Raw genomic sequence first — 56,588 nt, forward strand, 5'->3', positions numbered from 1 at the left:
CTTTTTCGATTTCCTGTTCGCGGCCTTCTTTGACCAGCACCGCCCATTCAGGGTTAATTAAAATGACACGTCCCAGAGCCACCAGCGGAATCCCGCTTTCTAATACGGCGAGCGCTTCGTCCGCGGTATAGATGGAACCGACCGCCATCAGCGGCACTTTGTGGCCGACGCGTTCGTTTAATAAATCCATCCGTGTCCGTGAAGTATCTGCGCCGCGGCGGGCTTTGGAATTGACATCCATCAGTGAAATATGCAGATAATCCAAGTTTTCTTCCGCAAGTGCATCAGCGAGCATGAATGTTTCTTTCATTGTAAGCCCCGGCGTTTCCGGCTCTTCAGGTGACAGACGGTAGCCGAGAACAAATGGATGTTCAGCGTGTGCATCAATTGCCTGTTTGACAGCGTCAACGACTGCAAGCGGGAACGCAAGGCGCTTTTCATCGCTCCCGCCCCAGCGGTCTGTGCGCTGATTTGTTTTCGGAGAATAAAATTGTTGAATCAAGTATCCGTTTGCCCCGTGAATTTCTACACCGTCAAAGCCGGCTTCAATCGCTCTGCGTGTCGCTTCGCCGAATGCTTTTACAATGTGCTCAATCTCTTGTTCAGTGAGAGCCCGGGAAGTTTGTCTGCCGTCTTCTTCTGAACCGCTTGGGCTGACGACGTCGTTATTCGGTACGAGTTCAGGAGGGCATTCCAATCCGCCATGGTGAATCTGCACAACGGCTTTCGCTCCTTGAGACTGGATCGCTTGAGCGAGTTTTTTCAAGCCGGGAATGTGAGAATCATCATAGATGCCGGGCTGGCCGGGAAACGCTTTGCCGTCAGGTGTTACGTTTGCACATGCCGTAATGACCATGCCCATTTCTTTTGAACGGGGAGTAATGTAGCTCAATTCACGTTCGGAAATCGTTCCGTCATCGTTTGAGGAATAGTGGGTCATCGGTGCAACGGAAATACGGTTTGGTATGGTAACGCCGCTTTCGAACGTAAAAGGTTCAAACAGCGGTTTATATGTTTGCTTCATTATTTCGCCTTCTTCCTTAAAAGTTTAACTCGTCCGTATTCTAGCTTATGTTTTAATTGTGTGCAATTATTTTGCTTGTTCTTCTTCCTGAGGTTATGACCGGCCGAACCATTTAAACGACTGGAACGGTTTTCTCCGTTCCTTTTCAGGGTCTTTATACCCGCCTGAAATTTGATGGCCGATCGAGCTGAATATGACAGCGGCGGCGAATAGGAGAATGATTTTTTTCATATGCATATCTTCTTTCTTATCTTTTACAAGGTTATTTATAAGCATACGCTTGTGTGAAAAAACCGTCAAATTTGTTTTTATTCTTTTTTCCACTTTCCTGCGGCGAATATCGTTCCGATCTGAATCACAACACTTAACAGAGCGCAGACTGCCACAACTGTGTTGCTGTCCATAGAAGACACCCTCCTTTTTGTTAGGTTAATGTATCATATGACAGCTGTCTCTGTTTTGACAAAACCGTAATGCGGTGTTTCATATTTTTCAACAAAAAAGGGCGCTTTTTAGGCGCCTTTACTTTTTTTTCAGCCGATGCAAAGCGATTTGAACGGCGATGGCGTCATCCAGATAGCCGATCGGAAACATGTAATCCGGAATCACGTCTGTCGCTAAAATATAATACAGGAGGGCACTCCCGAGAATCGGGCGGTCTTCAGCCGGTGTTGATTCGTCCATATATTGATGATGCATGTTTTTCAAGTGATCAATAAAAGGGCCGACACTTTCTTCATTATTCATTTTCTTTTGAAACTCATCACAAATCAGGCGATGGCCCTGCTGGGTTTTGGCATATTGTTCATATCTGGTCAGCTCGCGTTCAATTTGTTCACGGGAAAAAGGCTGATCAAACATCTCCGCCATGTTCAGCATATCCTGAATCGCGTGCATCGGATCTTGCTGCGCAGTCTCTTTTTCATGGCCGATGTCTATTCCTGACGCTTCAAGCAATTCCTCCAGCGGGGTGCGGAGGTGCTTTGAAAATTCCTGAAGATGCTTTAAATTGGCCTTCTGCTTGCCGTTTATAATCCGGGAGATGGTGGCCGTATCAATGTTGGCTAATGCGCCGAGTTTTCTCATGGAGAGAGAGTGCTTATCAAGCAGTGATTTTAAAAGGGGGCCCAATGTCTTATGTTCATTTTCTGCCAAGGGTGTCACCTCGTTTCCGCCGGAATGATGATAATCAGTCAATAATTTTTGCAGAAAAGGTACCTTTTCTGTGCTGATGAATAGGATAGTGTAGATTGGAACAGCACAACATGTTGAAAAGACATCAAAGAATGGGGAGAACATAACATGGCTTGGTTATTGATTTTAGGTTTGGCAGTGTCCTCGAGCATTGATAATTTAGGAGTGGGGATGTCATACGGCATCAGAAAGATCAAAATATCGCACGCATCAAATATAATGATCGCTTTTATCTGTTTTTTATTCAGTTATATCGGAATTTATTTCGGCAAATGGATTTCAGCCGTTTTACCGGGCTTTTTTCCCGTGTTGCTGGCGGCTTTTATTTTATCTGTGATCGGCATCCGCATCATTCTGCTGGCTATGCCGAGAAAAAAAGAAAATACAACGCCTGCTGACACGTCTGGAAAAAAAGGCCGTTTCGCCGGTCTGCTGCAAAATCCGGAGACAGCGGATGCTGACGGTTCGGGAGAAATCGGTATATTGGAATCCATGGTTCTCGGGGTGGCCGTATCCGCAAATGCGCTGACCAACGGATTAAGCGCGGGCCTGATCGGGCTTTCTCCCGCTGCCATTTCCATCACTGCGGCGATCGGAAGCTTTCTGACCATATGGATCGGCTGCCTGCTTGGGAAAAAAGCTGCGTCACTGCGCATCGGTACTTTCCATGTCGGACAGTTCAGCACGGTGCTGAGCGGAGTGATTATTCTCATCATTGCCGTCAATACGCTGCTCTTTTAAGTTGTCCCGTTCATTTTATGAAAAGCTCAAAATAAATATGAATCATTCTGTTCGGGAGAGCGCATGACGGGCTCTCTTTTTTTGCCGATCTGTCATTTTTTCAAAATGAATAGAAAGTCGTCCCTTTCCGTTAAATTTTGCATATTCGGCCTTCAGACAGAACCTTTTTCATAGACGGATCAGCTCGCTTTCTTTCTAAGTTCAGGTAATCAGCGGGTCAGAAAGCCTTATTCCAAATATGGAAAAACGCTGGAGGGACGAAGGCGCCCTTTACAAATCCGCCATTCTGTACAAAGATAAAGCCGAATGAGAAAACGTGAGGTGATCTGTGTGAAGTCTGTCATCCTTCTGATCTTCACTGCATGGCTGCTGTCAGGCTGCGAGTATACCGCTGAGGCGGATTCGGCGCCGTCATTTACACAGGAAGGAACATTTATAAAAGCGGCCGGAAACGATATGATCGCACTGGAAATTGACGGAGAGCGGCGCGAGGTGAAGGTGCCTTTTGCTAAGCGGCTTGAATGTCAGTTTCTGCCTGAACATACGGCGGTGCAAATCACCTATAAAAAGAGAGCAATGGACAATTACGGCTTGAAGAACTGAAAAAAGAAACAGATATGTGAAAAACGGGGAGGAAAAAACGTGGGCCTACTGACAAAAAGCGCTGCTGCATTCGGTGCCGCCCTGCTTCTGCTTGCGCCGTCCGCTTATGCAGCCGAACCTTTGCAAGGGAAGACCATCTATATTGATGCCGGACATGGCGGAGAAGACAGCGGGGCCGGGGGAAATGGACTGCTGGAGAAAAACATCAATTTAGCGGTGTCAAACAAGGTAGCCGCCAAATTGGAAGCAGAAGGTGCAACACCTGTTGCGTCAAGGACTGATGATACTTTTTTAAGTTTGGACGAGCGGGTGGCGAAAGCAAGCGCCAGCCAATCCGATTTATTCGTCAGCCTTCATACGAACTCAGCCGTATCGACGGCATCGGGTACAGAAACGTATTTTAATTCAACATATGAAGGAGCAGACAGCGAAAGGCTTGCTTCTGATATTCAACAGCAGCTTGTCTCGTCTCTAGAGATGAGGGACAGAGGTGTAAAAGAAGCCCCTTTTTATGTCATTACATATTCAAAAATGCCTAGTGTGCTGGCTGAATTAGGCTTTATCACAAATCCTCAAGATGCGGACAAGCTGAAAAATGCTGACGGGCAAGAACACGCCGCCGACGCCATTGTAAATGGAATCGAAACCTATTACAGCGGCCGATAATCGTAAAATATGTGTAAATAGCGCCCACCTTATGTGCATAACGATTATAATAGAGAAAACCGATGACAAACACCTGAGGTGAAACATATGACGACTATTTTTGCCCACCGGGGGGCGTCGGGCGACTATCCCGAAAATACGATGCCCGCGTTCACAAAAGCGATTGAGGACGGGGCGGACGGAATCGAACTTGACGTACAGATGACAAAAGACGGCCGTATCGTGGTCATTCACGATGAAACCCTTGACCGAACGACGTCTTTACAAGGATTTGTGAAAGATACGGCGTATGACAAAATCAGAACCGCCGATGCCGCCGGAAAATGGAAAGATTCTTTTAAAGGAGTCAGAATTCCGCTTTTGTCAGACGTGCTGCGTTTTGCGGAGCGCGCCGATTTTCTGATCAATATTGAGCTGAAAAACAGTGTATTCCGCTACGAGGGAATGGAAAAAGAAGTGATCAAAAAAGTCAGGTATTACGGATTGGAAAAGCGCGTTATTTTTTCTTCATTTAATCATGAGAGCCTCGCGCTTTGCCATGCCTTGGCGCCTGAGATTGAACGGGCGGTGCTGACGATGGATGTGCTGTACCGGCCTGAACAGTATCTCGCTTCAATCCCTGCTTCAGGTTATCATCCTAAGCTTGGTACGCCGGCGGTCAGCCCTGAAGCGGTCAGACATCTAATAAAACACCAAGTGAAGCTCCGTCCGTTCACCGTTAATCGTCCGGAAGATATGAAGCAGCTGATAAAAGCGGGAGCAGACGCATTTTTTACCGATTATCCAAAGCTGGCTGTTTCTATAAAAGAAGAATGCCGCCATTAAGAAGACTGTTCAGACAGTCTTTTTTTTATGGGCAGAAACCGGAGGGGCGATCATAACGTGATCAGGAGGTTCATATAGTGTAACAGGGCGTTTTATGTAAGCGTTATCTTTTATTTTACTGAAAGTGAGGCAAAAGTGTGGGGAAAACGGTTATCGTCAGTGCGGCAAGAACACCGTTCGGAAAATTCGGCGGTGCATTAAAAGAGGTAAAAGCAGCCGAGCTTGGCGGCATTGCCATAAAAGAAGCAATCAAGCGCGCCGGCATCGGTGAAAGCGAAGCAGAAGGAGCGGTGATGGGAATGGTTGTCCAAGCGGGTGCGGGGCAGATTCCGGCACGGCAGGCTGCAAGGTATGCCGGGCTTCCATGGTCCGTTCCGGCTGAAACCATTAATAAGGTTTGTGCATCGGGGCTTAGAGCCGTTACCTTCTGTGATCAAATCATCCGGGCAAATGATGCCGACGTGCTGATTGCAGGCGGAATGGAAAGCATGAGCAACATCCCGTACGCCATTCCGGCCGGCCGCTGGGGTATAAGAATGGGAGACGGGGTTTTTCAGGATTTAATGGTCCATGACGGGCTGACCTGTGCGTTCGATCAGGTGCATATGGCTGTCCACGGAAGCGCTGCGGCCGAAAAGTACGGCATTTCCCGAGATGAACAGGATAATTACGCTCTTAAAAGCCAAAAACGCGCGGCTGAGGCGGCTGAGACGGGCAAATTGCAAGAAGAAATCGTTCCGGTTACCTGGACCGATAAAAAGGGCAAACAGCATACTGTTACGCAGGATGAGGGGCTGCGCCCTGATACAAGCCTTGAGCAGCTCGCAAAGCTTAAGCCTATTTTTACAGCCGGCGGAACGGTTACAGCGGGAAACGCTCCCGGTGTAAATGACGGCGCCGGAGCATTTGTGCTGATGTCAGAGGAAAAGGCCGCGAAGCAGCATGTCAGACCGCTCGCTGCGATACTTGGCTTTGCGTCTGTCGGACTGGAAGCGTCTGAGCTTGCCAGCGCACCGGGAGAAGCGATCAGCCGGCTTCTGAAAAAAACCGGACTGTCCGTTGACGATATTGATTTGTTTGAAGTAAACGAAGCATTTGCGTCCGTCGTGCTCGTCAGCGAAAAGATTGCCGGATTCAGCCGGGAGAAAGTGAATGTAAACGGAGGGGCGATCGCGTTCGGCCATCCGATCGGCGCAAGCGGCGCCAGAATCATCATGAGTTTGATATACGAATTAAAGCGGCGCGGAGGAGGTTTAGGCATAGCGGCGATATGCAGCGGAGCGGCCCAAGGAGACGCCGTCCTGCTGGAGGTGTACTGATATAACGAGGGGAGCGTCAGATGAAGATGAAAACAATCATGGTCGCAGGTGCGGGTCAGATGGGAGCAGGCATCGCGCAGACGGCTGCAGAAGCTGGGTTTTCCGTCATGTTATACGATGTGGAGCCGGAATCGGTGACAAAAGGCCTTAACCGCATAAAGACAAATCTGGAGAAAGATCAGGCGAAAGGACGCAAGACACGGCATGAAACAGAATCCGTTTTCAGCCGCATCTCCCCGGCAGCGCTCACAGAAGCGGGAGATGCTGATTTTGTAATAGAAGCCATTGCCGAAAACAAAACAGCAAAGACTGAATTACTCGGCACACTTGACAAAATGTGTCCCCCTCATACCGTATTGGCAAGCAATACGTCTTCTCTTCCCATTACGGAACTTGCCGCTGTCACAAAAAGGCCTGACAAAGTAATCGGCATGCATTTTATGAATCCGGTTCCTGTCATGGAGCTTGTCGAGGTCATCAGAGGGCTTGCTACGTCGGAAGACACGGCTGAAACAGTAAAGAAGCTTGCCGTCCGGATGAAAAAAACGCCTGTCGAAGTCAATGATTTTCCCGGCTTTATATCTAACCGTATATTAATGCCGATGATTAACGAGGCCGTTTATTGCCTTTACGAAGGGGCGGCTTCAAAGGAAGCGATTGATGAAGTGATGAAGCTCGGCATGCGTCATCCGATGGGGCCTTTAACATTAGCCGACTTCATCGGATTGGATACTTGCCTTTCCATAATGGAGGTTCTCTATGCGGGGTTCGGAGATTCGAAATACCGCCCATGCCCGCTGCTCAGAAAATATGTCAGCGCCGGCTGGCTCGGCAAAAAAAGCGGGCGCGGTTTTTATGAGTACAACAGATGACATAAAAATCATGGGGAGGCCTGCAGCCGTGCATTTTACAGAAGAGCACATCATGATGAGAAAAATGGTGCGCGATTTTGCACGCAAGGAAATCGCACCGATGGTTGAAATCATGGAAACAACCGATGAATTTCCGGACCGGCTGATTAAAAAAATGGGAGAAGCGGGGTTAATGGGCATCCCCGTCCCGGAAGCATACGGCGGAGCGGGGGCTGATACAACATCTTACATTTTAGCGATTCATGAAATATCAAAAGTCAGCGCGGCTGTCGGCGTCATTTTATCCGTCCACACATCGGTAGGGACAAACCCGATTCTGCATTTCGGGACAGAAGCCCAAAAACAAAGGTATATTCCAAAGCTGGCAGCGGGCGAATACGTCGGGGCTTTTGCGCTTACTGAGCCTCAATCCGGATCTGATGCGGGAAGCCTGAAAACAACGGCTGTGCGAAAAGGCGGTTCATATATTCTGAACGGTTCTAAAATCTTTATTACAAACGGCGGAGCGGCAGATCTGTATCTGACATTTGCCTTAACGGACCCGGGAAAAGGGAGAAAGGGGATTTCCGCTTTTATCGTTGAAAAAAACACACCCGGCTTTTCTGTCGGAAAGAAAGAAAAAAAGCTCGGATTGTTAGGTTCCAATACCGTCGAATTGCAATTTGACCAAGCGGAAATTCCAATTGAAAACCGGCTCGGCGAAGAGGGCGAGGGTTTTTCAATCGCCATGAAAAACCTAGATGTCGGACGGATCGGCATAGCGGCTCAGGCGCTCGGAATTATCGAAGCGGCGCTCGGCTGCTCGGCGGAATACGCCAAAACCCGCAGCCAGTTCGGCAGGCCCATTGCCTCGAATCAGGCGGTTTCTTTTAAACTTTCTGACATGGCGACGAATGCGGAAGCTGCCAAATTATTGGTCTATCATGCCGCTGATCTGTATCAGCGCGGGCTTCCGTGCGGAAAAGAAGCATCGATGGCAAAGCAATTCGCGTCTGATGCGGCGATGAAAGCGGCAGTGGAGGCTGTGCAGATTCACGGCGGCTACGGCTATATGAAAGAGTATCCCGCGGAGCGTTTATTTCGGGATGCGAAGGTCACGCAAATCTATGAGGGCACCAATGAGATTCAAAGGCTGATTATTTCTAAGTATCTTCTTCAATAAAAAGCGCGGAAAAGGAGCGAAACCATGGAATCTTATTCTCCCGGTTTAGATGGCGTCATTGCGGTGGAAACGGGGATTTCTTTTCTTGATACACAGCAGGGCAGGATTTTAATCAAAGGCCATGATCTGATCGAGCTTTCTAAAACGGCCGGCTATATGGATATTGTCCATCTCTTATTGGAAGACAGACTTCCTGATGCGAAAGAGAAGGCGGCGCTTGAAGATGACATCCGGCGCGGCGGAGACCTTCCCGAGGAAATCTTGCATATATGCCGTCTGCTGCCTGAACATACTCATCCGATGGACGGTCTGAGGACAGGCTTGTCCGCACTTGGCGGCTTTGACAAGAATATTGATGACCGCACCTCTTCTGTAAATCGGCACCGTGTACGCGGGCTGATAGGCAAAATGCCCAATCTGACCGTCAACAGCTATCGTGTCATAAACGGTCAGGAACCTTTAGCGCCTGTCGGAACCTTATCGTACAGCGCAAACTTTTTATATATGATTACCGGAAAAACGCCGTCCTCCTTGGAAGAAGAAATATTCGACAGGTCGCTTCTTTTATACAGTGAGCATGAATTGCCGAACTCAACATTTACGGCCCGTGTCATCGCTTCGACGCAATCGGATATTTACGGCGCTCTCACCGGAGCCGTCGCCTCGCTTAAGGGAAACCTTCACGGCGGAGCGAACGAAGCGGTTATGTACATGCTTGAAGAAGCGAAGGATACAGACGGGTTTATTCAATTGTTAACTCAGAAACTCGCAAACAAAGAAAAAATCATGGGCTTCGGCCATCGTGTCTACATGAAAAAAATGGATCCGAGGGCGCTCATGATGAAAGAAGCATTGAAAAAGCTGTCTGATCTCTCGGGGGATTTCCGTCTCTATCACATGTGTGAAGCCGGCGAAACCGTCATGCGGGAGAAAAAAGGCCTTTATCCGAATTTAGATTACTACGCAGCGCCGGTCTATTACATGCTCGGCATTCCGATACCGCTGTACACGCCTATATTTTTCAGCGCACGAACCGTCGGCCTGTGTGCGCACATCATTGAACAGCACAGCAGAAACCGGCTTTTCCGCCCGCGTGTCCGCTATACCGGAGCGCGCCTGTAAACAGATAAGAAAGGAAGATGAAAATCATGACAGAAACCCGCCGAATGGACGCCGTGATCGAAGAGATTTCTGATTACGTGCTCCATCAGGAGATTGACAGTTCAGAAGCTTTCACTACGGCAGGACATGTGCTTCTTGATACGATAGGGTGCGGAATTTTGGCGCTCAGCTATCCCGAATGTACAAAGCTGCTCGGCCCGATTGTCCCGGGAACCGTTGTGCCGAACGGCAGCAGGGTCCCGGGCACGCCTTTTGTATTAGACCCCGTCACGGCCGCCTTTAATATCGGATGCATCAACAGGTGGCTCGATTATAATGATACGTGGCTTGCGGCTGAATGGGGTCATCCGTCTGACAATCTCGGAGGCATATTGGCTTGTGCGGACTATATTTCCAGAGTGAGAATGTCTGAAGGGAAAGAACCGCTTACCGTGCGCGATGTGCTTCGCGCAATGATCAAAGCGCACGAAATTCAAGGAATCCTCGCTTTAGAAAACAGTTTAAACAGAGTCGGGCTTGACCATGTGCTGTTTGTGAAAGTGGCGACTGCGGCTGTTTGCGCCCACATGCTGGGAGGCTCAAAAGCGGAAATCAATAACGCCGTATCTCACGCCTGGATTGATAATTCAAGCCTCAGAACGTACCGGCATGCGCCGAACACCGGGTCGCGCAAATCATGGGCGGCCGGTGACGCGACAAGCAGAGGCGTGTATTTGGCCCTGATGGCGCAAAAAGGTGAAATGGGGTACCCGACGGCGCTGACCGCACCGGTGTGGGGATTTCAAGACGTATTATTTAACCGGCAGGAAATAAAGCTTGCCCGCCCGCTTGGATCCTATGTGATGGAGAATGTATTGTTTAAAGTATCCTATCCGGCAGAATTCCACGCCCAGACAGCGGCGGAATGCGCGGTCCGGCTCCATCCGCAGGTGAAAGACCGCATCGGGGAAATCGACAGGATCACGATTATGACGCATGAATCAGCAATCCGGATTATCGATAAAAAAGGGCCGCTTCACAATCCGGCAGACCGGGATCATTGCCTGCAGTACATTACGGCAATCGGGCTTCTTTTCGGAGATATAAAGGCAGATCATTATGAAGAGGAAACGGCGTCTGACCCGCGAATTGATACATTGCGGGGTAAAATGGAGGTGACGGAACACAAAGCGTACTCAAAGGATTACTTAGACCCGCATAAGCGATCCATCTCAAATGCCGTACAGGTGCATTTTACAGACGGCACAGCTACGGAACGGATCGAATGTGAATACCCGCTCGGGCACCGGTTCCGCAGAAACGAAGCCGTACCGAATATTCTTGCCAAGTTTTCAGCAAACATCAGCACTCATTTTTCATTGAAGCAGCAGCGTAAAATAGAAGAAGCCTGCAGACATAGCGGACGGATGCAGCAGCTCAGCGTTATTGAATTTATGGACTTATTTCTCATATAAAATAGGAGGGTGACAAACATGACGTGGATCGTCAGCAGGCAGTCGTCTCAAGAGGAGCTTGCAGAGCGGTTCCGTACGCTGATGACAGCACCGGATGTATTGCAGATCCCAGGTGCTCATGATGCGATGGCTGCTCTTATCGCCAAGAAAACGGGGTTTTCGGCTCTTTATTTATCAGGCGCGGCTTACACGGCGAGCAGGGGGCTGCCCGATTTAGGCATTATCACGTCGGCGGAAATGGCTGAACGGGTTAAAGATTTGGTACGCTCGTCTGATCTGCCCGTCCTTGTGGACATTGATACGGGTTTCGGAGGTATCCTGAACGCTGCCCGGACGGCGAAAGAAATGTATGAAGCGCGCGCAGCCGCCGTGCAGATGGAGGATCAGCGCCTGCCGAAAAAATGCGGGCATCTGAATGGGAAGCAGCTCGTGCCGATTGAAGAAATGGCGCAGAAAATCAAAGCGGTCAAGCAGGCCGCGCCGACTCTTCTCGTTGTTGCAAGGACAGACGCCAGACAGCAGGAAGGGCTGGATGGCGCCGTAAAAAGAGCGGCGGCTTATATAAAAGCGGGTGCTGACGCTATTTTTCCGGAAGCGCTCCAATCCGAAAGCGAATTCAGAGCGTTTTCTAAACAAACCAGTGTGCCGGTTCTCGCAAATATGACCGAGTTCGGAAAAACGCCGTATTACAGTGCGGAAGAATTTTCCGATATGGGCTGTCACATGGTCATTTACCCGGTCACATCACTCAGAACGGCGGCCAAGGCCTTTGAGCGTATTTTCCGCCTTATAAAAGAAGAAGGCTCGCAAAAAGCGGGGCTTTCCGATATGCAGACGAGAAAAGAATTATATGAAACGATCGCTTACGATGACTATGAAGAACTGGATCAATCCATTGCTAAAACGATACTGCCGGACGACTGAAAAAGCCCTTTTTTGCAAGGGCTTTTTTTACAGCTTTTTTTTCCTGAACCGCGGGCTGACTTGGTTGCGTTTCCGATCTCTGTACAGAATAAACCCTGCCACAATATAAAGGCCGAATAAAAAAAACGCCAGTCCGGCAGCTCCCTGAAGGAAAAGGGACGGAAACGGGGCAAACACATGCCCGAATAATGCATCTCTCATCAGCTTAATGCCGAGCGCCGCGACAGCGCCGGGGAGGACGAGAATCAAAAGCGCAACAAGCCGGCTCATATTCAGAAAACCCCTTTACGATGTGATTTCCTTTATTGTCCAATCGAAAAAATATTTTGTCAAGAGATGAAAACATGGTAACATAGGGGTTGTGCAAATTATTGCAACGGAAAATACAGGTGTGCAAATTTTTTCATATAAAGGGGTATCGGGATGCAGAAGGTGCTGATTATAGGTGCTGGTAAAGGAGGCACGGCGCTCTTACAGATTTTGATGAAAACAAAGCTGATCCAAATTATTGCGGTGGTTGATCAAGATCCGGAGGCGCAAGGGCTGCAAGAAGCCCGGAAATATGGAATTGCAACCTCATCAGATTGGAAATCTTACATAACCGAAGATATAGATATCATCATTCATACAACGGGCGACAAGGCGGTCATGGATGAGCTTCTCCAACAGAAAAAAGAACAAACCATCGTCATGCCGGGAAAATTGGCGTACATGATGTTTCAGCTGATGGAGGAAAAACAGGAGCTTATTCAAATGCTGAAGTCCCAGACGTATAAGCATGACCGGATTTTTAATTCAACGCACGACGGCATGATTTTTATAGACGTCAATGAAACGATCATTTTATTTAATCAGATGGCTGAAAAAATGGTCGGTCAAAAACGGGAAGATGTCATCGGCCGCCAAATTAAAGACGTAGTGCCGAATACAAAACTGCCGCGGATTCTGGAAACGAGAGAGCCGGAGTATAACCAGAAGCAGCTCCTCGGAAAGCACCTTCAGATTGTCACGACAAGACTGCCGATCATTGATGAAGGCGGGAAGCTTCTCGGGGCGTTATGCGTGTTTAAAGACATCACGGACGCGGTTGAGCTGGCAGAAGAGGTCACGAACTTAAAACAAATCCGCACTATGCTTGAAGCGATTATTCAATCGTCAGACGAAGCCATTTCCGTCGTTGATGAAAACGGCATCGGAATGTTAATCAACAAAGCGTATACAAAAATGACCGGGCTGGCAGAAAGCGAAGTCATCGGAAAACCCGCCTCCACCGATATTTCGGAAGGGGAAAGCATGCATCTGAAAGTATTGGGGACAAGGCGGCCCGTACGGGGGGTAAGGATGAAAGTCGGCCCCAATAAAAAGGATGTCATCGTGAATGTTGCCCCTGTTATTGTCGACGGTATTTTAAAAGGCAGCGTCGGCGTCATTCACGATGTGTCAGAAATTAAAACGCTGACGGCTGAATTGAACCGGGCGCGCCAGATCATCCGCACGCTTGAAGCGAAATACACGTTTGATGACATTATCGGCACGAGTGAACAAATGCTGGTGGCCCTTGAACAGGCCAAGCTCGGGGCGAAAACGCCGGCGACGATTCTGCTGCGGGGAGAATCCGGCACCGGAAAAGAACTTTTCGCCCACGCCATCCATAACGAAAGCGACCGAAAATACAATAAATTCATCAGGGTCAATTGTGCGGCCCTATCTGAATCCCTGCTTGAATCCGAGCTTTTCGGCTATGAGGAAGGCGCGTTTACGGGCGCGAGGCGCGGGGGCAAAAAAGGGCTTTTTGAAGAAGCGAATAACGGCAGCATTTTCTTAGATGAAATCGGGGAGCTGACCCAAAGCACCCAGGCAAAGCTGCTCAGAGTTCTGCAGGAAAAAGAAATTATCAGAGTCGGAGGCGCTAAAGCAATTCCTGTCAATGTCAGAATTATCGCAGCGACAAATGTCAACATCGAAAAAGCCATGGCGGAAGGGACGTTCCGGGAAGACCTGTATTACCGGATTAACCGTTATCCGATCTCCATCCCGCCGCTTCGGCAGCGTAAAGAAGATATTGAAGCGCTGAGCATTCGGCTCATTGAAAAAATCAATCAGGATTACGGACGCAACGTAAAGGGACTCTCGCCCAACGCGCTGCGTGCTTTATCAGCCTACAGCTGGCCTGGAAACGTACGAGAGCTCGAAAATGTGCTCGGCCGGGCGATGATATTTTTAGAGCCGAACATGGAGCGGATCGAACAGCAGCATCTGCCTGTTTTTGAAACAGAGCTGAATGAAAAAAACGGCGCTCAAAGTGATTTTCCGGATGTGGAAGGAGAAAAACTCTCTCAAGCCGTTGAAAAATTTGAAGCGCATGTCATTCAAAAAACGCTTGAAAAGCACAAATTCAACCGAACCAAAACGGCAAAAGCGCTTGGCGTCAGCATTCGGAATCTGTACTACAAAATGGACAAGTACGGCCTTGCAAATGACGGCATGCAATAAATTGCAGAAACAGCGCAACCAGCTGCATGTTTTCTTGAAAAAAGGCCGGAATAACCCTCCCGCATATTTGGCACGGAACTTGCATTGATAAAAGCGGATTCGCACAAGGAAGGTGGTACAAAATGAAGCTGAGAGACCTAGTTGAAAAAGCCGCGGCAAAAAACGCAAAAACCATTGCAGTGGCCCACGCAGCAGATAAAGAAGTGATCCAAGCCCTCAAAATGGCGGCAGAACACTTATCGGCACGATTTTTACTGACGGGTGACAGTGAAAAGCTGAAAGAACTCCTGGAAAACGAGCCGAAGTTTAATGCTGAAATCGTCCACGCCGATTCACCCGAAGAATCTGCGGCAAAAGCAGTGCGGGCAGTGCGCGAACAAGAGGCGGATATTTTAATGAAAGGGAATCTGCCGAGCTCAACTCTTCTGAAATCGGTGTTAAACCGACAGGAAGGGCTGCGTTCAAAAAAGGTGTTATCACATGTAGCCGTTTTTGAGGTGCCGGACTATGACCGGCTGATGTATGTAACGGATTCGGCGCTGAACATTGCCCCGACTCTTGAAGAGCTTCGGCATATTCTGCAAAATGCGGTTCATGTCGCACATTCAGTAGGGAACCCTATGCCAAAAGCTGCAGTCCTTGCCGCAATTGAAACGGTCAATCCGAAAATGGAGGCGACGCTGAACGCCGCTGCAATCGTCCAAATGTGCAATAGAGGACAGATTACGGGCTGCATTGCGGACGGACCGCTTGCTTTGGATAATGCCGTATCCCAAGCGGCCGCGCTCCAAAAAGGAATTTCCGGAAGCGTTGCGGGCCAGGCGGATATTCTCTTGGTTCCTTCAATTGAGGCTGGAAATATGCTTTACAAGTCAATGATTTATTTTGCGAAAGCAAATGTTGCTGCCGTCATCGCCGGTGCGAAGGCGCCGATTGCATTAACGAGCAGAGCGGATACCGCAGAAAATAAACTGTATTCAATTGCGCTTGCGATTTGCGCATCACAAGAACAGTAGGAGGAACGAACCTATGGAAATTTTTAAATATATGGAGACTTATGATTACGAACAATTGGTATTCTGCCAAGATGAACAATCTGGATTAAAAGCGATCATCGCGATTCATGATACGACGCTCGGTCCTGCACTCGGCGGAACAAGAATGTGGACATATGACAGTGAAGAAGCTGCGATTGAAGATGCATTAAGACTCGCAAAAGGCATGACTTATAAAAATGCGGCTGCCGGACTAAACCTGGGCGGCGGGAAAACCGTTATTATCGGGGACCCGCGCAAGGATAAAAATGAAGAAATGTTCCGCGCGTTCGGCCGGTACATCCAAGGCTTAAACGGAAGATATATTACGGCGGAAGACGTCGGCACCACCGTTGAAGATATGGATATTATTCATGATGAAACAGACTATGTAACAGGGATTTCTCCTGCATTCGGTTCCTCAGGAAATCCGTCTCCGGTTACGGCGTACGGCGTATACAAAGGGATGAAAGCTGCTGCTAAAGCGGCGTTCGGCACTGATTCACTGGAAGGAAAAACAATTGCTGTGCAAGGCGTGGGAAATGTGGCTTATAATCTTTGCCGCCACCTTCACGAAGAAGGCGCTTCTTTAATCGTGACGGATATCAATAAAGAATCTGTTAAACGTGCCGTTGAGGACTTTGGCGCCCGTGCAGTCGATCCGGACGACATTTACTCACAGGCGTGCGATATTTATGCTCCGTGTGCTCTCGGCGCTGTCATTAACGATGACACGATTAAACAGCTGAAGGCGAAAGTCATTGCGGGAGCGGCCAATAACCAGCTGAAAGAGACACGTCACGGCGATACCATTCATGAGATGGGAATCGTATACGCACCGGACTATGTCATCAATGCCGGCGGCGTCATCAATGTAGCAGATGAGCTTTACGGCTACAATGCAGAGCGGGCTTTGAAAAAGGTTGAAGGCATCTATGCAAACATTGAACGGGTGCTCGATATTTCTGCGCGTGACGGCATTCCGACATACTTAGCGGCTGACCGTCTTGCTGAGGAACGAATTGAGCGCATGCGCCGTTCAAGAAGCCAGTTTCTGCAAAACGGCCAAAGCATATTAAGCAGACGGTAGGAAATTGATCTGGAGGTATGAAAATGTTCGAACAGGAAAAACGCATTCTCATTCTGAATCCAGGCTCAACATCAACGAAAATCGGCGTCTTTCACAATGAACGCTGTATATTTGAAAAGACGCTGCGGCACCCCGAAGAAGAGCTGAAAACATTTAACAGCATTATCGCCCAATACGAATTTCGAAAAATAAGCATACTTGAGTCTCTGCACGAACAGGGCATCAACATTTCAAAGTTTGATGCCGTTTGTGCCAGAGGCGGCCTGCTCAGACCGATTGAGGGCGGAACATATGAAGTGAATGACGCCATGATCACTGATTTGAAAAACGGCTACAACGGCCAGCATGCTTCCAATCTGGGCGGAATTATTGCCAGGGAAATTGCTGACGGGCTAAATATCCCGGCATACATCGTCGATCCGGTCGTAGTGGATGAGATGACTCCGCTCGCTAAAGTATCAGGGATGCCTGAAATCAAGCGGAAAAGCATTTTTCATGCTTTAAACCAAAAAGCCGTTGCCCGTCAGGCGGCGGCGTCCCTCGGCAAGCGGTATGAACAGATGAAGATGGTCGTCACCCACATGGGCGGAGGGATCACAGTCGGCGTTCATGACTGCGGAAGGGTGACGGATGTCAACAACGGGCTTCACGGTGAAGGACCTTTAAGTCCGGAACGTGCGGGAACCGTTCCGGCTGGAGATCTGGTGGAAATGTGTTTTTCCGGCAAATATTCAAAAGCCGATATGATGAAAAAACTTGTCGGCACCGGCGGACTGTCCGGCTACCTGGGAACAACGGACGCATTGAAAGTGGAAAAACGAATTCAGGACGGAGATGAGCATGCAAGGCTCATTTATGATGCCATGGCTTATCAAGTAGCAAAAGAAATCGGGGCGGCAAGTGCCGTTTTAAAAGGAAAAGTAGACATTATCGTCCTGACGGGCGGATTAGCGTACGGGAAACGTTTCGTATCCGCCATCAGATCGTACATAGATTGGATTTCGGATGTACTGGTGTATCCGGGAGAAAATGAACTGCAATCTCTCGCGCAAGGCGCGCTTCGGGTTTTAGCCGGTGAGGAGCAGGCAAAACAATATCAGATCGGCGAAGGAGTGAAAACAGATGGCGACTGAGTATGATGTGGTCATTCTGGGCGGCGGAACAGGCGGTTATGTCGCCGCCATCAGAGCGGCCCAGCTCGGCTTAAAAACGGCCGTTGTAGAAAAAGAAAAACTCGGCGGAACATGCCTGCATAAAGGATGTATTCCGAGTAAAGCGCTGTTAAGAAGCGCGGAAGTGTATCGGACAGCAAAGGAAGCGGCATCGTTCGGCATTGAAACGGAAGGTGTCTCCCTCCGTTTTGACAGTGTGCAAAAACGAAAGCAGGGAATCGTTGACCGGCTGGCCGGCGGTGTAGCCCACCTGATGAAAAAGGGGAAGATTGATGTATTCAACGGGTACGGACGTATGCTCGGCCCTTCCATCTTCTCACCTCTTCCAGGTACGGTTTCCGTTGAATACGCAAATGGCGAAGAAAACGACATGCTGATACCGAAACAATTGATTATCGCAACCGGTTCGAGACCGAAAATGCTGCCGGGTTTAGAAGCTGACGGTACATATATTCTGACGTCAGATGAAGCGCTTGAGCTTGAACGTCTGCCCCAATCTATGATGATCGTCGGCGGCGGTGTCATCGGTATTGAATGGGCATCCATGCTGAACGATTTCGGCGTCGATATCACTGTGATCGAATATGCGGACCGCATTTTGCCGACTGAGGACCGTGATATTTCAAGCGAAATGGAAAAACTGTTAACGAAAAAAGGAATTAAGATCGTGACGGGTGCGAAAGTGCTTCCGGATACATTGAAGAAAGCGGACGGTGTTTCAATTGATGCTGAAAAGAATGGAAAAAGCGAAACGTATCATGCAGAAAAAATGCTTGTTTCCATCGGCCGCCAGCCGAACATTGAAGGAATCGGCCTTGAAAACACGGACATTGTAACGGAAAACGGTTCTGTCGTCGTAAATGAAGCCGGACAGACGAAGGAATCGCACATTTATGCGATCGGTGATGTTGTCGGCGGACTGCAGCTTGCACATGTGGCATCCCGTGAAGGCATCATTGCCGTTGAGCATATGGCGGGTCTTAATCCGGCGCCTCTTGATGCCGCTCTTGTGCCAAAATGCATTTATTCAAATCCGGAAGCGGCGAGTGTCGGTTTGACAGAAGAAGAAGCCGAACGCAAAGGACACGAACTTAAGATCGGAAAGTTTCCGTTCATGGCGATCGGAAAAGCTCTTGTTTACGGGGAAAGCGACGGCTTTGTCAAAATCGTCGCCGACCGGAACACAGATGATATTCTCGGTGTTCATATGATCGGTCCGCACGTCACTGATATGATCTCTGAAGCGGGGCTTGCCAAGGTGCTCGATGCGACGCCGTGGGAAATCGGCCAGTCCATACACCCGCACCCGTCGCTTTCAGAGGCGATTGGAGAAGCTGCACTAGCCGCAGACGGAAACGCGATTCATTTTTAAAAGGAAAGAAGGAGGGGTTTGAATGACTACAAACCGCCATCAAGCATTAGGGCTTTCTGACGCGGAAGCCGTTGAAATGTATAGAACCATGCTGTTAGCCAGAAAAATCGACGAAAGAATGTGGCTGTTAAACCGCTCGGGCAAAATTCCGTTCGTTATTTCATGTCAAGGGCAGGAAGCGGCACAAGTAGGCGCGGCCTATGCTTTAAACCGCGATACCGACTATGTGCTTCCTTACTATAGAGATATGGGGGTTGTGCTTGCATTCGGTATGACTGCAAAGGATTTGATGATGTCCGGTTTTGCGAAAGCGGCTGACCCGAACTCAGGCGGAAGGCAGATGCCGGGACACTTCGGTCAAAAGAAAAACAGAATCGTAACGGGCTCCTCTCCTGTTACGACGCAGGTCCCTCACGCAGTCGGGATCGCGCTTGCGGGACGCATGGATAAAAAGGATATCGTTTCTTTCGTGACCTTTGGAGAAGGCTCTTCCAATCAGGGAGATTTTCACGAAGGGGCGAACTTTGCCGCCGTGCATAAATTGCCGGTCATTTTCATGTGTGAAAACAATAAGTATGCCATCTCTGTCCCGTATGACAAACAGGTGGCCTGCGAGAATATCTCCGACCGGGCGGTAGGCTACGGTATGCCGGGCGTCACTGTTGACGGAAACGATCTGCTGGAAGTTTACCGGGTCGTGAAAGAAGCGCGCGAACGTGCGTCTAAAGGCGAAGGCCCTACATTAATCGAAACGGTTTCCTACCGTTTGACGCCGCATTCGAGTGACGACGACGACAGCAGCTACAGAGAACGCAAAGAAGTAGAAGAAGCAAAGAAACAAGATCCGCTTCTTATATACAAAACATACCTTCAAGAAGCCGGGCTTCTTAGTGAAGAAGAAGAAAAGACCATGCTGGATGACATCATGGCGATCGTAAACGAAGCGACAGACGAAGCGGAGAAAGCGCCATATGCATCTCCTGAATCAACGCTTGATCACGTTTATGCGAAGTAGGGAGGAATACTTATGTCTGTAATGTCTTATATTGACAGTATTAATGCAGCAATGAAAGAAGAAATGGAAAGAGATCCGCGCGTTTTTGTTCTCGGGGAAGACGTCGGGAGAAAAGGCGGCGTGTTTAAAGCCACGGCAGGTCTCTATGAGCAGTTCGGAGAAGAGCGGGTGATGGATACGCCGCTTGCGGAATCAGCGATTGCGGGCGTCGGCATCGGCGCCGCCATGTACGGCATGCGTCCGATCGCGGAGATGCAGTTTGCCGATTTCATTCTTCCTGCGGTCAACCAAATCATTTCAGAAGCGGCAAAAATCCGCTACCGTTCAAACAATGATTGGAGCTGTCCGATGGTCATCAGAGCGCCTTATGGCGGCGGCGTGCACGGGGCGTTGTATCATTCCCAATCTGTGGAGGCCATCTTTGCCAACCAGCCGGGCCTTAAAATTGTCATGCCTTCAACTCCTTATGATGCAAAAGGGCTGTTAAAAGCTGCTGTCCGTGACGAAGACCCCGTACTGTTTTTCGAGCATAAGCGGGCGTACCGCCTGATTAAAGGCGAAGTCCCTGCTGACGATTACGTCCTTCCGATCGGTAAGGCGGATGTAAAACGCGAAGGCAGCGACATTACTGTCATTACGTACGGTTTATGCGTCCATTTCGCTCTGCAGGCTGCCGAGCGTCTTGAAAAAGACGGAATTTCCGCGCACATATTAGATTTGCGTACGGTCTATCCGTTAGATAAAGAAGCCATCATTGAAGCCGCATCTAAAACGGGTAAAGTATTGCTGATCACAGAAGATACGAAAGAAGGCGGCATTATGAGCGAAGTCGCCGCCATTATTTCTGAGAACTGCTTATTTGATTTAGACGCACCGATCAAGCGGCTTGCGGGTCCTGACGTTCCGGCGATGCCTTATGCGCCGGCAATGGAAAAATACTTCATGATGAATCCTGACAAAGCAGAAGCCGCGATGAGAGAATTAGCGGAGTTTTAAAGACGTAAGGAGGTTTTTGACATGGCGATTGAACAAATTGCTATGCCTCAGCTCGGAGAGAGCGTGACGGAAGGGACGATCAGCAAATGGCTGGTATCCCCGGGTGATCAAGTGAATAAATATGACCCCATCGCGGAGGTCATGACAGATAAAGTGAATGCAGAGGTGCCGTCTTCTTTTACCGGTACGATTACAGAACTAGTAGGGGAAGAAGGGCAGACTCTTGCAGTAGGCGAGATCATTTGCAAAATTGAAACAGAAGAAACGGCAGCCGAAGAGGCGCCGAAGCGGGAAGAAGTGCAGAATCCCCCTGCAGACACCGCAGACACCGATTCAAACCGTGCAGGTAAAGATCAGTCAAATAAAGCGCGATATTCGCCGGCCGTGCTCAGGTTAGCGGGAGAACACGGCATTCAGCTTGAAGAAGTTGAAGGAACGGGTGCAGGCGGAAGAATTACGCGAAAAGACATTCAAAAGATCATTGATTCGGGAATGCAGCAGAAGACGGAAGCGCCGGCACCGGCTGCCGTCCAAACAACGCAACAAGCACCGAAACAGGAGCAAAAACAAGCGCCGGCACCAGCTCTGTCAGCCGGTGATATTGAAATTCCGGTTACAGGCGTCAGAAAAGCCATCGCAGCCAATATGCATAAAAGCAAAACAGAAATTCCGCACGCCTGGACGATGATGGAAGTTGACGTCACAAACATGACGGCGTACAGAAACAGTATTAAAGACTCGTTTAAACAAAAAGAAGGCTTCAATTTAACATTCTTCGCTTTCTTTGTAAAAGCGGCGGCGCAGGCTCTTAAAGAGTTCCCGCAAATGAACAGCATGTGGGCGGGGGACAAAATCGTCCAAAAGAAAGACATCAACATCTCCATTGCCGTTGCCACAGAAGATTCGCTGTTTGTTCCGGTTATTAAGCATGCTGATGAAAAAACGATTAAAGGCATAGCCAGAGAAATAACGGATCTTGCGAAAAAAGTGAGAGACGGAAGACTTGCCGCCGATGATATGCAGGGCGGCACCTTTACCGTCAATAACACGGGATCTTTCGGCTCTGTTCAGTCTATGGGCATTATCAATCATCCGCAGGCAGCCATTCTTCAGGTAGAATCAATCGTCAAACGTCCGGTTGTCATGAATAACGGGATGATTGCCGTGCGTGATATGGTTAATCTTTGCCTGTCTTTAGATCACAGAGTGCTTGACGGGCTCGTATGCGGCCGTTTCCTCGGACGCGTCAAAGAGATCTTAGAAAACATTGACGAAAATACTTCAGTCTATTAAAAAAAACTCCCTTTTGCCCTGGCGGCAAAGGGAGTTTTTTTCAGTTTCATTCTGAATCTTCGGGAACGAGCATGGTGAGATGATGTTTTTTTACTTCGATCGTGCAAGGCGCCTTTCCATATACCTCGCCGTCCGTATCCGCGTCCATTTCACGTTCAGTTTCGATTTCAATCCTGGAAGCCTGAATATACGAAAGCTCCCCTTTAAAATCATCAAATGAACCCTGCTCCATCGTCATCAGCTCCCGCAAAGCGGCAAGGCTTGTGCTGCGGCAGATTAACACATCGGCTAACCCGTCCTGAAGGCTGGCATCAGGCAGGGGAACTCTGTTTGTCCCGATAAAATGCCCGTTCATAACAAGCACCATAACGGCTTCGTCTTCTTTCACCTCATCGTCGATCGTCAATCTGACGGGAAAAGGGTTCGCGCTTGTCATCGTCCGCAAGGCGCTCGTGAAATAGCTGATTTTCCCGAGCAATGCCTTTTCTTTTTCATTAATATGGCTCGATGCTTCAGTGATCAGCCCGATCCCCCAGAAGTTCAAAAAATAGCTGTCATCCGATTTGCAGACGTCTATCATTTGTTTATGCCCGGCTGCGAGCGCTTCAGCGGCCTTTTGAAGATTTTGCGGGATGCCGAGCGCCCGTGAAAAATCGTTGCACGTTCCCCCCGGCAAAATGCCGACAGCGGGTCTGTGATCAAGCTTGCTGATGCTGTTGATGCATTGATGCACCGTGCCGTCTCCGCCTAAAATGTATAAATGGTCAACCGAGCTGTCGAGATTTTCACAAAACTGACTGGCATCATCCTGATGTTTGGTCGGTTTAATCAAAAGCTCGTCAGCTGACTGGGCCAAAATGGGGACGACCGTGCCGAGGGTTTTATCAATCTGTTTTTGACCGGCGTTTCCGTTATAAATTAATATTGCTTTCCGTTGGCTCATACGACTGCTCCTTTATTTCAGACAATCTCTTTAACAAGTTTCCCGTTTTTAAAAGGTCATAAACTTACACCGAAAACATAAAAGGGACAAAAAACAATCAGAGATGAGCGGTGTCATTTGCCGATAGGGCAGGTTCCTTGCTATCATAAGAGAAGATGATCAAAAAGGAGAGGTCCCAGTTGAATATGGATTTTAATTTATTTATGAATGATGTCGTGCGTCAAGCCCGCCAGGAAATCACAGCCGCCGGTTATACGGAGCTGAAAACCGCTGAGGAAGTGGACGAAGCGCTTTCGAAAAAAGGAACGACACTTGTTATGGTCAATTCTGTGTGCGGATGCGCAGGCGGAATTGCAAGACCTGCGGCGTACCATTCCGTACATTATGATAAACGCCCGGATCAGCTTGTGACGGTTTTTGCCGGACAGGACAAAGAAGCGACAGCAAAAGCGAGAGAATACTTTGAAGGCTATCCGCCGTCCTCTCCGTCCTTTGCGATTTTAAAAGACGGGAAAATCATGAAAATGGTGGAACGCCATGAAATTGAAGGACATGAGCCTATGGCAGTCGTCACAAAACTGCAGGAAGCCTTTGAAGAATATTGTGAAGAAGTATAAGTAAAAAGGAAAACCCCGGAGCCAAGCGCTTGCGGGGTTTTTTTATATGGTGTTTGTATAAATATAAATATTTATGCACCGACAATCAGCTGTCACTCATTCGAAAAACAATGACTATAATAAATAAAGAAAGGGAATTATATTTTTTGAAAATAGTATTGCATAACTAGTAAAAAGTGTTTAAAATACAGATTAACGAATAAATATTCAAGTTTAAGAGATAAGCAGATATGGGGGAAAATAATCATGAAGAAATGGCTGTTGGTATTGACTGCCGCATGTATCACCTTTGCACTGTCCGCCTGCGGATCAGGCAATTCAGGCTCAGAAGGCGGAAAGAACAAACTGATTATGGGTACATCGGCTGATTATAAACCGTTTGAATATAAAGACGGCGATCAGATCGTCGGATTTGACGTTGATCTTGCAAAAGCTCTGGGCAAAAAGACCGGCTATGACGTTGAGGTGCAGGACATGGACTTCAACAGTCTGATTACATCGCTGAAGTCTAAGCAGGTTGATATGATTTTATCAGGAATGACACCTACGCCGGACCGGAAAAAGCAAGTAGATTTCTCAGATATTTATTATACTGCTAACAATATGATCGTTACGAAAAAGGGAAGCAGCATTAAATCTCTGAATGATCTGAAAGGCAAAACCGTCGGTGTTCAGCTCGGCTCCATTCAAGAAGAAAAAGGCAAGAAGCTTGCTTCAAAATACGGTTTTCAGCTCGAAGACCGCAACCGCATTTCAGACTTAACGGAAGAGATTAAATCCGGACGTTTTGATGCCGCAATTATCGAAGACATCGTGGCACAGGGCTATTTCAGTTCAAATCATGATCTGCAGGGCTTTGTCTCAGCAGATGCGAAATCAGACGAATCGGGCTCCGCGATTGCGTTCCGCAAAGACAGTGATCTGACAGCGAAGTTTAACAAAGCGCTGAAAGAAATGGAGAAAAACGGAGAAATCGAAAAACTGAAGAAAAAATGGTTCACCAACGAGAAATAAAAGAAAGCTCAACTTTTCGTTGAGCTTTTTATCTTGAATAAAGGTAAAGGAGATCACACGTATGAATTTGGATTTCTCAGCGACAATACCCCAAATTCCTTTTATATTGGAAGGCCTTGCCGTCACATTAAAAATTGTGCTCGTATCAGCGGTCATCGGCCTTGTATTAGGCATCATTCTCAGTCTGTTTAAAATCAGCACGATCAGTCCGCTGAAATGGATTGCGAATTTTTATACTTCAATTTTTCGCGGCACGCCGCTCGTGCTGCAGCTGATGATCATTTATTTCGGTATGCCGCAGCTCCTCGGCTTTCAGATCGACCAATTTTGGGCTGCGGTCACCGCCTTATCGCTCAATTCTGCCGCTTACGTCTCTGAAATTATCAGAGCGGGAATCAACGCGATTGACAAAGGACAAAAAGAGGCTGCCGTCGCTCTCGGCGTGCCGTACGGAAAAATGATGAAAGATCTGCTGCTGCCGCAGGCGTTCAAAAACATTTCTCCGGCCATTATAAACGAATTAATCACTTTGACGAAAGAATCGGCTATCGTCACGGTTATCGGTCTCGGCGATATCATGAGACGGGCCTACCAGTCCGGCGCCGCAACATACAACTATTTAGAGCCTCTTATTGTGGCGGGCTTAATCTATTACGTGCTCGTTTTGATTTTAGCATTCATCGGAAAAGGCGTAGAAAGGAAGCTGAAAGCCAATGATTAAGGTCGACAACCTTTCAAAATCATTCGGGAAACATGAAGTATTGAAAAACATTTCAACACAGATCCAAGAAGGTGAAGTCGTCGCCGTCATCGGGCCTTCCGGCTCGGGCAAATCAACGTTTCTGCGCTGCTTAAATCTGCTGGAAACCCCGAGCGGCGGAACGATTGCCATTAAGGAAAAAGAAATCACCGCCGCTAAAACGAATAAACTGAAAGTGCGGGAAAATATCGGCATGGTATTTCAGCATTTTCATCTGTTTCCTCATAAAACGGTGCTTGATAATATCACATACGCGCCGGTCAGTGTGAAGAAAGAGTCCAAAAAGGCGGCGGAAGAAAAGGCGTGCGCGCTCCTCGAAAAAGTCGGGCTGCTTGAAAAACGGAACGACTATCCGAACCGCTTGTCAGGCGGGCAGAAGCAGCGCGTCGCCATCGCGCGGGCGCTTGCTATGAATCCTGACATCATGCTGTTTGATGAACCGACCTCAGCCCTTGACCCGGAAATGGTCAAAGAAGTCCTTGAGGTGATGAAAGAGCTCGCGCAGACGGGCATGACGATGGTGATCGTCACGCACGAAATGGGGTTTGCCAAGGAAGTCGCAGACCGCGTATTATTCATGGATGATGGCACAATAGTGGAAGACGGGCCGCCGGAAGAATTTTTTCTTTCTCCGAAGTCAAAAAGAGCACAGGACTTTTTAGAAAAAATATTATAAAATATAACTGTAAGAAAAGAAGAAGAATGCTCTTCTTCTTTTTTTTGAGAACGAAACAAACAGAATGGAGCAAGCAATGTTTAAAATCGGTTACCGCACACTAAAGACCGCACTTGGAACGGCGCTGGCCATTTATTTAGCCCAGCTGTTGCATCTGCAAAACTTCGCATCCGCAGGAATCATCACCATATTGTGCATCCAAATTACGCAAAAGCGGTCGCTTCAGGCCTCGTGGGCCCGATTTGCCGCCTGTTTATTGGCGATCGTCTTTTCATATGTCTTTTTCGGACTGATCGGCTATTATCCGTTTGTGATCGGAATATTGCTCGTGCTGTTCATTCCGACTACAGTCGTTTTAAAAATAAACGAGGGGATCGTCACCAGCTCAGTTATCATTCTTCATTTATATATGTCCGGCGGCATTACGCCGGCGTTTATCTGGAATGAGTTCCAGCTGATCACCGTAGGTATCGGCGTCGCGCTGTTAATGAATCTGTATATGCCGAGCCTGGACAGAAAACTTGCGGCGTACCGGAAAAAAATCGAGGACAACTTTGCCGTCATCTTCGCCGAAATCGAACGATATTTGTTAACAGGTGAGCAAGATTGGACGGGGAAAGAAATACCGGAGACGCATCAGATGATTCAAGAGGCGAAAAACCTCGCGTACCGGGACGTGCAGAATCATATTTTGCGCCATGAAAATCTCTACTATCATTATTTTAAAATGAGACAGAAACAATTTGAAATTATCGAAAGGCTGCTGCCGAAGATTACCTCTGTTTCAATAACGGTGGAGCAGGGAAAAATGATTGCCCATTTTATCCATGAATTAAGGGAAGCCATTCATCCCGGCAATACCGCCCATAAATTTTTAAAAAGACTGGCGGAAATGAGAACGGAATTTGAAGAAATGCCGCTCCCGGCAACACGCGAGGAATTTGAAGCGCGGGCGGCTTTATTCCACCTGCTCGGTGAGATGGAACAATATCTCGTGATTAAAAGTTATTTCAAAGGCATCAAGCTGTAAAAAACACATGAATTATCGCATGAGTCCCCCGTTCATTGGTCATTCTAATGAAAAAAGGAGGGGAGCCCATGCGATTTTTTTTATTGTCAGCTGTTCTGCTGCTGTCTCCGCTTTGGCCGCTTGGCGCGAATCCTTTGCCGGGTGACCCTTACATTATCGTCAATAAAACCAAAAATGCGCTTGCGGTTGTGAAGGATAATCGAATAGAAGGCATTTATCAGGTGGCGACGGGAAAAACAGATGATCTGACACCTGAAGGAGAATTTACGGTAACGGTCAAGGCTGTAAATCCGTATTACCGGAAGAAAAATGTAGAGGGAGGCGCGCCGGAAAATCCGCTCGGCGTCCGCTGGATCGGTTTTGATGCGAAAGGAACCGACGGCAGGATATACGGCATTCACGGAACAAACAGAGAAGAGCTGATCGGAGGGTTTGTATCAAACGGCTGTATCCGCATGAAAAACCGGGATGTCATCCATATTTTTCGGATTATCCCTCCCGGAACAAAAGTATTGATTACAAAAGAAAACCGCTCATTTGAGGACATTGCAAAAGAGCGGAAAGCCCTCATAAAAAAGCAGGAAACCCCCGTGCAATGAGGCGCCCGCTTTTTTATCGCAAATACATCATAATGCCTGAGAGGACTGTTGACAGTATAAATACGCCTAAAATGACGATGACGGCGCTTTTCATGAATTTCTGAGACATCGTTTCACTCCTTAAGATTACTGTCTATCATTTTAACGTGTTTTGCTTGTATGAACAAGCCATATCCTATGACAGAAAGCAGGTGCCCGCGCGATGAAAAAACTTGATCATATCGGTATTGCCGTCAGCTCTATTGATGCCGCAAGAGGATTTTATGAACGGATGCTGGGGCTTACGTATATAGGAGACGAATTGGTAAACGGCCAAAATGTGAAAGTTGCTTTTTTAGAAGCGGGGAGCACAAAACTTGAGCTGATTGAGCCGCTGTCAGAAGCGTCTCCCGTCAGCTCTTTTTTACAGAAAAGAGGCGAAGGGCTGCATCATTTGGCGTTCAGGTGCGCCGATCTTAAGGAAACGATCAAGGAGCTTGAATCAAGCCGCATGACTTTGATCCATCATGAACCGCAAAGCGGAGCGGGCGGGAAGAAGGTCGCATTTCTCTCCCCGAAAGAGGCGAACGGGGTTTTGATTGAGCTTTGTGAAACAATTGAAAAAGGAGAAACTCAAGATGAGCATGAGTGACCATATCAGACATTTAAACGAAAGACGTTCCTTTTTAACAAACGGCGGCGGTGCGGAAAGAAATGAAAAACAGCACAAAAAAGGCAAGCTGACGGCAAGAGAAAGAATTTCCTATTTATTGGATGAAGACAGTTTTTCAGAGCTTCAGCCGTTTGCCAAAAGCCGCATGCCCGAATGCCAGAATGCTCCGGGAGACGGCGTCGTTACTGGATACGGGACAATTGACGGACGGCCCGTGTATTTATTTGCTCATGACTTTACCGTTCTCGGCGGGACGCTCGGTGAGACACATGCCGAAAAAATCGCGGCGGTGATGGATCTGGCGGCTAAAAATAAAACCCCGATCATCGGACTGAACGACTCAGGTGGTGCGAGAATTCAGGAGGGTGTGGTATCATTAAATGGATACGGTCATATTTTTAGGCGGAACGTCCTTTACTCGGGAGTGATTCCGCAAATTTCTGTTATCCTCGGGCCATGTGCCGGCGGTGCTGTTTATTCACCCGCTCTGACGGATTTTGTGATTATGGCGGAACAGACGTCGCACATGTTTATTACAGGCCCTAAAGTCATTGAACAGGTGACGGGTGAACAGATTGACGCGGAAAGTTTAGGCGGTGCGGGAATACATAATGTGATAAGCGGAAATGCCCACTATTCCGCACGAACGGAAAAAGAGGCTCTTTCCGCGGTGAAAACCCTGCTTTCTTATCTCCCGCACGGCAGACAGACGTCAGTGCCCGTTAAAAAGGAAGACATCAGACCGTTATTAAACACCCTCGTTCCCGCAGACAGTTCGAAACCTTACGATGTGTTACAGGTGATAAAAGAACTGGCGGATGACGGAACGTTTTTTGATATTCAGCCGTATTTTGCCAAAAACATTGCTGTCGGTTTTCTGAAGCTCGGACGTCGCACGGTCGGTTTTGTCGCAAACCAGCCGAAACATTTGGCGGGGAGCCTCACGATTGATGCCGCTGACAAAGCGTCGAGATTCATCCGTTTTTGCGACGCATTTCATATTCCGCTGTTAACGATCGCTGATGTTCCCGGATTTCTGCCGGGCCTTCAGCAGGAGCATGCGGGAATCATCCGTCACGGAGCAAAATTGCTGTATGCTTTTGCCGAAGCGGCGGTGCCGAAAGTGACGCTCATCATCAGAAAAGCTTACGGAGGCGCTTATGTCGCCATGAATTCGAAAGGGCTCGGAGCTGATCTTGTATTTGCCTGGCCCAATGCGGAAATTGCCGTGATGGGAGCAGAAGGCGCGGCATCGATTTTATACCGCAGAGACATACAAGCTTCTGACGATCCGGAAAAAACGAAGCTCGAAAAAAAAGCCATATATGAAAAGGAAAACGCTGGTCCGTATAAAGCGGCTGCCTGCGGTATGGTGGATGACATCATCCGGCCGGAAGACTCGAGGAAAAAATTGATTCAGGCATTTGACATGCTTGCACATAAGGAAGAGGAAAGACCGAAAAAAAAGCACGGTAATATACCGCTTTAAACGGAGGAACTGAAAATGGTAAACGAAAAACGCCTGCTTGAAGAATTTCTGGAACTTGTTCAAATTGATTCAGAAACAAAACACGAAGCGGAAATCAGCAAGGTGCTCAAACAAAAATTCACTGATTTAGGATTGAGCGTAAAAGAAGACGATACAAAAGAAGTGACGGGGCATGGAGCCGGCAACTTAATCTGCACCTTAAAGGGCACAAAAGATGCGGATACGATTTATTTCACATCGCATATGGACACTGTTGTTCCGGGAAAAGGCGTTAAGCCGATTGTGGAAGACGGCTATGTCAAAACCGACGGCACGACGATTCTAGGCGCTGATGATAAGACGGGCCTTGCCGCAATGTTTGAAGCCATTAAAGTGCTGAAAGAACAAAACATCGAGCACGGAACGATTGAATTCATCATCACGGCCGGAGAAGAATCAGGATTAGTCGGAGCAAAAGCAATGGATCGTTCAGACATTACCGCGAAATACGGTTTTGCGCTTGATTCAGACGGAAAAGTCGGCAACATTATTGTAGCCGCGCCGACACAAGCGAAAGTGAGAGCAACCATTTTCGGAGAAACGGCTCATGCGGGAGTAGAACCGGAAAAAGGCATCTCCGCGATTACAATCGCATCAAAAGCAATCTCAAAAATGCCGCTCGGCCGTATTGATAAAGAAACAACGGCTAATATCGGACGTTTTGAAGGAGGCACGCAAACCAATATCGTCTGCGATCAAGTTGATATTCTGGCTGAAGCGCGTTCGTTAGTGCCTGAAAAAATGGAAGCGCAAGTGCAGAAAATGAAGGAAGCTTTCGAATCTGCGGCAGCTGAGATGGGAGGCCGCGCAGAAGTGGACATCGCGGTCATGTATCCGGGTTTCAAATACCAGGACGGCGATCAGGTTGTGGAAGTCGCGAAAAAAGCGGCGGCAAAAATCGGCCGGCCGAGCGAACTTCAGACGAGCGGCGGCGGAAGTGACGCGAACATCATTGCCGGCCACGGCATTCCGACAGTCAACCTGTCAGTAGGTTATGAACAAATCCATACGAAAAATGAAAAAATGCCGATTGAAGAGCTCGTCAAAACGGCGGAAATGGTTGTTGCCATTATCGAAACAGCAGCCAACTAAAAACGAAGCACCCAATGAATTGGGTGCTTTTTTTCGTAAGATCCACATGAAAAAACCTGCCGGAATTCACACGGCAGGTTCAATGTTATGATTTTGCGGGCTCCGCCTGAGCCGCAGCTTGTTTCTTTTTATGATGCGTCTGCTGTAAAAGCACGTTCTGCACTGTTAAAAACAGTCCGCTTGTAAACCAGTAAAGCGGAAGCGCAGCCGGTACGTTAAGTGAAAAAATGGTCATCATGACAGGGAAAATAAAGACCATGATTTTTGCTGACTGCATCGCGGCCGGATTTTGAGCGGCCGGTGAATATTTCTCGTTTAACTTTTGGGAAATATAAGCCTGTAAGAAATACATGGCGCCCGCGCACAGTGATACAAGAATATCAGAATGCCCTAAGCTGAACCACAGAAACGAGTGTGAAGCGATTTCCGGTGTTGAGCGGATGGCGTAATAAAAACCGATCAAAATCGGGAATTGCACCAGCATCGGAAGGCATCCCATTGCCATCGGATTCAGATTGTGCTCACGGTAAAGCTTCATCATTTCCATTTGCAGTTCTTTTTGTTTCTCCGCATCTTTCGTTTGTTTCATTTTAGCCTGGATGCTGTCGATCTGCGGTTTGATCACAGCCATTTTTTCCTGGAACACCCGCTGTTTCTTAAATTGGTTCACAAACAAAGGCAATACAACGATCCGGACGATAATCGTCACCAGAATAATCGACAGTCCGTACTCACCGTGGAACAGGCCCGCCACACCTTTTAAAAGTGCCGAAAACGGCTCGATCAGGTAATCGTGGAAAAAACCGATATTCCCGAGGCCTCCCGTCTGAGTCTGAGATGTCGCCGCAAAAGCCGAGCGGCCTGTGCACAGTACGATAAAAAATAATCCGAAAGCTATCCATTTTTGATATGTTTTAGACAATTATGTCTCCTCCTTTTTATCTTCACTTGCCGTTATAAAAGGAGGAAGCTGACATCTTCATCATCATTCGCCGGTGAATTCATGCGGATGACTTTACGTATCCAAGTTGTAATGCGATGATATATAATAATAAGAAAGTCTGTTCGGTTCAGCTGAACGACTGCTTGATGTTCATCTATTCGTTTCGTTCTCCAATGCTCGCCTGCGCGGCGCTCACGCAATAGAAAAGCGATGCCGATCGCGGTCAGAGCGGGAAGAATAATTGTGAAAAAATCGACTAAAAATAAAAAGTCATTCATTGACTCAAGAATCATTTTATCACATCCATTCAGCTCTTATTTTACTACATATATATAAGGTTGTCTATGAAAGGAAAGGAGGCGCCGGGAGTGGCCGGAAAAGGGAGAATTATATTTCATATCGATATGAACAGTTTTTATGCCTCTGTAGAAATGGCGTATGATCCGACTTTAAAGGGAAAACCTCTCGCCGTTGCCGGAAACGTGAAGGAACGGAGAGGAATCATCGTCACCTGCAGCTATGAAGCGAGAGCGCGGGGCGTAAAGACCACCATGCCGGTGTGGCAGGCGAAACGCCTCTGTCCGGAACTCATCGTCGTTCCTCCGAATTTTGACCGCTACCGGAGTTCGTCAAAAGAAATGTTCAGCATTCTGAGGGAGTATACGGATTTAGTCGAGCCTGTTTCTATTGATGAAGGATACATGGATATTACGGACACACCGCACGGACACAGGGCGTATGAGACAGCCGCAGACATTCAGGCAAGGCTGCAAAAAGAGCTTTTGCTTCCGTCAAGCATCGGCATCGCTCCGAATAAGTTTCTCGCCAAGATGGCGTCTGATATGAAAAAACCGCTCGGCATCACCATTTTAAGAAAAAGAGAGCTGCCGGACATATTGTGGCCTCTCCCGATCGAAGAGATGCACGGTATAGGAACGAAAACTGCGGAAAAAATAAAAACGCTCGGCATCAAAACGATCGGTGATTTGGCAAAAGGAGATGAACGGGCGCTGAAAATGCTGCTCGGCATAAACGGGCCGAGGCTGAAGGATAAGGCGAACGGCATCCACCGCGCAGAAGTCGATCCCGAACGGATTTATGAATTTAAAAGCGTCGGCAACTCATCCACCCTTTCGCATGATTCGGCTGACTGGGATGAATTAACCGGCGTGTTTGACCGCCTCGCGCTGTCTGTAAGCGAACGGCTCCAGCGTAAGGAGGTCATGGCCTGCCGGCTGTTCATCATGATCCGCTATGCGGATTGGAAAACGGTCACAAGAAGCATGACCCTCAGCAATCCGGCTGATCAGAAAAAAGACATCATGAATGCGGCGATGGAACTGTTTGACAAGCACTGGAACCAAAACCCGGTGAGACTTCTCGGCATCACCGGAACGGAACTGGTCGAAAAACAGCAGGCGTATAAACAGCTTGACCTGTTTTCATTCAAGGAGGATGCAAAGGAAGAGCCGATTGTTCAGATGATGAACGAGCTGAATGAAAAATACGGCCGGCACATGATCCGAAAAGGCGCCGTCATGAAAAAAGAAGAAAGCAAAACAAGGGGAACGAGCTTTAACAGAGACTTTTTTCAGGATGAAAAGAAAAGGTGAATAACTTGAAAAAAGGGGTTATGTATGATAATTTCTTTAGTATAAATATCATTTTATTTTAATTTAAATTTTAAAATGGTTAAACGTTTGAAGAAGGGACGTTAGAATATGTCAAAACAACAAATCGGAGTTATCGGTCTTGCGGTAATGGGTAAAAATCTGGCTCTTAACATTGAAAGCCGGGGATTTTCTGTGTCTGTATACAACAGATCAAGCAGCAAAACGGAAGAGTTTTTAGAAGAGGCAAAAGGCAAAAATGTTGTCGGTACATACAGTATCGAGGAGTTTGTCCAGTCTCTTGAAACACCCCGCAAAATTTTATTAATGGTTAAAGCGGGAACTGCAACGGATGCGACGATTCAATCTCTTCTTCCTCATCTGGAAAAAGACGATATTTTGATTGACGGCGGAAATACATACTATAAAGATACACAGCGCCGGAACAAAGAGCTTGCCGAAAGCGGTATTCACTTTATCGGGACGGGTGTATCAGGCGGTGAAGAGGGAGCGCTTAAGGGGCCTTCTATTATGCCGGGCGGCCAAAAGGAAGCGCACGAACTCGTGAAGCCGATTTTGGAAGCCATTTCTGCTAAAGTGGACGGAGAAGCTTGTACGACATACATCGGCCCGGACGGAGCGGGGCACTATGTGAAAATGGTGCACAACGGTATCGAATACGGTGACATGCAGCTGATCTCTGAGTCTTATTTCATTTTGAAACAGGTGCTCGGACTGTCTGCCGAAGAGCTTCACGAAGTATTCGCTGAGTGGAACAAAGGTGAGCTTGACAGCTATCTGATCGAAATCACGGCTGACATTTTCACTAAAAAAGATGAAGAAACGGGCAAACCGCTTGTTGACGTCATCCTTGATAAAGCAGGCCAAAAAGGAACGGGTAAATGGACAAGCCAAAGTGCTCTTGACTTAGGCGTGCCGCTTCCGATTATCACTGAATCTGTTTTTGCGCGTTTCATTTCCGCAATGAAAGAAGAGCGTGTGAAAGCAAGCAGCCTGTTGTCCGGGCCTGACGTTAAGCCGGTCACTGAAAACAAAGAAGAGCTGATTGAAGCGGTCAGAAAAGCGCTCTTCATGAGTAAAATCTGTTCTTACGCACAAGGTTTCGCCCAAATGAAAGCAGCGTCTGAAGAATATAACTGGGATCTGAAATACGGTGAAATCGCGATGATCTTCCGCGGCGGCTGTATCATCCGCGCGGCGTTCCTGCAAAAGATCAAAGATGCGTATGACCGTGAACCGGAGCTTGACAACCTGCTGTTAGACAGCTATTTCAAAAACATTGCAGAAAGCTACCAAGGCGCCCTTCGCCAAGTGATTTCACTTGCCGTAGCCCAAGGCGTGCCGGTACCTTCGTTCTCAAGCGCACTTGCATATTACGACAGCTACCGTACGGCAGTGCTTCCTGCAAACTTGATTCAAGCGCAGCGTGACTACTTCGGCGCGCATACGTACGAACGCACGGATAAAGAAGGCATTTTCCATACTGAATGGATGAAGTAATGAAGAAGCCCCCGCAATAACTGCGGGGGCTTTTCTGATATGTAAAAACCGCGGGCCTTATGAACAGCGCCGCGGTTTTTTAATTTCTTCTTATATATTCCACCAGTGAAGGCCGTCTTTTTCTAAGAGGTCGTCTGAAGCCTTAGGTCCCATTGATCCGGCTTCATAATTCGGGGAAAGGGTTTTGTCGGCTGCCCATGTTTCGGAAATCGCGTCGACGAAATTCCAAGAAAGCGCTACTTCGTCCCAATGGGCAAAGTTCGTTGCATCGCCGAGCAGACAGTCGTGAATCAATTTTTCATAAGCTTCCGGTGTGTTCATTTCGTCACTGCAGTTGCTGCAGTAATCCAGCTTAATCGGCTGAGCATGTGCGGCCCCGCCTAGTTTTTTAGCATTCAGATATAAAGTGATGCCTTCATCCGGCTGGATGTGGATGACAAGCAGGTTCGGGTTTACATTCGTTTCATTGCCGTAATATAGGTTCATCGGAATGTCTTTAAATTGAACGACGATTTTCGTTGATTTTTCTTTCATCCGTTTCCCTGTTCGGATATAAAACGGAACGCCGGCCCAGCGGAAGTTGTCGATTAACAGCTTTCCGGATACGAATGTTTCTGTATTGGAATCCGGTGCTACGTTTTGTTCATCTGTATAGCTCGGTACAGAGTTTCCGTTGATCGTTCCCGCTTGGTATTGTCCGCGGACGAAGTAATCGCTCACTTCATTTGGAGCGACAGGGCGGAGAGCTCTCAGCACCTTCACTTTTTCGCTGCGGATTTCTTCCGTGTTCAGTTTAATAGGCGGTTCCATCGCTAACAGAGCGACCATTTGTAAAATGTGGTTTTGAACCATATCGCGGAGTGCGCCTGATTTTTCATAATATCTCGCGCGATCCTCAACGCCGAGATCTTCACTTGACGTAATCTGGATGTTTGAGATGTAGCGGTTATTCCAAAGCGGTTCAAAAAGCGCATTCGCAAAACGGATGACTTCGATGTTTTGAACCATTTGCTTGCCCAAGTAATGGTCGATCCGATAAATTTGATCTTCTGTGAAAGCTTCCCGTATTTCTTTGTTAAGCTCTTTCGCACTCGGCAGGTCATGGCCGAACGGCTTTTCAATTACGAGACGGGACCAGCCTTTTGTCGCTGTGACACCTTCATTTTTAAGCGATTTTGCGATTGTGCCGAAAAACTCAGGGGCCATTGCCAAGTAAAACATTCGGTTGTTCGGGATTTCATATGTATGTTCAAGCTGATCAAGCAGGACATTCAGCTCCTGATAGGAACCCGGATTCGTTACATCAAACGGATGGTAATAAAAATGAGATGTGAAATCATCTATGTCTTTTTGCCCAGCCGAAGAAACAGACGTTTTAACGGTTTCACGGAGGTCCTCGTTTGACCAAGGTCTTCTTCCAACACCTACAACTGCAAACTCTTCACCAATCTGACCATTTTTATATAAACGGTGAATGGATGGGTAAAGTTTTCGTTTTGCCAAATCCCCTGTGGCACCAAATATTACAATTACTGCTTTTGGTTTGTCGTTTGTTTTCACTTAGAGTACCTCACTTTATCTGAAGCATGGTTTAAAACCCCGCATATTTCCTTCATTTTAAATCTAAAATTCGTTGAAAGCAAATGTTTCAGCCTGTTTTTTGAGGTTTGCGGAAAAAAATTAATCAGGCCGGAGAAGCCCCGGGTGAATTCACATTTTCAGCCTGATCCTGTATCCTTAGTAGTACAAAGATCTAGGAGGAAGCATTGTGGAATTATTATTTTTAGGGACGGGGGCCGGCATGCCGGCAAAGGCGAGAAACGTAACGTCCGTCGCGCTGAAGCTTCTTGAAGAAAGGCGTTCCGTATGGCTGTTTGATTGCGGAGAAGCCACTCAGCATCAGATATTACATACAACACTCAAACCGAGGAAAATTGAAAAGATTTTCATCACCCATCTTCACGGTGATCATGTTTACGGTCTTCCGGGTCTGTTGGGAAGCCGGTCATTTCAGGGCGGTGAAGAAGAGCTGACGATTTACGGGCCAAAAGGCATAAAAGCATTTATCGAAACAAGCCTGAATGTGACGGCGACCCATTTGACGTATCCTCTTACCGTACATGAAATTGAAGAGGGAACGGTTTTTGAAGATGAGCAATTCATCGTTACCGCAGCATCCGTCATTCACGGTGTAGAAGCGTTCGGCTACCGTGTACAGGAAAAAGATATTCCCGGTGCATTGCAGGCCGGCAGACTGAAGGAAATGAATATTCCGCCCGGCCCCGTCTATCAGAAGATCAAAAAAGGCGAAACAGTCACGCTTGATGATGGAAGAATAATTGATGGACAGGATTTTTTGGAGCCGCCGAAAAAGGGGAGGATCGTCGCTTTTTCAGGGGATACCCGGGCATCAGAGCGGGTAACCGAGCTTGCGCGCAATGCCGATGTACTTGTTCATGAAGCGACGTTTGCCAAAGAAGATGCAAAGCTTGCGCATAATTACTATCATGCGACGACAGAACAGGCTGCACAAACGGCAAAAAAAGCAGGCGTGAAGCAGCTGATCTTAACTCACATCAGCGCAAGGTATCAAGGCGAATCGCCGATAGAGCGTCTGGAACATGAGGCGAAAGCGGTATTTGAAAACAGCAGGATCGCATTTGACTTCATGGAAGTCACAGTGGAACGCTCTTAAAAAATGGACGCTTGACATATTGATTTGAGGGTATATAATAAAACGGAATAATTACGATTTGATCGAGAGGTGAAAATGATGCGTGTGAATGTAACATTGGCCTGCACAGAGACAGGGGACAGAAACTATATCACGACGAAGAACAAACGGACGAATCCGGATCGATTGGAAATGAAAAAGTATTCACCCCGGTTGAAAAAGTATACTTTACATCGTGAGACGAAGTAGATCACGATAAAAAAGCCATTGTGCTCAGGCACAATGGCTTTTGTTTTATGAGTTTACCGCCTGATAGGCCGGAGCATTCATTTGCTTGCGCGCCGCACACCAAACATCATAAATGGCAAGGTGGACGATATGCGGTTCATCGTGGTGAATGGCATGAGAACTGTTTTTGGCCTGAATCCATCCGCTTTGATAAGAGACATCAAGCATGCTTCTGTGCAGTTTCATCCATTCTTCATGAGCGGGCTTTAAGCGCTCATCCCGCTCTCCGGATGATAAAATCAACAGCGGCATATCGTTAAAATGAATCTGCTGGTGCTTGATCTGCCGAAGGCTCGTCAAAAATTCCGCGTGTGATCCTTCCAATTTGAACTGTTTCAAATAGGCGGCTTTCATTTCTTCGGGAAGAAGCGGAAGCACTTTCGTCTCCTGATCTTCAGAAACCGGGTCAAGGAGAACCATCCCGAGAATATCCCGACGGTTTCGGCTCGCCCAAAGTCTGCTGATAATCGTGCCGTATGAATGCGAGACGACAAGGTAAGGAGGCTTGACGCCCGCCTTCAGCAGAAGGGCGTTTAATTCCTGTACCATGTGATCTGCCGTTCGCTTGTTTCTGCTTTGGCCGCTTTTGCCGATTCCGGCTCTGTCATATGTGAAAACCCCAAATTCTTCATCTATGTCAGTGAGTAATGGTGTCCATGTTTCAGAAGAAGTGCCGCAGCCGGCTTCAAAGACGATCGTCACTTCGCCGGCACCTTTACGGTGTTTTGTATAAAACGGACAGCCGTCAATCAGGTATGTCCTTTCCATCCATGCTGCTTTCATTGGAGTCATCCCCTCTAATTGGTTCTATAAGGAAGACGGAGATGCTTCGGCGATCGTTTCTCAAAAAATAAAAAAAGAGACAGCCGATGATAAAAATTCCGGCTGTCTCTTCTGTCACCATGCTCTGTCGTATTGAACCGGCGACGGTATTTCAGTATTCAGCTGCTTCGCTGCACTTCTTGCAAAATGCGGATCGCGCAGAAGTTCTCTCGCGACAAAAATAAGGTCAGCGCGGTTGTTTTGCAGAATTTCTTCAGCCATTGTCCCTGTCGTTATCAAACCGACGGCGCCTGTTGCGATTTCGGCCTGCTCACGGATTTTCTCCGCAAAGCTCACTTGATAGCCGGGGAAGACGTTAATATCAGCTTGAACGAGTGCGCCTGAGCTGCAATCAATCAAGTCGACTCCCTGCTCCTTCATCCACTTCGCAAAGCCGATATGATCGGCAATGTCCAGACCCTTATCAGTATAATCAGATGCGGAAACACGGACAAATAGCGGTCCGTCCCAGACTTCCTTGACGGCTTCAATGGTCTCGCCTAAGAAGCGGTAGCGGTTTTCATGTGAGCCGCCGTATTCATCTGTACGGTGATTGGACAGCGGTGACAAAAATTCGTGCATTAAGTAGCCGTGTGCCGCATGAAGCTCGATAATGTCAAAGCCGGCTTTTTTCGCACGCGCCGCGGCCTGTTTGAATTCCTGAATGGTTTCTTTAATTTGTTCTATCGTCATTTCAGCCGGTGTTTTGGACTGCTCATCGAACGGAATGGCTGAAGGAGCGTAAATTTCTCCGTCAAGCTCTGCTTTACGTCCCGCGTGCGCGAGCTGAATGCCGATTTTAGACCCTTGCGCTTTCACCTGTTCTGTCAGTTTGGCAAAGCCTTCGATATGATCGTCGCTCCAAATGCCCAAATCCTGATCGGTAATACGTCCCTGCGGATTAACGGCTGTCGCTTCAACGATAATCAGACCGACCTGACCGATTGCACGCGATATGTAGTGCGCCATATGAAAAGGCTGCAGTTTTCCGTCCTTCTCATGTGAGGAATACATGCACATCGGTGCCATAACAATACGGTTTTTGATCGTTACATCTTTAACGGTCCATGGTGTAAATAATTTTCTGGCCATTTATTTCGCCTCCCGGAATGTTTTTAGACATTGATTATAACAACTCATGATCATCCAGTCATATAAACTGCTCACAGCTGAACACATCGTTCTTATTGTTCTGAACGGGCATTTTTCTTATACACATCGGGGCCGTATCTTCATAACAGGCATTTACAGCCGATCATTTAGCAAATATAGATGAGAAACGCACCGATGACTGCGTGGCGTCCTTTGAACCAGATTGTCAGGATGAAAATACTGCCTTGAAAACAAAAAGTCTGACCGTGACAGTGGTGAGCGGGGTTATTTTGATGTCGGGCTTTCGTCTGTTTATATAAAAAGGGCATCAACGGCACATGCTGTTGATGCTTTTTTTGAAATGCTAGGGTTTGGAGAGCACTTCAATTCCGACGTTGACCATTTTGTCCAGTCCCATAAAAGACAGGCAGATTTTGGCGCGTCTTTTTCTTTTATCGATCTTTTTAATAATGCCTTCCATTCCTTTAAGAGGCCCTGAGGCAACGGTTACTTTTGAATTTTCAATATAGACTTTTGAATAATCTACAGTGTCTCCTTCTCCGATCAGCCTGATAATAGGGAGGATTTCTTCATCCTTAATTGTCGTGAAATAGGTTTTACGCTCTTTGGAATAATATGCGCCGTTATTCACGATTCTGCATGAAATGGGGAGTTCTTTGATTTTATGAAATGTCCGCTCTGTCATCTTTGTTTTAAACAGCACATATCCCGGAAACATTTTTTTGAGTGCCTCGTATTTGATTCCGGCTTTTCGTTCTGTGACTTTTTTCTTGGGTATGATTGAGTAGAGAGCCTGCTCATCAAACTGCAGACGCAGAAATTTTTGCACTGCTTCTTCTTTTCCCGACTCTACAAAAAGTGCGTACCATTTCATGACTGGATCCTCCTTAGAATAATAAGAAATTATTATACAAAGAAAGTATTTAATGGATAATATTTAAAATGATTAAAAAATTTTCTATTTCGTCTTTTTTTTACATAATATATGAAAATGAAAAATAAGTATAGACCCAATTGACAGAGAAGCGATGAATTTTCTTTGACATGAAAAGGGTTCAGAGAATTATCTGACATTTTATCCACCGAACATAAAACTGTGAAATAAATGTCAGAAAATAAAGAAAAAACCCCTTGACATTATTATCTATAAATTGATATTATTCTCTTTAAATAGCAACTATTTGTTAAATTTATTAAATTAAAGTAAAGCACCTATTAAATTTCAATCGCTGTTTCGGCACGTTGAAGAGGAAATAGGGATTATAAAAATGATTGTAGTGTATATATCTACATATACATGATAAGGGAGAAGTGTGCCGTCACGGCTGTTTTCGGGCATATTGGCACTGCAGCTTGTCATGAGAAACATTCAGTAAACAAGCAATATGTTTTTATGTAAATTATGTTAGAAAAGGAAAACACAATGCGTTTGCGATTTTTAAACCTGTGCTGAATCGCAAACGCGTTTGTGTTTTTATTTTTATGCCGGTGTTTACACCAGTCAATATATGAGATAAGAGACGTTTTTGTATTGAGAACCACATGTGGTGTGCAAAATTGACGATGCGGAAAGGATGAGGATGAGATGCTTACGTTTGTTTTCCCGGGGCAGGGTTCTCAATTTAAAGGAATGGGAGGCGGACTGTTTGATGAATTTCAAGATCTGACACGTCAGGCTGATGACATATTAGGCTACTCTATAGAAGAATTGTGCCTGGAGGATCCGAATCACCAGCTGGGGAAAACGCAATTTACCCAGCCGGCGTTATATACGGTGAGTGCACTCAGTTATTTAAAGAAAATGAAAGAGTCCGGCAGAGAGCCTGATTACGCCGCAGGGCACAGTTTAGGAGAATATAATGCGTTATTTGCGGCCGGCTGCTTTGATTTTGAGACCGGTTTGCAGCTTGTAAAAAAAAGAGGGGAGCTCATGAGCAAGGCAGCTCCCGGAGGCATGGCGGCGGTTTTGGGGTTTACGGCTGAACAAGTAAAAGATGTTTTATCCGATTATCATCTGACCGGCATTGATATCGCTAACCATAATTCACCTTTGCAAATTGTGATCGCCGGAACGAAACAAGACATTGAAAAAGCGCGCCCCGTCTTTGAAAAAGCCGGCGTGAGAATGTACCTTCCTTTAAATGTGAGCGGCGCTTTCCATTCCCGCTATATGAAAGATGCTGAAAAAGAGTTTGCGGATTATTTAGAAGAAACGGCGTTTTTGCCTCTTCGTTTTCCGGTGATCTCAAATCTTCATGCCGCACCTTATAAGAATGATGAAATCAAAACAAATCTGACTTTGCAAATGACCAATCAGGTAAAGTGGACGGACACGATACGCCGTCTGATGGGACTTGAAAATAATGAAATTACAGAAGTCGGGCCCGGGGAAGTGCTGACAAAACTGACGCGGCAGATTAAAAAAGATGCCGTCCCATTACCTATGCCGAAAGAAGAGTCTGATATTGCTGATGTTACAAGTGCGGCAGCTGATTCACAAAAAACGGCGGGAATGAGATTAGGGAACGAAGATTTTAAAAAAGATCATAACATCCAATATGCTTACATGACGGGCTCCATGTACAGGGGAATTGCTTCGGAACAGATGGTCATTAAAGCGGCAAAAGCGGGAATGCTGGGCTTTTACGGAACAGGCGGATTGAGTATCGAACGGATCGGACAGGCCATCGGAACCATCCGGTCTGCACTGCGGCAAGGGGAAACATTCGGAATGAACCTTCTTCATCATATGATGTCACCTGACAAGGAAGTCAGAATGATAGATTTATATTTGAAAAACGGCATTCATCTTATTGAAGCATCGGCATTTATGGGCATAACCCCCGCTCTCGTTATATACAGGGCAAAGGGATTAAGCAGGAATCATGACGGATCGGTGTCAGTTCAAAACAGAATCATCGCGAAAGTATCCCGGCCTGAAGTCGCTGAGGCCTTTCTGAATCCGGCTCCGGCTCATATGCTGGAAAGACTTGTGTCTGACAATCGGCTGACAGCCGGGGAAGCGGCGCTTGCAAAAGAAATTCCGATGGCTGATGACATTTGCGTTGAAGCAGATTCAGGAGGGCATACCGACCAAGGGATTCCGTATACTTTAATGCCTGCCATGATCAGACTCAGAGACCGCATGATGGAGAAGCACGGTTATGCGAAAAAAGTAAGAATCGGCGCAGCCGGCGGCATCGGCACTCCGGAAGCTGCTGCTGCCGCGTTTCTGCTCGGCGCCGAATTTATCGGAACCGGTTCTATTAATCAATGCACGGTCGAAGCCGGGACAAGCGATTCAGTGAAAGATCTGCTTCAGGAAGCGAACGTGCAGGATACGTCATATGCTCCCGCGGGAGATATGTTTGAAGCGGGAGCAAGGGTGCAGGTGCTGAAAAAAGGCCTGTTTTTCCCGGCCAGAGCCAATAAACTCTTTGACTTGTACAGACAATACAATTCTTTAGATGAAATAGATGAAAAAACGAAAACATTAATTGAAGATAAGTATTTCCAGCGCAGTTTTGAAGAAGTGTATGAGCAGTTGAAACATGATAAATCTCCTGAACAGATCGCCAAAGCCGAACAGAATCCGAAACACAAAATGGCGATGGTATTTAAATGGTATTTTTCCCATACGACGAGGCTCGCTCTGGAAGGAAAAAGCGAAAGTAAAATAGATTACCAAATTCATTGCGGCCCTGCACTCGGCGCATTTAATCAATGGGTGAAAGGAACCCCGCTTGAAAATTGGAGAAACAGGCATGTCGATCTGATCGGCAAACAGCTCATGGAAGAAACAGCCGGTCTTCTTGCGCAACGGCTGGTATCGATTACAGGCTGAGTATGACCGGACATTACATTTTTTCTGCGGAGGACTACCATGCTGATTGAAAATCATGAATTAACGATGAGCCATGTCGGGTTAGGGAATTTGAATGAGTACGCGCTGCTGCTGTTATTCGGCAACGCACACAGTCACCATTTAACGGACGGAACGGGATTCCGGCCTGATCAGATGGCCGATCACCAAGGGCTGATTTTGTATCCGGCTTATTTTATGACACATCTCAAAGTTCCTTCAGATAAGCCTCTTGATCAGTACCGATTATGGGACGAGGTTTCCGTCGGAGTCGATATCTCCCGGTTTGGAGAAACCATATTAGAATCTGATTATTTGTTTGGGCCGAAAGGAGCGGTCAGCACTGATAAAAGCGAGTGGGACCGCGGGCGGTTTCCTTCTATGAAAGCCAATAGTTTAATTGTCGTCGACGTCACACAAACAGAAGGTTCGACCCGCAAAGTCTCAGCGCCTAAGGCTGAATGCATTGCGGAACTTTCTAAGCTAGCCAAGCCGCCTTACGCGCTGATGCGGTCAAAGAAAATCAGAACGGATGCTTTCGGTATGAAGCCGGGCAACCTCAAAACAGCAGACCCCGTTTCATATCGGGTTCCTGTTGATCAGGATGCTGCGCCGGGGCATGCCATGGTGTTTGCGAAATTCAGCAAGATAATGGATGCGGCGGAATTTGAATGGATGACGCGCCGGTCGAAGCCGGGTTTTCCGGTTTCAATCGCGCGGCATTTATTTCTGCTTGAGAGAGAGACGTATTATTACGGAAATTGTTTTGCAGATGAAGAGCTTGATATTTATATGACGGGACACATTGAAGAATGCGATCCCGACTTTCACGGTGATTCCCTCGGTATGATCTCAGTGGCGAAAATCAGCTATCAGATTGAAGTCTATATGAAAAGAAATCATACATTGCTGGCCATTTCCAAGGTGGATAAGCTGCTGGCGGTGCCGACCTCTTCACAAGATCATATTCCGGATTATAAACGGGTCATCAGAAGTTTATAAAATGAAGAATGGAGCTGAAAGCAAATGGAACAAACCAAGGAAATGAAGCAGATCATCGCTCAAATCATCCAGGACATTCAAGAACAGCAGTCATATCGGGCCGTCGAAGCGGGAGATGATGTGAGAGTCATAGAGGATCTGGGCTTCTCATCACTGGATATCGCTCAATTAGTCGCACAGATGGAGATGGAAACCGGAGTAGATCCTTTTTCCCAAGGAGAAACAATTTCCAGCATTACAACCGTCGGCAGCATTTGTGATATTTATCAAAAATATATGGACAGTGCTCAATCATGATAACAGAAAGCGGGGGAGATATCAGCTGGGTGACTGATAAGCTTAGGGAAACGCAAGACAGTGAGTTTCTCATTTTTAAAGGGCAGACTTTTACGTATGATGATTTGCTGACACGAATCAGCTTTTTTCAGAAAGAACTTGAACAAAACGGAATACGTGAAGGAGAATGTGTGGCGCTTATCGGGGATTATTCCCCGAACGCCATTTTTTTGCTGATGGCGCTTCTGTTAAACCGAAATATCGTTGTCCCTCTCAGCAATGAATCAAGGGAAAAGCATCTCGATATGTTTGAAGACGCGAAAGTGAATCAAATCATTGAAATAAATGAAAATGACAGCTGGACGCTTCGTGAAGGTTCTAAAAGCGCCTCTCACCCTCTGCTTGATGACCTGCGAGAGAGAGGAGAGTCAGGCATTATTATTTTCACATCGGGAACCTCCGGCAAAAGCAAAGCATCCGTGTTAAGCGCCGGCCGGCTGCTTGAAAAATACAAAACGGCGAAAAGAAAACCGCTGCGTACACTCATTTTTCTGAAATTGGATCATATAGGCGGCATTAATACGCTGTTTGCGATTCTGTTTAACGGGGGAACAATCGTCACATCAGACAGCAGAACGCCGGAGTCCGTTTATCGGGCGGTCGACAAACATGCTGTCCAAGTACTCCCCGCCACCCCGACCTTTTTAAACATGCTGCTGATGTCCAAGGCGGATGCCGGCTCCGGCTATAACCTCTCTTCACTCCAGCTGATCACTTACGGCACAGAACCGATGCCCCAATCAACGCTGCGCGGCATTCACCGGCTGTTTCCGGGGGTACGGCTGAAACAAACATACGGATTAACTGAACTGGGTATATTCTCAACGAAATCAAAAGACAGCCAATCCACTTGGATGAAAGTAGGCGGTGCCGGAACAGAGACCAAAATTACCGGAGGCACGCTTTGGGTCCGTTCTGAGTCGGCGATGCTCGGCTATTTAAATGCACCGTCACCTTTCGATGAAGACGGCTGGTACGACACCGGTGACCAGGTGGAAACAGACGGCGAATATATAAGAATTCTCGGAAGAAAGAGTGAAATTATTAATGTGGGCGGAGAGAAAGTGTTTCCGGCAGAGGTGGAAAGCGTTTTTCTGGAGATACCGAATGTCCGGGATGTGCTCATAACGGGCCGAAAAAATCCGATTACGGGCGAGATTGTCGCGGCAGAGGCCGTGCTTGAAAAAGAGGAAGATATCAAATCTTTCAGAAAGCGGGCCGTAGCTCATTGCAGACAGAAGCTGCAGCCATATCAGATACCGCAGATCATTTCTGTTACAGATCGGAAACTGTCTAATGACCGATTTAAAAAAATAAGAAACGTGTAAAACAGGAGGTACATATGAATAACGGAAAAGTAGCGGTCGTCAGCGGAGGAAGCCGGGGGCTCGGAAAAGCGATTGTACAGGCGCTTTTGGATGAGGATTACAAAGTAGCCGCTTTCAGCCGCAGTGAATCTGATTTTATTAACACATTGAGAGAGAGTGAAAAGTACCGCGGCCGCTTTTATTGGGAAGCGGCGGATGCGGCGGATGATGCCGCCATGAAACAGTTTGTTCTTCAAGTATACCGCAAGTTTTCCAGAATAGACGGCTTGGTCAATAACGCCGGTTTGAACCTTGATCAGCTGCTGCCCCTGACAAATGATGATGACATTGACCGCATCCTCAATCTGAATATCGGTTCAGTCATCAAGCTGACCCGAAACGTTTCCCGGGTCATGCTGAAACAAAATTCCGGATCAATCGTTAACATAAGCTCCATTATCGGCTCAAGAGGATTTAAAGGCACTTCTGTCTACAGCGCATCCAAAGCGGCTCTTGACGGCTTGACGCGAAGCCTGGCCAGGGAGCTCGGGTCCAAAGGAATCCGTGTCAATTCACTTGCGCCCGGTTTTGTGGACACCGATATGACGAAAAATATGCCGGAAAAACAAAAATCGCAAATTATCAGAAGGACGCCGATGGGGCGTTTAGGCGAAACAGACGATATGACCGGACTCGTTCGTTTCCTGCTTTCTCCTGAATCGTCCTTTATGACCGGACAGACAATGGCAATTGACGGCGGATTAACTTGTTAAAGCACAGAAAAATTCTTTTGTACAAGGGATGGTATCCTCATGAAATGTATTAACGAATTTTTAAGAACGGTAATAGCGCAAAAGCTGGGTGCCGAGGTGACCGAAGCAGAAGATAAAACCGCTTTTTTTACTCTTGGCGTGACGTCTCTCATCAGTGAAGAAATCATGACCATATTGCATAAAGAATTTACCGGCCTTTCTGAAACGCTGCTGTTTGAATATCCGAACATTGAGAAATTGAGTGAGTTTTTAAGTGCGCAGAAACGAAATCCCGAAAGCGTTCTTGAATTCAAAGAAACGGAGCCTGATACGGGAAGCCGGCTGGAAGAAGAATTGCTTCCTGTACAGGCGGCTGAAAAGGTGCCTGAACCGGGAACGGACAGGAGCTCTGATATTGCGGTTATCGGAATGAGCGGGATGTTTCCGAAAGCGGAAAACCAGCATGATTTTTGGAACAATTTAATGGAAAATAAAGATTGTGTCTCCGAAATCCCTGAGGACAGATGGGACAGCTCTTATTACTCGGAAGAGAAAACAGCAGAATACGCGTCATATAGTAAATGGGGAGGTTTTATTGATCGTCCGGATCGATTTGACCCGCTGTTTTTTTCTGTTTCCCCGTGGGAAGCTGATTTAATGGACCCTCAGCAAAAATTGTATGTCACGTGCTGCTGGGAAGCGATGGAGGATGCCGGTTACGGGAACCCGGCGGCTAGGCCGACGGATCAAATCGGTGTATTCGCCGGAGTGACCTGGAACGAATATTCATTAATTGCACACGAAGAAGGTTTTCTCAAAGATCAGTATAAAGGCCCCGGCTCCTTATATTGGGGCATTCCGAACCGGGTTTCTTATTTCCTTGATCTCCATGGGCCGAGCATCGCTGTTGATACGGCGTGTTCTTCATCGCTTGTCGCCGTCCATCAGGCTTGTCAGGCCATTATGTCGGGCGACTGTGAAATGGCGCTTGCCGGAGGCGTCAACCTCAGCTTACACCCGCAAAAATACATGTTTTTAAGCCAATCGCATTTTCTGTCTTCTGAAGGAAAATGCCGCAGCTTCGGTGAAGGCGGAGACGGTTACGTGCCCGGTGAAGGCGCGGGAGCCGTTTTGTTAAAACCATTGAAAAAAGCGATTGCGGACAACGACCACATCTACGGTGTCATTAAGGGGTCCGCCACTAATCACGGCGGCAAAACGACCGGGTATACGGTGCCGAATCCGGAAGCGCACCGGGACCTGATTTTATCCGCTATAAACAGAGCCGCGGTAAGTCCGGCGGATATCAGCTACATTGAAGCTCACGGTACCGGCACGGCACTCGGCGATCCGATTGAGATACGCGGTCTGTCTATGGCATTTGAGAAACAGACCGATGAGAAAAATGACTGCGGAATCGGCTCGGTGAAATCCAATATCGGACATTTGGAAGCGGCTGCAGGGATCGCCGGTTTAATCAAGGTGCTTTTAAGCATGAAACATGAAACGCTTCCCGCCAGTCTGCACGCCGAGGAACTGAACCGCAAGATTTCTTTTTCTGATTCGCCATTTTATGTCGTCCGAAACAATCGGCCGTGGCCGGCTGAAGGAGATAAACCGAGAATCGCCGCAATCAGTTCATTCGGCGCAGGAGGCTCTAATGCCCATCTGATCGTAGGTGCTTATCAGCCAAAACGGCAAGCGGACGGGAATACTGAGCAAAAACCGCATGCCGTCGTACTAAGCGCACATTCCGAACAGCAGCTGAAAGAATATGCCGGAAAATTGAGCTCCTTTCTTGCCCGATTGGAAAACCCGCCTTCTGCCGGCGGATACAGCCTGGAAAATATCGCTGCCACCCTATTGTCAGGCAGAGAGCCTTTCTCCTTCCGGCTTGCTGTCATTGCATCATCCCTTTCAGAGCTGAAACAGCGATTGAATGGATTTGTAAGCGGTCACGGAGAAGGAAGTCATATTTACTTCGGAAAAGCGTCACCTGGGCGGCCGGACGTTTCAGGCCAATCCGTTTCAGATCCTGAGAAATTTGCCGCGCTGTGGGTGAAAGGCTTTCAAGATTGCAAAAAGCCGGAAACGCCGTATCAGAAAGTTCCGCTTCCTACGTATCCGTTTTTAAAGGAAACGTCCTGGCTGACCGATCAAAAAAAGCGGTATACAAAAAAGCCCCAAAATACCAAAAGGCGTGAGGCGCTGCATCCTCTGCTTGATGAGAATGTTTCATCCGCCCGGAAAGGGACGTTTCAAAAGATATTTTCCAAGGATGAATATTTCTTTAAAGATCATTTAGTGAACGAAAAATATGTGCTTCCCGGAGTCTGTCATCTGGAAATGGCGGCATACGGCGCGGGATTGTGGGGAGAACGCCCGGTCGTCTCTCTTCAAAGTGTGTGGTACATGGAGCCGATTGTGACAGGGACAGACCCAACATCCGTCATGATAGAGTTTGAAGCAGAAAAAGAGCGTATAAGCTATGTCATTAAAGAAAAAGGAGCGGACGGCACCCTCTTTTCGCAAGGAGAAGTGATTTGTAAAGAAAAAGGAGCGCCTTTTGAGGCCCCGGTCTTTCAGCTCCCGGCGCCATTTGCGCAGAGAACGGAGCCGAAAGACATCTATCACTCGTTCTCTGAGGCGGGAATCGTGCAAAAGGACAGTTTTCAGGTCATCCGCGAATTCTCTTATACAGAAAGGAAAGCACTGGCCAAATTAACGCTCCCGTCACACTTGGAAGCCGATTTTAAACAGTACATCCTACATCCGTCCTTAATGGATGGCGCTGTTCAAACTGCAATGGCGCATGTGCTGCAATTTCAAAAAGAGCCTGCGCTTATCGTACCGTTTTCCTTCGGAGAAATACAGCTGCTTGAACCGTTAGCGAAAACCGTATTTGTGCATGCGGAGGTAAAAGCGGCCTCCGTTCACCAATTTGATCTGCATATTTGTGATGAGCGCGGCGTGCTGTTGGCGGCAGTGAAAGATTTTATCATAAAAGAGGTGCAGGAAAGCGCCGGGTTTAACCAAAAAGCCGGCGCCACACCGAAGAAAAGCCGTGAAACAGAATTGCTTATGACACCGGTTTGGAACACCGTCACCATTCCGGAAACCGGCATGTCTTTCATGCGTGAAGAAAAAATAATCGTCATCGGGGCCGGGCCGGATTTTCAGCAGGCTTTGAAAGAGATGTATTCCGATGTCCGTTTTCCGGACATCACTTCTTTGGACAGCGCGGAACAAATGGCTGAAACACTGAAAGCGCAAGGCTCTTTTCAACACATGATATGGGCGGCACCGGATCATCCCATTCCATCCGTTTATGATGCGGATACGGCCGGCGGACAGGAGCACGGGGTCATGCAGCTTTTCCGGCTGGTAAAAGCGCTTCTGCTTCTGAATTTTGACACGGAACCACTATCATTGACAATCTGCACGTTTCAAGCACAGCCGATTCATGAACATGATGAGGTCAATCCGCTTCATGCAAGCATACACGGATTAGCGGGATCGCTCGCAAAAGAATACACCAATTGGAGCATCCGGCCTCTTGATTTGGAATCTCAAAGGGGAGACCGGCATCTTCCCGATGTCTTTTCTTTACCGGCGGACCCCGAGGGAAATCCGTGGGTCTTTCGTGCAGGTCAGTGGCACCGCCAGCAATTGGCCGTCTGCCAGCCTCATGCAGATGAGCCTTCGTTATACCGGCACGGCGGGGTTTATGTGATAATCGGCGGAGCAGGCGGAATAGGAGAAGTATGGACTGAATATATGATTCAGACCTATCAGGCGAAAATTGTCTGGATCGGGAGACGGAAAAAAGATACACAGATTGAAAGAAAGCTGAAAAGACTTGCGGCTTTAGGTCCCGCACCGCAATATTTCAGCGCGGATGCTGCGGATTATGATTCTCTCAATCGGGCGTATGACACCATTGTGAAGGAAAATGGACAGGTCCTCGGAATCATTCATTCCGCCATCGTGTTATCAGACAGAAGCTTTGCCAATATGGAAGAGGATCAGTTCCGCGCTTCACTTTCTGCAAAAACTGATGTCAGCTTGCAGATTGCCCGGGTAGCTGAAGGGGAACCGCTGGATTTCTTGTTGTTTTTCTCTTCGATGATGTCGTTTCAAAAAGCGCCGGGACAGAGCAATTATGCCGCCGGGTGCACGTTTAAAGACGCTTTTGCTAAGCGGATCTCACAAAAAGCGCCGTATGCCGTAAAAGTTGTCAATTGGGGTTATTGGGGAAGTGTCGGCGTCGTGGCTTCAGAACAATACCGGAAACGGATGGAGCGGGACGGCATCGCTTCTATTGAGGCGCCCGAAGCGATGAAAACGCTGGAAACCCTGCTTTCCGGACCTCATGACCAGTTGGCGATGATCAAAATGACAGATCCGGTTTTTATGAAAGACGATCTGAAAGAACAAGTAACGGTTTATCCGGAAAAGATTCCTCCCGCACTCGGACAATTAGCGGGTAACATCACGCAGAATGACGAAGCTGAGAGGTTAAAAGCATCAAGTGTAATGAGCTGCATGAGAGAGATGGAGTCCCTCATCGAAAAAATGCTTGTATCAACCCTTTATGAGATGGGCGCAAGGCTTGATGAGACTTTGCCGTTATTTCAATCGGCTGCCGGCATAACGGAACAATACAGCAGATGGCTGAAAGAGAGCTTTGTCTTCCTGACTGAATTAGCGCTTGCTCCGGAAAAAACGGATTTAGGGCAGGTGTGGGAGGAATGGGAGCGGAAAAAAGAGACTTGGCTGCGCCAGAAAGACATGAGGGCCCATGTCAGATTGGCAGAAGAGACATTGCGTGTGCTTCCAGACATTTTAACCGGTAAGCTTCCAGCAACCGAAGTGATGTTCCCTGACTCCTCCTTCCGTCTTGTGGAAGGCATTTACCGCAATAATATCATTTCTGATTTTTTCAATGACAAGCTTGCTGACACATTGATTGCAGTTTTGCGGGAACGTCTGGAAAAAGACCCGCAGGCGAAAATCCGCATTTTAGAAATCGGAGCCGGAACGGGCGGGACGAGCGCCGCGGTCATGAGAAAATTGAAACCGTATGAAGCGCATATTGCCGAATATTGTTTCACGGATATTTCTAAAGCATTTCTTTTACATGCAGAAGACATATTCGGTCCGGAATATCCTTATGTCACTTATAAAATATTCAACGCTGAGGAGCCGGTATCAACAGAAGCGCCGGACATCGGCACGTATGACGCAGTGATCGCGACCAATGTGCTTCATGCGACAAAAAATATACGCTCTGCGCTGCGCCATGCGAAAGCAATGCTGCAAAAAAACGGCCAGCTGTTTATAAATGAGATCAACAGCCGTACCATATTCAACCATGTGACGTTCGGCCTTCTTGAAGGCTGGTGGCTGTATGAGGATCATGATTTACGGATTCCGGGCTGTCCGGGGGTTGAGCCGGCCGGATGGGCGGAAGCGCTTTCGCTTGAAGGATTCGTCCATCCTCTGTTTCCGGCTGAAGCCGCACACGACTTAGGCCAGCAGATTATAGCGGCTGAAAGTGACGGAATAGTCAGGCTTGCCCTCCCGCAGGCATCAGAAGAAAAACCGGAGCGCCGTCCGTATGACGCAGATGGTCTTTCGGATGATACCTTGCATTTCAGCTTGAGAGAAAAAAGCGTTGAACTGATGAAGAAGTTAATCGGTGAAGCGCTTAAAGTGCCGGCGCATCGCCTTTTATCCCATGAACCTTTAACCGCATACGGATTGGATTCCATACTGGTCGTCAGACTGACCAACGCGTTAAAAGACGTCTTCGGTTCTGTCAGCAGCACTTTGTTTTTTGAATATCAAACCATCGATGAGCTTGCTGATTACTTTCTGTCTTCCCGTAAAGAAGCGCTCGAGCGGCAATTCGGGAATGGACAGGCTCATCCCGAAAACGCCGGACGGGTGCAGACTCCCGCAGAAAGCGCCGCGCCGATTCCAAACGTAAGAGAACGGGGGATCACATATCTGACGGAATTAATAGGAAAAACGCTGAAGATTCCGAGCGGGAGAATGGATCCGTCGGTTTCCTTAACCGCATACGGTTTGGATTCTATTCTGGTCGTCAGGCTCACAAATGCTTTTCGTAACGTGTTTGACCAAATGACCAGCACCCTCTTTTTTGAATATCAGACGATAGAAGAAATCACGGATTACCTGCTTCTTTCTCAGCGGGGAGCATTTATGAAAGCGATGGGTGTGCGTGAGGAGCAGCTGTCTGATCACACAGATAACCTGAATGTAAAACAAAATAGGATTCCTCAAAACGAGGAAGGCAGCAGGACAAACGGAGATTCCTATATCCAGGATATCGCTGTCATCGGTCTGTCAGGCCGGTATCCGGGCGCCGATCACGTTGATGAGCTGTGGGAAAATGTAAAAGCCGGCAGGCATTCTATTACTGAAGTGCCGAAAGATCGCTGGGACTGGAAAACGTTTTATAACGAGGAACGCGGAAAATGGGGGTCCATTTATTCAAAATGGGGCGGTTTCCTCGATGACATTGATAAATTTGATCCGCTGTTTTTCCGTATATCTCCCGCGGAAGCTGAAAGGATGGATCCGCAGGAAAGGTTGTTTCTGCAGACTGCTTATTCAAGCATTGAAGATGCGGGGTATACCCCGGCCGCGCTTTGTGACAGCCGGAAAATCGGAGTCTTTGTCGGTGTGATGAACAGCAATTACCCGACAGTTCCCAGCGACTGGTCTATCGCAAACAGAGTATCGTTTTTGTTCAATTTTCAAGGGCCGAGTATGGCTGTGGATACAGCATGCTCTTCTTCTTTAACAGCTGTCCATCTCGCTGCAGAAAGCCTGCGGAGCGGAATGAGTGAAACAGCGATTGCCGGCGGAGTCAATCTTATCGTTGATCCGGCCCACTATGAGCGGCTGTCCGCTTTTTCAATGCTGTCTCCCGGTGATAAATGCAAATCTTTCGGAGACAGGGCGGACGGTTTTGTTGACGGTGAAGGAGTAGGGGCGATTGTGTTAAAGCCGCTTGCTCAAGCGGAGAAAGACGGCGATCATATTTACGGCGTTATCAAAGGAAGCATGCTGAACGCAGCAGGCAGGACAAACGCTTATATGGTGCCGAATCCGAAAGCGCAGTTTGATCTGATCGCAGAGACGTTGAAACGGACAGACATTCACCCGAGAACGGTCAGTTACTTGGAAGCCCACGGAACGGGCACTGCGCTCGGTGATCCGATTGAAATCGACGGGTTAACAAAAGCTTTTCGCCTGACAACAGAAGACAGGCAGTTTTGTTCCATCGGTTCAATTAAATCAAATATCGGACATTTAGAAAGCGCTGCCGGGATTGCGGGGATCACCAAACTGCTTTTGCAATTGAAACATAAGAGGATTGCCCCTTCATTGCATGCGGCGGAATTGAATCCGAATATTGAGTTTGAGCACACTCCGTTTTTCGTACAGCAAAAAGAAACGGAATGGAAACGACCTGTCTTGAATATCACGGGTGAAATGAAGGAATACCCGAGAATTGCCGGCATTTCCTCGTTTGGAGCAGGAGGTTCAAACGCACATGTCATCATTCAGGAATATGTGCCGTCTGACAGCCTGAAACCAATGGAAAACGCGTCTGTTTCTCCGCAAAAACCGGCTGTTATTATTTTATCAGCGCGAAATGAGCAGCAATTGACAGAGCGCGCCCGCCAGCTTCTGGATGATGTCATAAGAAAAAAACGTTCTGACGGAGATTTGGCCAAGATCGCTTACACGCTTCAGGCGGGAAGAGAACCGATGGCTGAGCGGCTTGCATTTACGGCCGAGTCGATAGAAGAGCTGAAAATGAAGCTTATGAGTTTCTCAAACGATCATAATATCGAACATGCTCATATCTGGCGGGGCAGGACAGCCAAACATCATTCATTGGCGGCTTCGCTCACTTCTGATGAAGATATGGCGCTTACCATAAATGCCTGGCTGAAAAAAGGGAAATACGGAAAGCTGCTTGACCTTTGGGTTAAAGGACTTGACGTTGATTGGTCAGCTCTTTATCAGCGCAACCCGGGCCGCATCAGTCTCCCGGCTTACCCTTTTGCCAAAGACCGATATTGGGTCACAAAAGCTGATGTGTCACTTGACAAAACAGGCTCAGCGGAAAGTGAGAAAGCAGCCAGACTTCACCCGCTGCTCCATGCGAATACATCGACCTTTACCGCCCAGCGCTTTACTTCTGTTTTTTCAGGGCGTGAACCGTTTTTTGCCGATCATATCGTCAATGGAAAACCGGTGCTTCCGGGCGCGGCTGTTTTGGAAATGGCCCGGGCCGCCGTTACGCTTGCCGCTGAAGACTTGCCGGGCGGGAAAGCGGGTGTCCGGCTCAAACAGATCGTTTGGCTCCGTCCGGTGACGGCGCTTTCTGAAGGAGTGACGCTTCATGTAAAGCTTCAGCCGGAAGAAAACGGAGACATCGCTTTTGAAGCGTATGCCGAAGGAGAAAAGCCGCTTGTCTTTTTCCAGGGAAAGGCCGTGCTCGAAGAGACGGAGCGTGCTCCGGTACTCAATGTGGAAGCGGTTCAGGCGCGCTGCGGCGGCCGGCGCATGTCAAAGGCTGAGTGCTATGAAGCATTCGACAGCCTCGGCATTACCTACGGACCGTCTCATCAGGCGCTTGACGCCATCTATGCCGGGAGCGGAGAAGTGCTCGCGAAGCTCACTCTTCCGCCGTCCGCCCGTGAAGAAAAGGAGCCGTTCATCCTGCATCCGAGCATGCTGGACGCCGCCCTTCAGGCTTCAATCGGTCTCGTGCTCTCAGACGGTTCCGCGTCCGGACGGCCGTTCCTGCCGTTTGCCCTGCAGGATATGCAGGTGTTTTCTGCGTGCCGTGAGACGATGTGGGCGGTGCTTTCCTCAGCGGATGGCGCCTATCATATTGAGCTGTGTGATGAAAACGGCGCGGTATGTGTCCGATTGACGGGACTCACCGCCCGTTTTCTGGAAGAGGAAACGGAGGAAAAACCGCTCTTGCTTCAGCCAAAGTGGCAGGAATCACCGCCGGGTGAAGGCG

48 protein-coding genes and 1 pseudogene (1 of these 49 only partly in view) are annotated in these 56,588 nt (G+C 47.7%); 37 read left to right on the forward strand and 12 right to left on the reverse strand.

Annotated elements, in window-relative coordinates; genetic code table 11:
* The 3 genes from ACH32G_RS12580 to ACH32G_RS12590 all read right to left on the reverse strand — a co-directional run.
* On the reverse strand, positions 1–1,024 hold the 5' portion of the coding sequence (locus ACH32G_RS12580) for an NADH-dependent flavin oxidoreductase (protein ID WP_016939012.1). The gene continues 95 nt to the left of window position 1, outside the view; 1,024 of the gene's 1,119 nt are visible here — the first part of the coding sequence; the start codon lies at positions 1,022–1,024; the stop codon falls past the left edge of the window.
* 93 nt (positions 1,025–1,117) lie between these two features.
* Complete coding sequence (locus ACH32G_RS12585) at positions 1,118–1,255, reverse strand: hypothetical protein (RefSeq protein ID WP_162829239.1); 138 nt, start codon at positions 1,253–1,255, stop codon at positions 1,118–1,120.
* Between the two features lie 291 nt (positions 1,256–1,546).
* Positions 1,547–2,179, reverse strand: a complete 633-nt coding sequence (locus tag ACH32G_RS12590; RefSeq protein ID WP_269775259.1) for a helix-turn-helix domain-containing protein — start codon at positions 2,177–2,179, stop codon at positions 1,547–1,549.
* 147 nt (positions 2,180–2,326) lie between these two features.
* Between ACH32G_RS12590 and ytaF the strand changes: the two genes are divergently transcribed.
* The 10 genes and pseudogenes from ytaF to prpB all read left to right on the forward strand — a co-directional run bounded on the left by ytaF (position 2,327) and on the right by prpB (position 11,906).
* A complete protein-coding gene (gene ytaF / locus ACH32G_RS12595; RefSeq protein ID WP_045927143.1) occupies positions 2,327–2,959 on the forward strand; it encodes a sporulation membrane protein YtaF in 633 nt (210 codons plus the stop codon).
* A 306-nt stretch (positions 2,960–3,265) separates the two neighbouring features.
* Positions 3,266–3,582: pseudogene (locus ACH32G_RS12600) on the forward strand (hypothetical protein).
* A 19-nt stretch (positions 3,583–3,601) separates the two neighbouring features.
* On the forward strand, positions 3,602–4,228 hold the full coding sequence (locus ACH32G_RS12605; RefSeq protein ID WP_016939018.1) for an N-acetylmuramoyl-L-alanine amidase family protein: 627 nt from the start codon (positions 3,602–3,604) through the stop codon (positions 4,226–4,228).
* Positions 4,229–4,315: 87 nt separating this feature from the next.
* Complete coding sequence (locus tag ACH32G_RS12610) at positions 4,316–5,053, forward strand: glycerophosphodiester phosphodiesterase (RefSeq protein WP_342007935.1); 738 nt, start codon at positions 4,316–4,318, stop codon at positions 5,051–5,053.
* Between the two features lie 137 nt (positions 5,054–5,190).
* Positions 5,191–6,372: an acetyl-CoA C-acetyltransferase gene (locus ACH32G_RS12615; RefSeq protein ID WP_016939020.1), complete on the forward strand. Its 1,182-nt coding sequence runs from the start codon at positions 5,191–5,193 to the stop codon at positions 6,370–6,372.
* A gap of 20 nt (positions 6,373–6,392) precedes the next feature.
* The gene (locus ACH32G_RS12620; protein ID WP_016939021.1) at positions 6,393–7,244 is read left to right on the forward strand and encodes a 3-hydroxybutyryl-CoA dehydrogenase; all 852 of its coding nucleotides are present in this window, start codon (positions 6,393–6,395) and stop codon (positions 7,242–7,244) included.
* A gap of 28 nt (positions 7,245–7,272) precedes the next feature.
* A complete protein-coding gene (locus ACH32G_RS12625) occupies positions 7,273–8,406 on the forward strand; it encodes an acyl-CoA dehydrogenase (protein WP_016939022.1) in 1,134 nt (377 codons plus the stop codon).
* A 24-nt stretch (positions 8,407–8,430) separates the two neighbouring features.
* The gene (gene mmgD / locus ACH32G_RS12630) at positions 8,431–9,528 is read left to right on the forward strand and encodes a citrate synthase (protein ID WP_049626993.1); all 1,098 of its coding nucleotides are present in this window, start codon (positions 8,431–8,433) and stop codon (positions 9,526–9,528) included.
* Positions 9,529–9,554: 26 nt separating this feature from the next.
* The gene (locus ACH32G_RS12635) at positions 9,555–10,982 is read left to right on the forward strand and encodes a bifunctional 2-methylcitrate dehydratase/aconitate hydratase (protein WP_264818805.1); all 1,428 of its coding nucleotides are present in this window, start codon (positions 9,555–9,557) and stop codon (positions 10,980–10,982) included.
* Between the two features lie 18 nt (positions 10,983–11,000).
* Positions 11,001–11,906: a methylisocitrate lyase gene (gene prpB, locus ACH32G_RS12640; RefSeq protein WP_049626991.1), complete on the forward strand. Its 906-nt coding sequence runs from the start codon at positions 11,001–11,003 to the stop codon at positions 11,904–11,906.
* A 27-nt stretch (positions 11,907–11,933) separates the two neighbouring features.
* On the opposite strand, the gene ACH32G_RS12645 is transcribed toward prpB, so the two are convergent.
* Positions 11,934–12,176, reverse strand: a complete 243-nt coding sequence (locus ACH32G_RS12645) for a DUF2627 domain-containing protein (protein WP_064779014.1) — start codon at positions 12,174–12,176, stop codon at positions 11,934–11,936.
* 153 nt (positions 12,177–12,329) lie between these two features.
* Between ACH32G_RS12645 and ACH32G_RS12650 the strand changes: the two genes are divergently transcribed.
* The 8 genes from ACH32G_RS12650 to ACH32G_RS12685 all read left to right on the forward strand — a co-directional run bounded on the left by ACH32G_RS12650 (position 12,330) and on the right by ACH32G_RS12685 (position 22,371).
* A complete protein-coding gene (locus ACH32G_RS12650) occupies positions 12,330–14,399 on the forward strand; it encodes a sigma-54 interaction domain-containing protein (RefSeq protein WP_049626989.1) in 2,070 nt (689 codons plus the stop codon).
* A 122-nt stretch (positions 14,400–14,521) separates the two neighbouring features.
* Entirely contained in the window at positions 14,522–15,415 is an 894-nt protein-coding gene (yqiS, locus tag ACH32G_RS12655; protein WP_448814408.1) for a phosphate butyryltransferase, read from the forward strand.
* 13 nt (positions 15,416–15,428) lie between these two features.
* Positions 15,429–16,523: a branched-chain amino acid dehydrogenase gene (gene bcd / locus ACH32G_RS12660; protein ID WP_007612452.1), complete on the forward strand. Its 1,095-nt coding sequence runs from the start codon at positions 15,429–15,431 to the stop codon at positions 16,521–16,523.
* Between the two features lie 17 nt (positions 16,524–16,540).
* Positions 16,541–17,656 carry a butyrate kinase gene (buk, locus tag ACH32G_RS12665; protein ID WP_095241629.1) on the forward strand — a complete coding sequence of 372 codons (1,116 nt, stop codon included), beginning with the start codon at positions 16,541–16,543 and terminating at the stop codon, positions 17,654–17,656.
* The gene (lpdA, locus tag ACH32G_RS12670) at positions 17,646–19,067 is read left to right on the forward strand and encodes a dihydrolipoyl dehydrogenase (protein ID WP_016939030.1); all 1,422 of its coding nucleotides are present in this window, start codon (positions 17,646–17,648) and stop codon (positions 19,065–19,067) included. The genes buk and lpdA overlap by 11 nt, the downstream gene beginning before the upstream one ends.
* A gap of 22 nt (positions 19,068–19,089) precedes the next feature.
* Positions 19,090–20,082 (forward strand): thiamine pyrophosphate-dependent dehydrogenase E1 component subunit alpha, encoded by a 993-nt coding sequence (locus tag ACH32G_RS12675; RefSeq protein ID WP_060964809.1) that lies wholly within the window; start codon positions 19,090–19,092, stop codon positions 20,080–20,082.
* A 12-nt stretch (positions 20,083–20,094) separates the two neighbouring features.
* Positions 20,095–21,078 carry a 3-methyl-2-oxobutanoate dehydrogenase subunit beta gene (bfmBAB, locus tag ACH32G_RS12680; RefSeq protein ID WP_045927155.1) on the forward strand — a complete coding sequence of 328 codons (984 nt, stop codon included), beginning with the start codon at positions 20,095–20,097 and terminating at the stop codon, positions 21,076–21,078.
* Between the two features lie 21 nt (positions 21,079–21,099).
* Complete coding sequence (locus tag ACH32G_RS12685) at positions 21,100–22,371, forward strand: dihydrolipoamide acetyltransferase family protein (RefSeq protein WP_448814409.1); 1,272 nt, start codon at positions 21,100–21,102, stop codon at positions 22,369–22,371.
* Positions 22,372–22,417: 46 nt separating this feature from the next.
* Here the strand turns inward: ACH32G_RS12685 and ACH32G_RS12690 are convergent, their stop codons facing one another.
* Positions 22,418–23,314, reverse strand: a complete 897-nt coding sequence (locus tag ACH32G_RS12690) for a YegS/Rv2252/BmrU family lipid kinase (protein WP_448814410.1) — start codon at positions 23,312–23,314, stop codon at positions 22,418–22,420.
* Positions 23,315–23,493: 179 nt separating this feature from the next.
* Between ACH32G_RS12690 and brxB the strand changes: the two genes are divergently transcribed.
* From brxB to ACH32G_RS12720, 6 genes are all read left to right on the forward strand, one after another.
* On the forward strand, positions 23,494–23,931 hold the full coding sequence (gene brxB, locus ACH32G_RS12695) for a bacilliredoxin BrxB (RefSeq protein ID WP_003153223.1): 438 nt from the start codon (positions 23,494–23,496) through the stop codon (positions 23,929–23,931).
* A 246-nt stretch (positions 23,932–24,177) separates the two neighbouring features.
* Entirely contained in the window at positions 24,178–24,945 is a 768-nt protein-coding gene (locus tag ACH32G_RS12700) for a transporter substrate-binding domain-containing protein (protein ID WP_045927157.1), read from the forward strand.
* A gap of 61 nt (positions 24,946–25,006) precedes the next feature.
* Positions 25,007–25,666 (forward strand): amino acid ABC transporter permease, encoded by a 660-nt coding sequence (locus ACH32G_RS12705; RefSeq protein ID WP_448814411.1) that lies wholly within the window; start codon positions 25,007–25,009, stop codon positions 25,664–25,666.
* Positions 25,659–26,381, forward strand: a complete 723-nt coding sequence (locus ACH32G_RS12710) for an amino acid ABC transporter ATP-binding protein (RefSeq protein ID WP_016939037.1) — start codon at positions 25,659–25,661, stop codon at positions 26,379–26,381. The genes ACH32G_RS12705 and ACH32G_RS12710 overlap by 8 nt, the downstream gene beginning before the upstream one ends.
* Before the next feature lie 76 nt (positions 26,382–26,457).
* Positions 26,458–27,411: an aromatic acid exporter family protein gene (locus tag ACH32G_RS12715; protein ID WP_016939038.1), complete on the forward strand. Its 954-nt coding sequence runs from the start codon at positions 26,458–26,460 to the stop codon at positions 27,409–27,411.
* 68 nt (positions 27,412–27,479) lie between these two features.
* Positions 27,480–28,010: a L,D-transpeptidase gene (locus ACH32G_RS12720; RefSeq protein WP_016939039.1), complete on the forward strand. Its 531-nt coding sequence runs from the start codon at positions 27,480–27,482 to the stop codon at positions 28,008–28,010.
* Between the two features lie 13 nt (positions 28,011–28,023).
* On the opposite strand, the gene prli42 is transcribed toward ACH32G_RS12720, so the two are convergent.
* Positions 28,024–28,119 carry a stressosome-associated protein Prli42 gene (prli42, locus tag ACH32G_RS12725; RefSeq protein WP_016939040.1) on the reverse strand — a complete coding sequence of 32 codons (96 nt, stop codon included), beginning with the start codon at positions 28,117–28,119 and terminating at the stop codon, positions 28,024–28,026.
* Positions 28,120–28,212: 93 nt separating this feature from the next.
* On the opposite strand from prli42, the gene mce reads away from it, so the two are divergent.
* Genes mce through ACH32G_RS12740 form a run of 3 tightly spaced genes read left to right on the forward strand, consistent with a single transcriptional unit; the run spans position 28,213 to position 31,282 of the window.
* Positions 28,213–28,641: a methylmalonyl-CoA epimerase gene (gene mce, locus ACH32G_RS12730; protein ID WP_016939041.1), complete on the forward strand. Its 429-nt coding sequence runs from the start codon at positions 28,213–28,215 to the stop codon at positions 28,639–28,641.
* On the forward strand, positions 28,634–30,151 hold the full coding sequence (locus ACH32G_RS12735) for an acyl-CoA carboxylase subunit beta (RefSeq protein WP_155816762.1): 1,518 nt from the start codon (positions 28,634–28,636) through the stop codon (positions 30,149–30,151). The genes mce and ACH32G_RS12735 overlap by 8 nt, the downstream gene beginning before the upstream one ends.
* 15 nt (positions 30,152–30,166) lie before the next feature.
* Entirely contained in the window at positions 30,167–31,282 is a 1,116-nt protein-coding gene (locus tag ACH32G_RS12740) for a M20/M25/M40 family metallo-hydrolase (RefSeq protein ID WP_045927160.1), read from the forward strand.
* A gap of 85 nt (positions 31,283–31,367) precedes the next feature.
* Here the strand turns inward: ACH32G_RS12740 and ACH32G_RS12745 are convergent, their stop codons facing one another.
* Together ACH32G_RS12745 and ACH32G_RS12750 are read right to left on the reverse strand one after the other, a co-directional pair.
* Complete coding sequence (locus ACH32G_RS12745) at positions 31,368–32,204, reverse strand: membrane protein insertase YidC (protein WP_049626980.1); 837 nt, start codon at positions 32,202–32,204, stop codon at positions 31,368–31,370.
* A gap of 32 nt (positions 32,205–32,236) precedes the next feature.
* Positions 32,237–32,518, reverse strand: a complete 282-nt coding sequence (locus tag ACH32G_RS12750; protein WP_003153239.1) for a hypothetical protein — start codon at positions 32,516–32,518, stop codon at positions 32,237–32,239.
* A gap of 75 nt (positions 32,519–32,593) precedes the next feature.
* On the opposite strand from ACH32G_RS12750, the gene ACH32G_RS12755 reads away from it, so the two are divergent.
* Together ACH32G_RS12755 and gndA are read left to right on the forward strand one after the other, a co-directional pair.
* Positions 32,594–33,838, forward strand: coding sequence for a DNA polymerase IV (locus tag ACH32G_RS12755; protein WP_448814412.1), 1,245 nt, complete (start codon positions 32,594–32,596; stop codon positions 33,836–33,838).
* Positions 33,839–33,946: 108 nt separating this feature from the next.
* Positions 33,947–35,356: an NADP-dependent phosphogluconate dehydrogenase gene (gndA, locus tag ACH32G_RS12760; RefSeq protein WP_007408395.1), complete on the forward strand. Its 1,410-nt coding sequence runs from the start codon at positions 33,947–33,949 to the stop codon at positions 35,354–35,356.
* Positions 35,357–35,446: 90 nt separating this feature from the next.
* Here the strand turns inward: gndA and zwf are convergent, their stop codons facing one another.
* The gene (gene zwf / locus ACH32G_RS12765; protein WP_016939206.1) at positions 35,447–36,916 is read right to left on the reverse strand and encodes a glucose-6-phosphate dehydrogenase; all 1,470 of its coding nucleotides are present in this window, start codon (positions 36,914–36,916) and stop codon (positions 35,447–35,449) included.
* A gap of 208 nt (positions 36,917–37,124) precedes the next feature.
* Here zwf and rnz point away from each other — a divergent pair, with 208 nt between their 5' ends.
* Together rnz and rpmG are read left to right on the forward strand one after the other, a co-directional pair.
* Positions 37,125–38,051: a ribonuclease Z gene (rnz, locus tag ACH32G_RS12770; RefSeq protein ID WP_342007928.1), complete on the forward strand. Its 927-nt coding sequence runs from the start codon at positions 37,125–37,127 to the stop codon at positions 38,049–38,051.
* Between the two features lie 78 nt (positions 38,052–38,129).
* Positions 38,130–38,279: a 50S ribosomal protein L33 gene (gene rpmG, locus ACH32G_RS12775; protein ID WP_003153246.1), complete on the forward strand. Its 150-nt coding sequence runs from the start codon at positions 38,130–38,132 to the stop codon at positions 38,277–38,279.
* 45 nt (positions 38,280–38,324) lie between these two features.
* Here rpmG and ACH32G_RS12780 read toward each other — a convergent pair whose 3' ends face one another.
* From ACH32G_RS12780 to loaP, 3 genes are all read right to left on the reverse strand, one after another.
* Positions 38,325–39,101: an alpha/beta fold hydrolase gene (locus tag ACH32G_RS12780; RefSeq protein ID WP_448814413.1), complete on the reverse strand. Its 777-nt coding sequence runs from the start codon at positions 39,099–39,101 to the stop codon at positions 38,325–38,327.
* 114 nt (positions 39,102–39,215) lie between these two features.
* Entirely contained in the window at positions 39,216–40,232 is a 1,017-nt protein-coding gene (namA, locus tag ACH32G_RS12785) for an NADPH dehydrogenase NamA (RefSeq protein WP_016939203.1), read from the reverse strand.
* Positions 40,233–40,596: 364 nt separating this feature from the next.
* Entirely contained in the window at positions 40,597–41,127 is a 531-nt protein-coding gene (loaP, locus tag ACH32G_RS12790; RefSeq protein ID WP_003153257.1) for an antiterminator LoaP, read from the reverse strand.
* A 711-nt stretch (positions 41,128–41,838) separates the two neighbouring features.
* Here loaP and fabD point away from each other — a divergent pair.
* The 6 genes from fabD to ACH32G_RS12820 all read left to right on the forward strand — a co-directional run.
* Positions 41,839–44,097: an ACP S-malonyltransferase gene (gene fabD / locus ACH32G_RS12795; protein WP_016939202.1), complete on the forward strand. Its 2,259-nt coding sequence runs from the start codon at positions 41,839–41,841 to the stop codon at positions 44,095–44,097.
* Between the two features lie 39 nt (positions 44,098–44,136).
* A complete protein-coding gene (locus tag ACH32G_RS12800; protein WP_016939201.1) occupies positions 44,137–45,117 on the forward strand; it encodes an LnmK family bifunctional acyltransferase/decarboxylase in 981 nt (326 codons plus the stop codon).
* Positions 45,118–45,141: 24 nt separating this feature from the next.
* Positions 45,142–45,414 carry an acyl carrier protein gene (locus tag ACH32G_RS12805; protein ID WP_003153264.1) on the forward strand — a complete coding sequence of 91 codons (273 nt, stop codon included), beginning with the start codon at positions 45,142–45,144 and terminating at the stop codon, positions 45,412–45,414.
* The gene (locus ACH32G_RS12810) at positions 45,411–46,781 is read left to right on the forward strand and encodes a long-chain fatty acid--CoA ligase (RefSeq protein WP_016939200.1); all 1,371 of its coding nucleotides are present in this window, start codon (positions 45,411–45,413) and stop codon (positions 46,779–46,781) included. The genes ACH32G_RS12805 and ACH32G_RS12810 overlap by 4 nt, the downstream gene beginning before the upstream one ends.
* A gap of 14 nt (positions 46,782–46,795) precedes the next feature.
* Positions 46,796–47,533 carry an SDR family oxidoreductase gene (locus tag ACH32G_RS12815; RefSeq protein ID WP_049626971.1) on the forward strand — a complete coding sequence of 246 codons (738 nt, stop codon included), beginning with the start codon at positions 46,796–46,798 and terminating at the stop codon, positions 47,531–47,533.
* A gap of 39 nt (positions 47,534–47,572) precedes the next feature.
* Positions 47,573–56,588 (forward strand): SDR family NAD(P)-dependent oxidoreductase (locus ACH32G_RS12820; RefSeq protein WP_448814414.1); only part of this gene is annotated, 9,016 nt, incomplete at its 3' end.

This window comes from Bacillus sp. CIS52, assembly GCF_053545315.1.

Bases quoted from the DNA above. Each gene is read 5' to 3' on its own strand.
- ACH32G_RS12585 (WP_162829239.1), bottom strand. From the start codon at position 1,255: ATGAAAAAAATCATTCTCCTATTCGCCGCCGCTGTCATATTCAGCTCG.
- ytaF (WP_045927143.1), top strand. From the start codon at position 2,327: ATGGCTTGGTTATTGATTTTAGGTTTGGCAGTGTCCTCGAGCATTGAT.
- ACH32G_RS12610 (WP_342007935.1), top strand. From the start codon at position 4,316: ATGACGACTATTTTTGCCCACCGGGGGGCGTCGGGCGACTATCCCGAA.
- ACH32G_RS12620 (WP_016939021.1), top strand. From the start codon at position 6,393: ATGAAGATGAAAACAATCATGGTCGCAGGTGCGGGTCAGATGGGAGCA.
- mmgD (WP_049626993.1), top strand. From the start codon at position 8,431: ATGGAATCTTATTCTCCCGGTTTAGATGGCGTCATTGCGGTGGAAACG.
- ACH32G_RS12635 (WP_264818805.1), top strand. From the start codon at position 9,555: ATGACAGAAACCCGCCGAATGGACGCCGTGATCGAAGAGATTTCTGAT.
- prpB (WP_049626991.1), top strand. From the start codon at position 11,001: ATGACGTGGATCGTCAGCAGGCAGTCGTCTCAAGAGGAGCTTGCAGAG.
- ACH32G_RS12645 (WP_064779014.1), bottom strand. From the start codon at position 12,176: ATGAGCCGGCTTGTTGCGCTTTTGATTCTCGTCCTCCCCGGCGCTGTC.
- ACH32G_RS12650 (WP_049626989.1), top strand. From the start codon at position 12,330: ATGCAGAAGGTGCTGATTATAGGTGCTGGTAAAGGAGGCACGGCGCTC.
- yqiS (WP_448814408.1), top strand. From the start codon at position 14,522: ATGAAGCTGAGAGACCTAGTTGAAAAAGCCGCGGCAAAAAACGCAAAA.
- bcd (WP_007612452.1), top strand. From the start codon at position 15,429: ATGGAAATTTTTAAATATATGGAGACTTATGATTACGAACAATTGGTA.
- buk (WP_095241629.1), top strand. From the start codon at position 16,541: ATGAAAATGTTCGAACAGGAAAAACGCATTCTCATTCTGAATCCAGGC.
- lpdA (WP_016939030.1), top strand. From the start codon at position 17,646: ATGGCGACTGAGTATGATGTGGTCATTCTGGGCGGCGGAACAGGCGGT.
- ACH32G_RS12675 (WP_060964809.1), top strand. From the start codon at position 19,090: ATGACTACAAACCGCCATCAAGCATTAGGGCTTTCTGACGCGGAAGCC.
- bfmBAB (WP_045927155.1), top strand. From the start codon at position 20,095: ATGTCTGTAATGTCTTATATTGACAGTATTAATGCAGCAATGAAAGAA.
- ACH32G_RS12685 (WP_448814409.1), top strand. From the start codon at position 21,100: ATGGCGATTGAACAAATTGCTATGCCTCAGCTCGGAGAGAGCGTGACG.
- ACH32G_RS12690 (WP_448814410.1), bottom strand. From the start codon at position 23,314: ATGAGCCAACGGAAAGCAATATTAATTTATAACGGAAACGCCGGTCAA.
- ACH32G_RS12700 (WP_045927157.1), top strand. From the start codon at position 24,178: ATGAAGAAATGGCTGTTGGTATTGACTGCCGCATGTATCACCTTTGCA.
- ACH32G_RS12705 (WP_448814411.1), top strand. From the start codon at position 25,007: ATGAATTTGGATTTCTCAGCGACAATACCCCAAATTCCTTTTATATTG.
- ACH32G_RS12710 (WP_016939037.1), top strand. From the start codon at position 25,659: ATGATTAAGGTCGACAACCTTTCAAAATCATTCGGGAAACATGAAGTA.
- ACH32G_RS12715 (WP_016939038.1), top strand. From the start codon at position 26,458: ATGTTTAAAATCGGTTACCGCACACTAAAGACCGCACTTGGAACGGCG.
- ACH32G_RS12720 (WP_016939039.1), top strand. From the start codon at position 27,480: ATGCGATTTTTTTTATTGTCAGCTGTTCTGCTGCTGTCTCCGCTTTGG.
- prli42 (WP_016939040.1), bottom strand. From the start codon at position 28,119: ATGTCTCAGAAATTCATGAAAAGCGCCGTCATCGTCATTTTAGGCGTA.
- mce (WP_016939041.1), top strand. From the start codon at position 28,213: ATGAAAAAACTTGATCATATCGGTATTGCCGTCAGCTCTATTGATGCC.
- ACH32G_RS12735 (WP_155816762.1), top strand. From the start codon at position 28,634: ATGAGTGACCATATCAGACATTTAAACGAAAGACGTTCCTTTTTAACA.
- ACH32G_RS12740 (WP_045927160.1), top strand. From the start codon at position 30,167: ATGGTAAACGAAAAACGCCTGCTTGAAGAATTTCTGGAACTTGTTCAA.
- ACH32G_RS12750 (WP_003153239.1), bottom strand. From the start codon at position 32,518: ATGATTCTTGAGTCAATGAATGACTTTTTATTTTTAGTCGATTTTTTC.
- gndA (WP_007408395.1), top strand. From the start codon at position 33,947: ATGTCAAAACAACAAATCGGAGTTATCGGTCTTGCGGTAATGGGTAAA.
- rpmG (WP_003153246.1), top strand. From the start codon at position 38,130: ATGCGTGTGAATGTAACATTGGCCTGCACAGAGACAGGGGACAGAAAC.
- ACH32G_RS12780 (WP_448814413.1), bottom strand. From the start codon at position 39,101: ATGAAAGCAGCATGGATGGAAAGGACATACCTGATTGACGGCTGTCCG.
- namA (WP_016939203.1), bottom strand. From the start codon at position 40,232: ATGGCCAGAAAATTATTTACACCATGGACCGTTAAAGATGTAACGATC.
- loaP (WP_003153257.1), bottom strand. From the start codon at position 41,127: ATGAAATGGTACGCACTTTTTGTAGAGTCGGGAAAAGAAGAAGCAGTG.
- fabD (WP_016939202.1), top strand. From the start codon at position 41,839: ATGCTTACGTTTGTTTTCCCGGGGCAGGGTTCTCAATTTAAAGGAATG.
- ACH32G_RS12800 (WP_016939201.1), top strand. From the start codon at position 44,137: ATGCTGATTGAAAATCATGAATTAACGATGAGCCATGTCGGGTTAGGG.
- ACH32G_RS12805 (WP_003153264.1), top strand. From the start codon at position 45,142: ATGGAACAAACCAAGGAAATGAAGCAGATCATCGCTCAAATCATCCAG.
- ACH32G_RS12810 (WP_016939200.1), top strand. From the start codon at position 45,411: ATGATAACAGAAAGCGGGGGAGATATCAGCTGGGTGACTGATAAGCTT.
- ACH32G_RS12815 (WP_049626971.1), top strand. From the start codon at position 46,796: ATGAATAACGGAAAAGTAGCGGTCGTCAGCGGAGGAAGCCGGGGGCTC.